Source organism: Bacteroidales bacterium, from assembly GCA_035342335.1.
Classification (GTDB): domain Bacteria; phylum Bacteroidota; class Bacteroidia; order Bacteroidales; family JAGONC01; genus JAGONC01.
Map to the genome: position 1 here is coordinate 1 of DAOQWY010000022.1, position 53,736 is coordinate 53,736.

48 protein-coding genes are annotated in these 53,736 nt (G+C 45.5%); 20 read left to right on the forward strand and 28 right to left on the reverse strand.

Going from position 1 to position 53,736, the window contains the following annotated elements:
• Nucleotides 1–194 precede the first annotated feature (194 nt).
• From PKI34_10600 to PKI34_10620, 5 genes are all read right to left on the reverse strand, one after another.
• Entirely contained in the window at nt 195–989 is a 795-nt protein-coding gene (locus tag PKI34_10600) for a glycyl-radical enzyme activating protein (protein HNS18258.1), read from the reverse strand.
• A 226-nt stretch (nt 990–1,215) separates the two neighbouring features.
• Nucleotides 1,216–1,614 (reverse strand): hotdog domain-containing protein, encoded by a 399-nt coding sequence (locus tag PKI34_10605; protein HNS18259.1) that lies wholly within the window; start codon nt 1,612–1,614, stop codon nt 1,216–1,218.
• A 154-nt stretch (nt 1,615–1,768) separates the two neighbouring features.
• On the reverse strand, nt 1,769–3,844 hold the full coding sequence (gene fusA / locus PKI34_10610; GenBank protein ID HNS18260.1) for an elongation factor G: 2,076 nt from the start codon (nt 3,842–3,844) through the stop codon (nt 1,769–1,771).
• Nucleotides 3,845–3,880: 36 nt separating this feature from the next.
• Nucleotides 3,881–4,249, reverse strand: a complete 369-nt coding sequence (locus PKI34_10615) for a DMT family protein (GenBank protein ID HNS18261.1) — start codon at nt 4,247–4,249, stop codon at nt 3,881–3,883.
• A gap of 79 nt (nt 4,250–4,328) precedes the next feature.
• Nucleotides 4,329–5,360, reverse strand: a complete 1,032-nt coding sequence (locus PKI34_10620; protein HNS18262.1) for a hypothetical protein — start codon at nt 5,358–5,360, stop codon at nt 4,329–4,331.
• Nucleotides 5,361–5,536: 176 nt separating this feature from the next.
• Between PKI34_10620 and PKI34_10625 the strand changes: the two genes are divergently transcribed.
• Nucleotides 5,537–6,154, forward strand: a complete 618-nt coding sequence (locus PKI34_10625; protein ID HNS18263.1) for a YdeI/OmpD-associated family protein — start codon at nt 5,537–5,539, stop codon at nt 6,152–6,154.
• A gap of 51 nt (nt 6,155–6,205) precedes the next feature.
• On the opposite strand, the gene PKI34_10630 is transcribed toward PKI34_10625, so the two are convergent.
• Both PKI34_10630 and PKI34_10635 read right to left on the reverse strand, forming a co-directional pair.
• Complete coding sequence (locus PKI34_10630) at nt 6,206–8,014, reverse strand: potassium transporter TrkG (GenBank protein HNS18264.1); 1,809 nt, start codon at nt 8,012–8,014, stop codon at nt 6,206–6,208.
• Nucleotides 8,015–8,040: 26 nt separating this feature from the next.
• Nucleotides 8,041–8,736 (reverse strand): TrkA family potassium uptake protein, encoded by a 696-nt coding sequence (locus tag PKI34_10635; protein ID HNS18265.1) that lies wholly within the window; start codon nt 8,734–8,736, stop codon nt 8,041–8,043.
• A gap of 213 nt (nt 8,737–8,949) precedes the next feature.
• On the opposite strand from PKI34_10635, the gene PKI34_10640 reads away from it, so the two are divergent.
• The gene (locus tag PKI34_10640) at nt 8,950–11,223 is read left to right on the forward strand and encodes a S9 family peptidase (GenBank protein HNS18266.1); all 2,274 of its coding nucleotides are present in this window, start codon (nt 8,950–8,952) and stop codon (nt 11,221–11,223) included.
• Between the two features lie 49 nt (nt 11,224–11,272).
• On the opposite strand, the gene PKI34_10645 is transcribed toward PKI34_10640, so the two are convergent.
• The 3 genes from PKI34_10645 to PKI34_10655 all read right to left on the reverse strand — a co-directional run bounded on the left by PKI34_10645 (nt 11,273) and on the right by PKI34_10655 (nt 16,081).
• Nucleotides 11,273–13,681, reverse strand: coding sequence for a hypothetical protein (locus tag PKI34_10645; protein HNS18267.1), 2,409 nt, complete (start codon nt 13,679–13,681; stop codon nt 11,273–11,275).
• A 39-nt stretch (nt 13,682–13,720) separates the two neighbouring features.
• Entirely contained in the window at nt 13,721–15,685 is a 1,965-nt protein-coding gene (locus PKI34_10650; protein ID HNS18268.1) for a glycoside hydrolase family 97 protein, read from the reverse strand.
• An 84-nt stretch (nt 15,686–15,769) separates the two neighbouring features.
• Complete coding sequence (locus tag PKI34_10655) at nt 15,770–16,081, reverse strand: cupin domain-containing protein (protein ID HNS18269.1); 312 nt, start codon at nt 16,079–16,081, stop codon at nt 15,770–15,772.
• A 333-nt stretch (nt 16,082–16,414) separates the two neighbouring features.
• Here PKI34_10655 and PKI34_10660 point away from each other — a divergent pair, with 333 nt between their 5' ends.
• Nucleotides 16,415–17,578, forward strand: a complete 1,164-nt coding sequence (locus PKI34_10660) for a DUF2961 domain-containing protein (GenBank protein ID HNS18270.1) — start codon at nt 16,415–16,417, stop codon at nt 17,576–17,578.
• A 60-nt stretch (nt 17,579–17,638) separates the two neighbouring features.
• Here the strand turns inward: PKI34_10660 and PKI34_10665 are convergent, their stop codons facing one another.
• A complete protein-coding gene (locus PKI34_10665) occupies nt 17,639–19,189 on the reverse strand; it encodes a M28 family peptidase (protein ID HNS18271.1) in 1,551 nt (516 codons plus the stop codon).
• Nucleotides 19,190–19,504: 315 nt separating this feature from the next.
• Here PKI34_10665 and PKI34_10670 point away from each other — a divergent pair, with 315 nt between their 5' ends.
• The 3 genes from PKI34_10670 to PKI34_10680 all read left to right on the forward strand — a co-directional run bounded on the left by PKI34_10670 (nt 19,505) and on the right by PKI34_10680 (nt 22,007).
• Entirely contained in the window at nt 19,505–20,026 is a 522-nt protein-coding gene (locus PKI34_10670) for a cellulase family glycosylhydrolase (GenBank protein ID HNS18272.1), read from the forward strand.
• Entirely contained in the window at nt 20,016–21,011 is a 996-nt protein-coding gene (locus tag PKI34_10675) for a carbohydrate-binding protein (protein HNS18273.1), read from the forward strand. Before PKI34_10670 ends, PKI34_10675 begins: the two co-directional genes overlap by 11 nt.
• A gap of 111 nt (nt 21,012–21,122) precedes the next feature.
• Nucleotides 21,123–22,007, forward strand: coding sequence for a DUF1295 domain-containing protein (locus PKI34_10680; protein ID HNS18274.1), 885 nt, complete (start codon nt 21,123–21,125; stop codon nt 22,005–22,007).
• Nucleotides 22,008–22,023: 16 nt separating this feature from the next.
• On the opposite strand, the gene PKI34_10685 is transcribed toward PKI34_10680, so the two are convergent.
• Nucleotides 22,024–22,602, reverse strand: coding sequence for a carboxymuconolactone decarboxylase family protein (locus PKI34_10685; GenBank protein HNS18275.1), 579 nt, complete (start codon nt 22,600–22,602; stop codon nt 22,024–22,026).
• A 172-nt stretch (nt 22,603–22,774) separates the two neighbouring features.
• On the opposite strand from PKI34_10685, the gene PKI34_10690 reads away from it, so the two are divergent.
• On the forward strand, nt 22,775–23,230 hold the full coding sequence (locus PKI34_10690) for a cold shock domain-containing protein (protein HNS18276.1): 456 nt from the start codon (nt 22,775–22,777) through the stop codon (nt 23,228–23,230).
• Between the two features lie 78 nt (nt 23,231–23,308).
• Nucleotides 23,309–23,497: a hypothetical protein gene (locus PKI34_10695; GenBank protein ID HNS18277.1), complete on the forward strand. Its 189-nt coding sequence runs from the start codon at nt 23,309–23,311 to the stop codon at nt 23,495–23,497.
• A 366-nt stretch (nt 23,498–23,863) separates the two neighbouring features.
• On the opposite strand, the gene PKI34_10700 is transcribed toward PKI34_10695, so the two are convergent.
• Together PKI34_10700 and PKI34_10705 are read right to left on the reverse strand one after the other, a co-directional pair.
• Nucleotides 23,864–25,069 (reverse strand): hypothetical protein, encoded by a 1,206-nt coding sequence (locus PKI34_10700; GenBank protein ID HNS18278.1) that lies wholly within the window; start codon nt 25,067–25,069, stop codon nt 23,864–23,866.
• A 60-nt stretch (nt 25,070–25,129) separates the two neighbouring features.
• Entirely contained in the window at nt 25,130–25,636 is a 507-nt protein-coding gene (locus tag PKI34_10705) for a hypothetical protein (protein ID HNS18279.1), read from the reverse strand.
• Nucleotides 25,637–25,947: 311 nt separating this feature from the next.
• On the opposite strand from PKI34_10705, the gene PKI34_10710 reads away from it, so the two are divergent.
• Together PKI34_10710 and creD are read left to right on the forward strand one after the other, a co-directional pair.
• Nucleotides 25,948–26,640 (forward strand): alpha/beta fold hydrolase, encoded by a 693-nt coding sequence (locus PKI34_10710; protein ID HNS18280.1) that lies wholly within the window; start codon nt 25,948–25,950, stop codon nt 26,638–26,640.
• Nucleotides 26,641–26,800: 160 nt separating this feature from the next.
• On the forward strand, nt 26,801–28,108 hold the full coding sequence (creD, locus tag PKI34_10715; protein ID HNS18281.1) for a cell envelope integrity protein CreD: 1,308 nt from the start codon (nt 26,801–26,803) through the stop codon (nt 28,106–28,108).
• A gap of 173 nt (nt 28,109–28,281) precedes the next feature.
• On the opposite strand, the gene PKI34_10720 is transcribed toward creD, so the two are convergent.
• From PKI34_10720 to PKI34_10730, 3 genes are all read right to left on the reverse strand, one after another.
• Nucleotides 28,282–29,148, reverse strand: coding sequence for a ChaN family lipoprotein (locus PKI34_10720; protein HNS18282.1), 867 nt, complete (start codon nt 29,146–29,148; stop codon nt 28,282–28,284).
• Nucleotides 29,149–29,370: 222 nt separating this feature from the next.
• Entirely contained in the window at nt 29,371–29,610 is a 240-nt protein-coding gene (locus tag PKI34_10725) for a hypothetical protein (GenBank protein ID HNS18283.1), read from the reverse strand.
• Between the two features lie 64 nt (nt 29,611–29,674).
• Complete coding sequence (locus PKI34_10730; protein HNS18284.1) at nt 29,675–31,042, reverse strand: T9SS type A sorting domain-containing protein; 1,368 nt, start codon at nt 31,040–31,042, stop codon at nt 29,675–29,677.
• 244 nt (nt 31,043–31,286) lie between these two features.
• Here PKI34_10730 and PKI34_10735 point away from each other — a divergent pair, with 244 nt between their 5' ends.
• The 3 genes from PKI34_10735 to PKI34_10745 all read left to right on the forward strand — a co-directional run bounded on the left by PKI34_10735 (nt 31,287) and on the right by PKI34_10745 (nt 34,670).
• A complete protein-coding gene (locus PKI34_10735) occupies nt 31,287–31,691 on the forward strand; it encodes a hypothetical protein (protein HNS18285.1) in 405 nt (134 codons plus the stop codon).
• A gap of 192 nt (nt 31,692–31,883) precedes the next feature.
• A complete protein-coding gene (locus tag PKI34_10740; protein ID HNS18286.1) occupies nt 31,884–32,573 on the forward strand; it encodes an MBL fold metallo-hydrolase in 690 nt (229 codons plus the stop codon).
• A gap of 180 nt (nt 32,574–32,753) precedes the next feature.
• On the forward strand, nt 32,754–34,670 hold the full coding sequence (locus PKI34_10745) for an adenylate/guanylate cyclase domain-containing protein (protein ID HNS18287.1): 1,917 nt from the start codon (nt 32,754–32,756) through the stop codon (nt 34,668–34,670).
• A gap of 14 nt (nt 34,671–34,684) precedes the next feature.
• On the opposite strand, the gene PKI34_10750 is transcribed toward PKI34_10745, so the two are convergent.
• Complete coding sequence (locus PKI34_10750; GenBank protein ID HNS18288.1) at nt 34,685–35,569, reverse strand: MBL fold metallo-hydrolase; 885 nt, start codon at nt 35,567–35,569, stop codon at nt 34,685–34,687.
• Between the two features lie 303 nt (nt 35,570–35,872).
• On the opposite strand from PKI34_10750, the gene PKI34_10755 reads away from it, so the two are divergent.
• Nucleotides 35,873–36,526 carry an NAD(P)-binding domain-containing protein gene (locus PKI34_10755; GenBank protein HNS18289.1) on the forward strand — a complete coding sequence of 218 codons (654 nt, stop codon included), beginning with the start codon at nt 35,873–35,875 and terminating at the stop codon, nt 36,524–36,526.
• Between the two features lie 183 nt (nt 36,527–36,709).
• On the opposite strand, the gene PKI34_10760 is transcribed toward PKI34_10755, so the two are convergent.
• A complete protein-coding gene (locus tag PKI34_10760; protein HNS18290.1) occupies nt 36,710–37,339 on the reverse strand; it encodes a hypothetical protein in 630 nt (209 codons plus the stop codon).
• A gap of 319 nt (nt 37,340–37,658) precedes the next feature.
• Here PKI34_10760 and PKI34_10765 point away from each other — a divergent pair, with 319 nt between their 5' ends.
• Both PKI34_10765 and PKI34_10770 read left to right on the forward strand, forming a co-directional pair.
• Nucleotides 37,659–38,693, forward strand: coding sequence for a 2-dehydropantoate 2-reductase (locus PKI34_10765; GenBank protein HNS18291.1), 1,035 nt, complete (start codon nt 37,659–37,661; stop codon nt 38,691–38,693).
• A 49-nt stretch (nt 38,694–38,742) separates the two neighbouring features.
• Entirely contained in the window at nt 38,743–39,159 is a 417-nt protein-coding gene (locus PKI34_10770; protein HNS18292.1) for a hypothetical protein, read from the forward strand.
• A 131-nt stretch (nt 39,160–39,290) separates the two neighbouring features.
• Here the strand turns inward: PKI34_10770 and PKI34_10775 are convergent, their stop codons facing one another.
• The gene (locus PKI34_10775; protein HNS18293.1) at nt 39,291–41,144 is read right to left on the reverse strand and encodes an adenylate/guanylate cyclase domain-containing protein; all 1,854 of its coding nucleotides are present in this window, start codon (nt 41,142–41,144) and stop codon (nt 39,291–39,293) included.
• Between the two features lie 483 nt (nt 41,145–41,627).
• Between PKI34_10775 and PKI34_10780 the strand changes: the two genes are divergently transcribed.
• From PKI34_10780 to PKI34_10790, 3 genes are read left to right on the forward strand one after another with little or no spacing between them, the layout of a single operon-like run.
• Nucleotides 41,628–44,012 carry a SpoIIE family protein phosphatase gene (locus PKI34_10780; protein ID HNS18294.1) on the forward strand — a complete coding sequence of 795 codons (2,385 nt, stop codon included), beginning with the start codon at nt 41,628–41,630 and terminating at the stop codon, nt 44,010–44,012.
• Between the two features lie 39 nt (nt 44,013–44,051).
• Complete coding sequence (locus PKI34_10785) at nt 44,052–45,482, forward strand: aldehyde dehydrogenase family protein (protein HNS18295.1); 1,431 nt, start codon at nt 44,052–44,054, stop codon at nt 45,480–45,482.
• A gap of 1 nt (nt 45,483) precedes the next feature.
• Entirely contained in the window at nt 45,484–45,807 is a 324-nt protein-coding gene (locus PKI34_10790) for an STAS domain-containing protein (protein HNS18296.1), read from the forward strand.
• A gap of 148 nt (nt 45,808–45,955) precedes the next feature.
• Here PKI34_10790 and PKI34_10795 read toward each other — a convergent pair whose 3' ends face one another.
• On the reverse strand, nt 45,956–46,087 hold the full coding sequence (locus tag PKI34_10795; protein ID HNS18297.1) for a hypothetical protein: 132 nt from the start codon (nt 46,085–46,087) through the stop codon (nt 45,956–45,958).
• A 50-nt stretch (nt 46,088–46,137) separates the two neighbouring features.
• On the opposite strand from PKI34_10795, the gene PKI34_10800 reads away from it, so the two are divergent.
• Nucleotides 46,138–47,262 (forward strand): Fic family protein, encoded by a 1,125-nt coding sequence (locus tag PKI34_10800; GenBank protein ID HNS18298.1) that lies wholly within the window; start codon nt 46,138–46,140, stop codon nt 47,260–47,262.
• An 89-nt stretch (nt 47,263–47,351) separates the two neighbouring features.
• Here the strand turns inward: PKI34_10800 and PKI34_10805 are convergent, their stop codons facing one another.
• The 7 genes from PKI34_10805 to PKI34_10835 all read right to left on the reverse strand — a co-directional run.
• On the reverse strand, nt 47,352–47,759 hold the full coding sequence (locus PKI34_10805) for an HIRAN domain-containing protein (GenBank protein HNS18299.1): 408 nt from the start codon (nt 47,757–47,759) through the stop codon (nt 47,352–47,354).
• A 565-nt stretch (nt 47,760–48,324) separates the two neighbouring features.
• Nucleotides 48,325–49,539: a tyrosine-type recombinase/integrase gene (locus PKI34_10810; GenBank protein ID HNS18300.1), complete on the reverse strand. Its 1,215-nt coding sequence runs from the start codon at nt 49,537–49,539 to the stop codon at nt 48,325–48,327.
• A 5-nt stretch (nt 49,540–49,544) separates the two neighbouring features.
• On the reverse strand, nt 49,545–49,754 hold the full coding sequence (locus PKI34_10815; protein HNS18301.1) for an excisionase family DNA-binding protein: 210 nt from the start codon (nt 49,752–49,754) through the stop codon (nt 49,545–49,547).
• Between the two features lie 166 nt (nt 49,755–49,920).
• Complete coding sequence (locus PKI34_10820) at nt 49,921–50,166, reverse strand: hypothetical protein (protein ID HNS18302.1); 246 nt, start codon at nt 50,164–50,166, stop codon at nt 49,921–49,923.
• 63 nt (nt 50,167–50,229) lie between these two features.
• Nucleotides 50,230–51,009 (reverse strand): hypothetical protein, encoded by a 780-nt coding sequence (locus PKI34_10825; protein HNS18303.1) that lies wholly within the window; start codon nt 51,007–51,009, stop codon nt 50,230–50,232.
• Nucleotides 51,010–51,407: 398 nt separating this feature from the next.
• Entirely contained in the window at nt 51,408–52,199 is a 792-nt protein-coding gene (locus PKI34_10830; protein ID HNS18304.1) for a hypothetical protein, read from the reverse strand.
• 1,301 nt (nt 52,200–53,500) lie between these two features.
• Nucleotides 53,501–53,736 (reverse strand): hypothetical protein (locus PKI34_10835; protein ID HNS18305.1); only part of this gene is annotated, 236 nt, incomplete at its 5' end.

The window sequence follows — 53,736 nt, forward strand, 5'->3', positions numbered from 1 at the left end:
TCATTCGTTGTCATTCGTTGTCATTCGTTGTCATTCGTTGTCATTCGTTGTCATTTTGTTTATTGACAACTACCTACTGACTACTGTCAACTGGCTACTGCCTACCGGCTACCGGTTACTGGCTACTGCCTACCGGCTACCGGCTACCGGCTACTGCCTACTGGCTACTGCCTACCTGAAGACCTTGAGGCTGCTCACCCCCCTATCGTCACCTTCATTCCAATGCCCTCAAAAATCTTCTTCAACTCGTTGAGTTTCTCCATCGAGGGTTCCTGTAATTCCTCCAGCTTATAATTCATCTTAAACCTTTGATATTTGCTCTTTGCAATCAGGTGATAGGGCAGAAGGTCGATCTGTTCCAGCCCGTTCAGCTCTAGGAGCAGGTCACGCAGGGCGACAACGTTTTTTTGCGTATCGGTTATTCCCGGAATGACCGGTATTCGGATGTCGACCTTTTTACCCATTTCCGAAAGAAACATCAGATTCTTCAATACCTTTTCGTTCGTCACGCCGGTGTATTTCAGATGATCCTCAGAATCAACAAGTTTCAGGTCATATAAAAAAAGGTCAACATGGTTCATCACCTGCTCGAGAACTGTTTCAGAAACATGTCCGCAGGTGTCAAGTGCGGTGTGGTATCCCCTCTCCTTTGCCAGCCGGAGAAGTTCCAGGAGAAATTCCGGCTGCATCAATGGCTCCCCTCCTGAGAAAGTGATCCCTCCGCCTGACTGGTCATAATAGATGCCATCCTTTTCGATCTCCCTCATTACCTCACTGGCTTCCACCCATCGGCCCGACACTTCTTCCGTCCTGTAAGCCCTTCCATCCAGTGACCGCTCCCTGATAACCACTTCTTCGTGTTTTGCCTGGCTCTCCGGATTGTGGCACCACCAGCACCGCAGCGGACATCCTTTGAAAAAGACGGTCGTTCGTATGCCCGGCCCGTCATGGATGGAAAAATGCTTGATATCGAATATAATACCTTTCACCAATAAATTTCAAATGTAAAATACTGAATACTAAATAAAACAGGGACTCTTTCAAAAAAAGGAAAGGAATTCATTTAGCACATCCAGCAGGCATACAATCCCTTGCCGTTGTTATGATAAAGGGTGCTATAGAACAAACGTGAATTCATGGCTGAACGATGGATTGCAAAATTAAGACGGTTCAGGCTGATTTTTAATGCAGAATATTATTTAGATCGATTCTAATTTACAAAAGGTATTCCCTGGTGATCATTTCTTTCACCGATGCCTCAATGGGGACTGCCTTCCCTGCATCGTCAATCTTGACAAACGTGATATACGTTGAGCAGACGGTCTCTTCCCCGCGGGAAGGGAAATCATAGCGTCGAGCCTCCACGAGCAGGGTTATGGAGGTGGTACCAATGCGCTTGACCTCACCGTAGATCCGGATGTGGTGACCCATTTTGACGGGTTTCTTAAAGGTCACTTCATCCATTTTCAGGGTGATCATATTGGGGGTAGAACATATATAACTGGCCAGCGATGCGCCGGCCTCATCCAGCCACGACAGCATCGTGCCACCGAACAGGTTGCCTTTCACCCCAATATCGCTGGTTTTGCAAACCTTGGTTGAAATATACACCATTTGCCTACCGTACTGTCGTCACTATGTGACTTTAAGGAATTTGAAAATCAAAAATAACCATAAATCACCATAAATAACCACACATAACCATAAATAACCATAAAGAACCATAAATAACGCGAGGCCGTCAGGCCGGGCAAATGACTATGAATGACTACGAATGACCATCTTGTTTCTCACTCAGTTTCTTAATGATCTCCTCCTGCAGCGCCTTCGAAACCGGCATATACCGGTAAAAATCCATGGAGAAATTCGCCCGGCCGCTGGTTATGTTCCTGAGTTGATTGGCATAACCAAACATTTCACTCAGCGGAACAATGCTCACCAGTTTCTGGGATCCCTTCCTGAACCTTCGCATCGACTCAATCTTTCCCCTGCGGCGGTTCAGGTTCCCGACGATTTCTCCGATATGCTCATCAGGGGTGTTGATCTCCACTTTCATGACCGGTTCCATCACAATGGGACTGGCTTTCATAAATCCACGCTTGAAACAAATGGAAGCACAGGTCTGAAAGGCCAGATCGGATGAATCAACCGGGTGGTACTTTCCGTCGAGTAAAACAATTTTGATATCCACGATGGGAAATCCTGTCAAAATACCATCCGCCATTGTTTTCCGGATTCCTTTATCCACAGATGGAATGAATTCAAGCGGTATGGCGCCTCCCTTGATCTTGTCAACAAACTCATAACCGCAACCTTCATTGGGTTCCAGACGGAAAAGTATTTGGGCGAACTGACCTTTTCCTCCGGTTTGTTTGACATGGCGGTACTCTGACTCCGTCTCCATCGTAATGGTCTCACGGTAAGCCACAGAAGGCTCTCCCACATTCACCTCTACTTTATGTTCGTAGAGGAGCCTGTCGACAATGATCTCAAGATGCAGTTCCCCCATTCCTGCGATCACGGATTCTTCTGTTTCTTCATTAAACCTGATATGAAAGGAAGGATCTTCCGCAGCCAGCTTGTTCAGTGCCTCTCCCAGTTTTCCCTGGTCAGCCCGCTTTGCAGGTGTGATCTTCAGTTCCAGCACGGAAGGAGGCACCTGTATGGATTCCAGGTGCAGCGGATACTGCGTGTCGCAAAGGGTATCCCCTGTCCTGGTGAACTTCATTCCGATCAACGCCACGATCTCTCCGGGACCTGCCTCGCTGATCTCCTCCCTGTCCTTGGCATGGATGCGGAGGATGCGCCCGATTCGTTCCTGCTTGTCCCGGGTCGAATTCAAAACAGCCATTCCACTTTTTAGATGTCCCGAATAAATCCGGATGAAGGTCTGCTGGCCCACAAACGGATCATGGATCAGCTTGAATGCCAGCGCAGTAAAAGGTGATTTTACAGAAGGGTAACGGGTATGGGATTTATCCGGATCTTTGGTATCGAGACCCACGACCGCTCCGATATCCAGCGGTGAAGGAAGATAGTCTACAATGGCATCAAGCAGCTGGGGGACACCTTTGTTCCTATAGGCGGCTCCACAGAAGACAGGGGTCACCATCATCGTGAGCGTGGCCTGGCGTGTCACTTTTTTGATCTGTTCAACTGGAACCTCTTGGTCTTCAAGGAATAATTCCATGATCCTGTCATCAAACTCAGCGATTTTTTCGATCAGATAAGATTTGGCTTCAGCCGCTTTCACCCTGTATGCATCAGGTATGCCGGTGACTGTGCACTCGGTTCCGTTGAAGATGATCGCCTTTTGCTCCACCACATCGATGATTCCGGTAAAGTCTTCTTCCTTGCCCATGGGCAATTGAAAAGGTATGGCGTTGGCATCGAGGTGCCGGTTCATCATGGATACCGCCTCGTCAAAATCTGCCCCGGACCGGTCCATTTTATTGATGAACGCGATGCGGGGGACCTTGTAACGGTCGGCCTGATGCCAAACCGTTTCACTCTGCGGTTCCACGCCGCTGACCGCGCAAAACACGGCCACCAGTCCGTCGATGACCCGCAGCGATCGCTCCACTTCGATAGTAAAATCAACATGACCAGGTGTATCGATCAAATTGATCTGGGATCCCTTCCAGTTGCAGGTGATGGCAGCCGAGGCAATCGTTATGCCTCGTTCCTGCTCCTGCTTCATGAAATCCATGGTCGCCTGGCCGTTGTGAACTTCTCCCATTTTACGGGTCGTTCCCGTATAAAACAGAATCCTTTCAGTGACCGTGGTCTTGCCAGCGTCAATATGGGCAGCAATTCCAATATTTCTGAGATTGTTCAATGGCATGATCCGTTCTTATTGATGTACAGAAGTGGAGTACAGTTATTTTTTAAAGACAAAATAAACTGCAAGGATTAAAAAAACAAATCCAATGAGATGATTGATGCGGAAGGTCTCGTTCCGAAAGACCATCAGCGTGAAAAGCATGAATACCACCAGGGTGATCACCTCCTGAATGACCTTTAACTCCACCAGGGTAAATGGTCCGCCATTTCCTTTGTATCCGAAACGGTTGGCTGGTACCTGAAAAAAGTATTCAAACAGGGCTATTCCCCAGCTGATAAGAATTACGGCCAGCAACGGAAGCGTGCTGAATCCTTTCATGTCCTTGAATTTCAGATGGCCGTACCATGCCAGGGTCATAAATGTATTCGACAGCAGGAGAAGTCCTATTGTATAGGCAGATTTCATTGGGGTCCTTAAAAGTGGGCGCAAAGATAGTGCTTTTCAGAGCCGGATAATATTTTCCTGATCAGGCAGCTTTCTTTTCTTACCTTCTCAGCCTTTTTAAAAGGGCGTGCGTCTCAATCCAGTAAATATCCAAACTCCCGTTTACCGGTAAACCTGTCCCCGGTAGAGATCCGGCTGAGAAAGCTGAAGCCTGGAGGCGGGGATCTATCAGCGCAGCAGGATCGTTGATCTGACGCGGATTGCCATTGGTGGCAAAAAAGAAATACTTGCCGCCGGGAGTGATGTGCGGTGAATATTCATTACCGGAGGTATTGATCTCCGGTCCAGGGTTGACAGGCTGGCTCCAGTTGTCATCCTCGTCACGGAAACTGATATAGTAATCGCTTTGCCCGAAAGATGAATCGCTCCTTATGGCGCAAAAGACCAGGTAACGCTCATCAGGGGAGATGCAGGCATTGAACGGGTATTCAGGACCGTTTATGATTTCGGGTAATTTTTCAGGTTTGTTGAACTTACCATCCGCTCTCGTGCTTCTGTACAGGTCACATCGGTCACCCTGGGCATCATATCTTCCGAAGTACAGTGCACCGTCGTTGGTCACAGAAGGGAAAAACTCCGTTTGTTCCGTATTGATGGGATCCCCGATAGGTTGCGGCTCCATCCAGCCTTCCATTGTCTTGTACGTGTACCATATGTCGAAATCTTTCTTAGCATACGGTTTGCCTTCTGATGGACGATTGGAGATAAAATACAGTCCTCTGCCCCGTGTGGAAAAAATGGGTTCGGCATCATCATATTTACCTGAAAAAGAGGCAACTTCAGGCTCAGTCCATCGGCCATCAGTCTCTTCCGTGTGAAGGATCGTGTAAATGGAATCAATGACCCGTGTGAAAAACAATTCCCTTCCGTCGAATACAAATGCCACATCTCTTTCTTCCATCCCGGTGCTGATGATGCCCGGAGCAAAGATCTTAACGGTGTCTCCCGGAAGTTCCTGCCCGAGATAGATACCTTCAAGGAGAGGGAAGTTATCTGATCCTTTTTCCGGACGGGGATTTGAACAGGCGGAAAGGATCAACAGAGCGACAGGGAGTATATTTTTGTTCTTCATGGTTATTGGGGATTAAATATTGTTATTCATGGTCATTTATAGTCATTTGTAGTCATTTGTAGTTAATTTTGATATATCGGAAAAACGAAAATACACAAGTTTACCATATATTCAAATGGCAGAAATGTTATAATTTTGGATTGACTGCAGCATTCATCCATAAAGTACATACAGCCATGGCAACAAAGGATAACCGGATCGACACATACATCATTAAGTCAGCCGACTTTGCAATTCCGGTCATGACACATCTGCGATCCATCATTCATGATGCCTGCCCGGAGGTCAGGGAGACCATGAAATGGAGTTTTCCGCATTTTGATTACCGGGGTGCCATTCTGTGCAGCATGGCCTCATTCAAACAGCACTGTGCTTTCACGATCTGGCTGGCGTCACAGATGAAGGATCCGCACGGCATCCTCACCACAGGCACCGGCCGGCTGGCCATGGGAAACCTGGGAAGGATAACGTGCCTGGAAGATTTACCCCCTGATGATATCCTGAAAGGATACCTCAGGGAAGCCATGATCCTGATCGAAAAAGGAGTCCGCCTGGCAAAGAAGGAACCGGTAAATACACCGAAAGACCTGCTGATCCCGGAAGATTTTCAAAATGAGCTGGACCACCATCCGAAAGCACTTGAAACTTTCAACCGGTTCTCCCGCTCCAATAAAAAGGAATATGCAGAATGGATCAGGGACGCAAAAACAGAAGCGACACGGAGTAAAAGGATCGCCACAGCTCTGGAATGGCTAACAGAAGGAAAATCCCGCAACTGGAAATATCAAAAATAGGTATTTCTCCTCTCTCCCCTCTCCTCTCTCCTCTCTCCCCTCTCCCCTCAGCTACCCCACCATCACCCTGATCTCCGGGTATCGGTAATGTGTGGAGATGATGGGACGGCTCAGGAACAGGGCCAGTGTCAGTGGGCCGATCCTTCCGATGAACATACTGATGAGGATGATTGTTTTACCGGCATCCGACAGCAGAGGGGTTATGCCCGTTGAAAGCCCGACGGTCGCAAAGGCTGACACTTCTTCAAACACCAGGTGCATAAACCGGACATCGGGTTCGGTGAACGACAAAAGAAAAACGGAGAAGAAGATCAGGAACAAGGCAAACAGCGCGATGGTATAGGCCTTGTCGATCAGTGAAAACGCAATGGTATGATGATATGCCTCTACATTACGCTTACCGCGAATGGTGGCAAAAGCAGATTTGATAATAATGGCCAACGTGGTGGTTTTGATGCCCCCACTCGTACCTCCGGGTGATCCCCCCACATACATGAGGAAGATAAAGAAGATCAGCACGGGCTGGGCAAATGTAGCCACGTCGACCGTATTGAACCCTGCTGTCCGGGCACTGACCGAGTGAAAGATACTGGTCACGGCAAGATCCCTGACATCCATGCCGGAAAGGGTAAGATCCCAGTGCGCATAAATAAAAACCAATGCTCCTGCCAGAATGAGGGACAAGGATGTCATTAAAACCAGACGCGACGCAACCGAGAGATTCTTCCAGGGATGAATAAGCTTCTTCCAGTGAGTCAACAGCTCATAGAATTCCTCCAGTGTGACAAAACCTATTCCTCCCAGGAATATCAACAAGGCGATGCACATATGCAGGCTGTACGACTGTGCCACCCACTGCTCGGTCAGGCCCCCCGGGAAAAGGGAGAAACCTGCATTGTTAAATGCGGAGATACTGTGAAACAAAGAGAAGTATACCTGTTGTGCAGACCCGGTGAATGCCACCTGATCGTTCCAGGTCAGAAAAATCAGGATCGTGCCTGCAATTTCAATGATGAGGCTGAAAAATACGATCCTCCGCAACAGGATACGTGTGTCGGAAAGTCGGTCCGTGCTCAGGAAATCCTTCATGATGGACTGGTACCTGACGCTGTCGGACCGGTAAAACGAGGCAAAGAACGTTGCAAAGGAAACAATGTTGATACCTCCCAGCTGAAACAGGATCATGATGACGATCTGGCCCTTCAGAGTAAAATGGTTCGCTGTATTGACGACCGTGAGGCCGGTGACACAACTGGCGCTTGTCGATGTAAACAGGGCATCAAGGAACCGGATGCCTGAATGGGTCATTTCCGGAAGCAATAATAAAACCGTGCCGGCAGAAATCAAAATGATGAAGGAGAGGGTCATCAGGGTTGACGGCCCCAGCTCAAACAGCCGGAGTTTGTGACTTGCCTTGCCAGTTTCAAGTCCGACAATAATGAAGAAGTAGAGCTGGACAAATAAAAGAGCATAGGGCCGTATGTCAAAACCAAGGCTTTTGCTTACAAAATTGATGATGGGAATGTTAAAGATCTGGTATAACAGCGCAATGAGCAGAATGAACAGCAGGATCAGCGCTTCGGTCAGATTCTCCCTGATATAACGGCCTGGATGAAAATCATAAAAAATATGCGTAAGAAATTTAAAAATGTAAAAGCCAATGCTGATGGTAATGATGGTACTGACAATGGACGTGGCCTCGCTGGTCTTCGGATAGCCGTAATAATAGAGGATACTGGCAAGGGTTACAAGCGATACCAGTAAGGAAGCAATCCTTAAGCTACGCAGGACCAGAGTTTTATGAGTAAACAGGCGTAAATTGATCCGTTCCCTGATCCTGTTAATGAAGGCTTTGTTCATGGGTAAAATGGATAGAAGAGACGCTATCAGTCATTGATCTCAATGAACCGGTCGATATCCTTGTTTTTACCAAATACCACCAGAAAGTCTTTTTCATCAATAACTGTCCTGGAATCAGGCACTCCGGCGATATGTTGTTCGACCACCGGTTCATCATCCACTTTGACGATGGTTTCTTTTTTTATCGTTACCAGGCTCAGACGGTAACGGTCACGCAGGTCAATGTCATCAAGGGTCCGGCCCACACAACGTTTGGGAGCAATCAGCTCGGCGATCCGGTAATCGTCCGGTAACTGCAGGTAGGATACCAGGTTGGGATTTAACAGCCGTTCGGCTACGATAATCCCCACCTCATCTTCCGGAGAAAATATCTCCTTGATACCCAATTGCATAAGGATGCGGTTCTGAGCGGCTCCCCTGGCCCGGGCAATGATCCTTTTGATGCCTAAATCCATGAGCGTGACGATACACAGAAGTTCCTGCTCGAAATTACCACCGATGGCGACAACGACCGTATTGTAATCCTTGATATCCTGAGAAAGCAGTGCCTTCTTATCGGTCGCGTCCAGGGCTACCGCATAGGCCACTTCATCGGCAATCATCTCGACCAGGTCAACCTGAATATCAATGGCCATCACTTCTGCACCACTCTTGGATAACGACCGGGCAATCGCTCCCCCAAACTGACCAATCCCGATGACCGCAAATTTTTGCCTGTTCATGGTTTTAAAATGACAGGCAAAAGTAATACTAAAATATCCGGATTATTCCCTGGCAGATGAAAATTATTTCGTACGGCTTCGGGAACCACAGGGTTTCTGAGCTTGTGCCGGGCGGGGTAGATCTCAATAAAGAAACACTCACCCTGCAATTAACAGGAAAAATGTACTTTTGAAAACGATATATCCGGTGCAACACTTAATTCCAATATTACCATGAAAGCAGTTAACAAAAACCTTTGTGCGGTCATTTTCTTTCTCGGCTTCCTGTTTCTTTTCCGGATTCCCGTGACGGGACAGGAGAAGCAGGAAGATCCGTCACTTCTCTCCATTGATCGTATCTTCAATTCAATGGAATTCATGATGGACCGGGTCATGCCCATCCGCTGGATCGAAGACGGAAATGCCTATACTACATTCGAGAGGTCAGAGACAGTGAAGTTTGGAAGGAACATCGTTCGATATGAAAGCCTGTCCGGTGAAAAGAGCATTATGGTCGGTGCTGACAAATTCATTCCAGAGGGTGAAGAAAATCCCCTGTCATTTGATGACCTGTCCTGGTCCAATGATCGTGAAAAGCTGCTTTTATTCACGAATACCCAAAGAGTTTGGCGCTCCAACACCCGTGGGGATTACTGGCTGTTAGATGTCAAAACCGGATATCTTTATCAGCTCGGCCAGGGGTTGCCCGAATCCTCGCTGATGTTTGCCAAATTTTCACCCGACGGTTCAAAAGTGGCGTATGTTTCCAAAAACAACCTCTATACGGAAGACCTGACCAGCCACCGGATCACTAAGCTGACCTATGACGGTTCGGAAACCCTGATCAACGGCACGTTCGACTGGGTGTATGAAGAGGAGTTTTCCTGTCGTGACGGATTTTCCTGGAGTCCCGACGGAACGCGCATCGCATTCTGGCAGCTGGATGCTTCAGGAATCAAGACTTTTTACCTGATCAACAATACGGACTCCCTGTATCCGTACACCATTCCGGTCCAGTATCCCAAGGTCGGTGAACCACCGTCAAAATGCCGCATCGGCGTCATCCCTGCCGACGGCGGAAAGGTTACCTGGCTGGATATCCAGGGTGATCAGCAGGAACATTATCTCCCCAGGATGATGTGGACCGAAGCGACAGGGCAGATCCTTGTCCAGCAATTGAACAGGAAACAAAACACCAACAAGCTCTGGCTTTGTAACAGCACCAATGGAGAGGCAGAGAATATCTTCACCGATCAGGACGACGCATGGCTGGATGTGGTGGATGACTGGCGCTGGATCAGCGATGGCATGGAATTTCTCTTTATCAGTGAACGGGACGGATGGCGCCACGCTTACCGCATTGATCTGAAAAAAGGCAAGCCAATCCTGATCACCAAAGGTGATTATGACGTCATTTCCATCAAAGGGATCGATCCCGAAGAAGAATACCTCTACTTCATTGCATCACCGGAGAATGCTACCCAGCGGTATCTGTACCGCACCCTGCTCGACGGGAAAAAGAAACCTGAGCTCCTCTCGCCCGAAAATATGCCAGGTACGCATAGTTACAATATGTCGCCCAATACGCATTTTGCCTACCATACGTTTTCCAGTGCAAACACTCCCCCTGTAACCACGATGATATCCCTTCCTGATCACAAGGTTCTCCGGGTCATTGCTGATAATCAGCACTTCAGGGAAACAATGGCAGAAATAAAAAAACAACCCAGGGAATTTTTCAAGGTTAAGACCTCTGATGGCGTCGAAATGGATGGATGGATGATGAAACCGCCTGATTTCAATCCGAAACGCAAGTATCCGGTCCTCTTTAACGTCTATGGCGAACCCTGGGGCCAGACAGCGCTGGATGCCTGGGATTATGATCTGCTGTGGAACATTCTCATTGCGCAGAAGGGCTATATCGTCATGACTATGGATAACAGGGGCACGCCCTGTCCAAAGGGCCGTGAATGGCGAAAATCCATTTACCGGAAAATCGGGGTCATCAATTCCAGGGATCAGGCGTTGGCAACAAAGGAAATTACCAAATGGAAATTTGTCGATCCGGAAAGGATAGCGGTATGGGGCTGGAGCGGCGGCGGATCTATGACGCTTAACCTGATGTTCCGTTACCCCGGTATCTACCAGACGGGTATGGCTGTGGCACCCGTTGCCAATCAGCTGCTGTACGACAACATCTACCAGGAACGATACATGGGTTTGATCCCCGAAAACCTGGACGACTACACCGAAGGTTCACCGGTCACCTATGCGAAGAACCTGGAAGGGAACCTGTTGATCGTTCATGGAACAGGAGATGACAATGTCCATTACCAGAATACGGAACAGCTGATCAACGAACTGGTAAAATACAACAAACTGTTCCAGGTGATGCCCTATCCCAACCGGTCGCACGGAATCTGGGAAGGGGAGAACACGTCACGGCACCTTTACACCCTGCTGCTGGATTATCTCATAAAGCATACGGAGCCGGGGGGGAGGAAATAGACAGTCAGCAGTCAGCAGTCAACTGTCAACTGTCAGCAGTCGTCATTTCTCATTTCTCATTTCTCCTTTCTCCTCTCTCCTCTCTCCTCTCTCCTTTCTCCTCTCTCCTCTCTCCTCTCCTTTCCATCACCTCCGCAAGCTCCCTGGCCTGTTTGAGAAATTCGGTCAGGTTCATCTCCTTGAAATAGATCAGGCCATGTGCTGCGCGTATCCTGGGATGCTCATTCTCATAAAAGAAATTCTTGCCAAGTAACAGCTGAATTTCCTTGAGCTGTTCCACCCATATCTTCTGTGCCAGCTCAGAAAAAGGACCGTTGTATTCATAGCTTGGAAACGAGGCATTGACCTGGCTCACATAACAATTCCGGAATGCCTCCCGGGTTGTGGCAAGCGAGTTCAAAGAAACGGGAATAATGATGCTGGCTTCGGCAGGATGGAACCGGTACCAGACGTTCCGGTACCCCCAGATGCGCAAACGGCTGAGGTCTGCCCCCTTGCTCCATTCCCTGAGAGCTTCCGCCAGGGTCTGAAGTACCTTGTAATGGGTGTCGGGGCCGCTGCCCTCGGGATCCAATGCCACACTGATCACCGTTGGCTGAACGGAGAGGATCAGATCCAGCAGCGGCCGGACGTCCCTTTCCTGATCCGGTTGTTGGGTGAAAATATCCCCGGTGTAGAATCCAAGACGAAGATGATGGATATGTTTTACCTGAACACCAAAATGAGCCCATACCAGCTCCTCTTCAAACTCCCGGATCATTCCTTTCAATGTCTGAATGTCCGGGGGATTCTTTTCCCCGTCGTAACTGGTTTGAAGGCGTGACAGGATGGACCGGATCTGCTGCGATAATTCTTCAGCCTGGTTAACCTGCCAGATCTGAACAATGGCACGGATGATCCTGTGGGCCAAGCCGCGCCGCCGCTCAAAAGGATCCATTGAGGCCACGTTGTCCAGAAAATGATAAACATCCTTATCCCATTTGTAAAGATACCCCCGCTTAAAAAAGTCCGGATACTGAATCATCTGAACCAGGCCCTTTTCCAGGAACATAAGCGTTTCGGCAAGCGCATCACGGATGAAGGCATTGGTGATGGCTGTAAAACCTGATGTCAGAATGGCAAAATGAGATTTATTCGTGGCCGACCGCAGCTGGTGGGCAATGTGAGGAAGTAAGCCCAGCATGATGTCATCGTGATGGGGACCGGTATGCAGGAAGGTCTGATGAAACTCCTGCTCTACACCTTTCAACAACTTCCTGGTGATGTTTTCACCCACAGAATGGACAGATTGAAGATCCAGGTCCGGGATCCTGCTACAGGCCGGATCATTTTGCAGATCCTCCAACAGAATATGGTGGCCGTATTTGTCAATTTTTTTGCAGAGATCGATCACCGCCCGGTCTGTCTTTTCCTGGTTCCAGGTTCCCATTGCATAATATCGTGCAACGGAATCCGACAACCGTGAAGCAGCACCCTGGGTCAGGTAAAACCGGCTCCCGGGAAGCTTTTGCAGCACTGTGGCAGGATAGACATTCGTGGGGCCGCTCTCGAGCGATGCTTGTATGACCCCTGCCTTGGATTCTCCGGCTGCAAAAATGATCGCGGTAGCGTTCTGATTGTAGGTGATCGTTTCCAGACCGATGGTGATCACCATCCGGTGTCCCGAGATTTCAATCCCTCCCAGATCACCCGCAGCCACCGCCTGTGTTTCGAAGTTGGTGGCCGTGAGCCGTGTGGTGGAATGATGATCGGATCCCCTTATATTGAAGGCAATATGCCCGTCGGGACCGATCCCCCCCAGGAAAAAGCCGATCCCGCCCAGTTCACGAATCTTCTTCTCGTACCGGGTGCACCAGTCATCGATCAGGAAAATGGACTCCCGCTGGATCAGATCAGCCCGGGTGGAGCATTCCCTGTAACGCAGAGTGTTATCAATGACATTGTCCGGAAATACCCGGCTGTAATGCATTCCATTGGCCAGGGGGATCTCGTCGGCATTGATCAGCAAAGCCTTTGTGCGGTCAAGATTGAATTTTTCAATGTAAAATTCATTGACATAATGATAGAAACTGTTGTGCTGGTCCGGAGCAATGGGGTAAAACTCGTCGATCTGAACAAAATGCAGCCCTCTGAGATCAGGTCTGCGGGAAACAGTAAGACCATATCGCTCCCGTATCTTTTTGACTTTTGGATCATTCCAGTGCTTAAGAAAATGATCTGTCCAGTAAATGAAATATTCCGGCGTTTTACCGGTGGGAAGACTGATCACTCCCTCCGGATTCAGGGAGGCCCATTCCAAAAAGCGCAATGCAGCCAGCATGCCCAGGGTGGGAAAGCTTTCCACGACAATGTAGGGTACGGCTGTTGTCGGCTCGTTTAGTCCTGAAAGATGAAAAAAAGCAGCTTCAACCATCGAAAATCCACGGGGTACCATCACGTAACCTTTATAATTCCACAAATGTAAGGAGTTTTATTTCATCCAGCCTGAGCTCTCAGCTCAGTCACCCACAGGAGCCAGCACTGCTGCCATGCCTCCGCCCGCTGCCATGCGTATGGCCAGCTTTTCACCGGAGATGATCCTGCCGGAGGTCTTTGCATAATCGCCCGCAAACCGGTCGCTGTTCATCCCATCCACGTAAAGATCATAGGCATAGTTGCCCATGGGCAGGAACGACAGATCGACGGTGAGTTCACGCGGTGACCAGTCATTCATCCCTCCCAGGAACCATTTTGTCCCGCTTCTCCGTGCAACGACCACATAATCACCCACTTTTGCATCCAGTACGATCGTTTCATCCCATACGGAAGGCACCTCCGAGAGGAATTCCATGCATTGTTTCTCTTTCAGATAGTTTGACGGGCTGTCGGCAAGCATCTGCAGCGGGCTTTCGTACACGACATACATGGCCAGCTGGTGGCAGCGGGTTCCCTGGCTCATCGGGCGGTCGAAGACGGCATGGAACTGTGCCTGCTGCGCATGGAGCATGGCCCCGGGAGTGAAATCCATCGGCCCGGCCGCCATCCGGATAAAAGGCAGGGTGACATCATGCTCGGGTGTGATCACATCGCTCCATTTGTTCCATTCCAGTCCCCTGACGCCTTCGCTGGTCAGCACGTTCGGCCAGGTCCGGTTCAGCCCTGACGGCTTGCAGGCACCGTGGAAGTCGACCAGCAGGTGCCGGCTGGCAGCCTCGCGGGCGATCTTCCAGTAATATTCCACCATCGGCTGATCATCCCGCTGCATGAAATCCACCTTGATCCCTTTCACTCCCCAGAGAGCAAACTGATCAAGGGCTTCCTGCAGCTGGTCGTCCAGCGTTTTCCAGATCACCCACAGGATGATCCCGACATTTTTCACCTTACCGTAGTCAACGATCTCCTGGATAGTGATTTCAGGGCTGATATCCAGCAGGTTTCCCAGTCTGTACCAGCCCTCGTCCAGAATCACATATTCAATCCCGTAAGCAGAGGCAAAATCGATATAGTATTTGTACGTTTGCGTGTTGATCCCGCTTTTGAAATCAACACCATAGATATTGTTTGCGTTCCACCAGTCCCAGGCCACCTTGCCTGACCGGATCCACGACGGGTCCTTGATCCGGCAGGGAGATGACAGAAGCCAGGGAAGCTGGCTGGTGATCAGGTCACCGTCGTTTCCGGCGACAACCATGATCCGCCATGGAAATTCACGGAAACCGGAAGTCCGGGCAATGTAGTCATACCGGTCGGTCACTTTTACATCCCGGTCCCGTGTCTGTTCTTCTTTTTTAGGATAGGCCGGGAAGAGAGACCGGATGGTATGATCGCCCTGCCCGGTGAGCCACATACCGGGATAGTCCTCCAGCGATGACTCCGTCAGCAAGATCTTCGTGCCGCCGGGTGACTCGGCCAGGGCCGGCAAACTGCAGAAACGGCCCGGAACAATGCTGTCCAGCGGTAGATAAAGGTAGGCCCGTTCGTTGTGTGAAAAAAAGCTTTCCTCCTCCGGGAAATAAATATGGGAATTATCCGGAAATTTCATCGTGCACTCTTCATTCTCCACGATAATATCTCCCCGTAAACGGGTGGAGAACCGATAGGCAAAACCTTGGTCATAAACCCTGAAAACCAGTGAATATTCGCCCTTGAACAGGATTTCCAGTTCATTATGCCGGTCGGGTATGCGTTCGCTCTTTTGTTTTACCACCGGAACAAAGATCGTATCCACGCTTCTGGTCACCTGGGTATCAACGGCAGCACCCACCCCGATAATCCCCTTCTCCCTGATTTTCATCGAAATGCCTGATACCTCCATTAAATAATCGTTTTTGTAAAAGACCTTGACGGAAACGCTGTCTTTTGTTTCAATCAGTATGTGGATGTCTTTTCCGGGTGATTCAATCCGGAAGGATTGGCCATTCATCGCGGATGGATTGGAGAGAATGAAAAAGATAACGAAGAGGGAATAAATGGATGCTTTCATAGTGAACAGGTTTTATGCATAATTGTTCGATTGTTCTGTTACAAGATGGCTTCTGTCCACTGCTCCCTACCGACGGATCAATTCTCAGGAAACAATATAAATATATCGCAATTTCGAATCTGCCCTGTTGGACACATTATGTGATGTACGGGATGGAATATAGACCCCTGCTCCTGATTGAACCTCCGCAAATACCTGTTTGTCAATTTCAACTGTGGCTTTGCCTTCCAACACAATGATCAGTTCTTCCTTGTCATTGGTATTATGCGTACCAACTTCTTCACCACTATGTAAAATAACCATCCCTGACCTCATTTTCATTGCATTTTTATCTGTCAGAACAGGCATCCTTTGATGGTTCGAATTTCCTGAAAGGTCAAAAACAAATGGATTCATAAGCGTTTGATTAAGAATAACAATAAGGGGAGTACAAAAGTAGGTATTAAATAGTTATTGGTTTCGTCTGGAGAGGTTTAAGATAAATTGCGCCTGATCCTTGCTCATGATCCGGTAATGAGGATCTTAACACTGAAGAAAGGTTTGGCTGTGATGCGCCAATCCTTGCATTTGTGTAAAAAATTGCTTTCAAACCGTCCGTTAAAGTCATAACTTTACAGGATCTTATGCCCGTAATACAGCAATCAGATGGATGCCGGGTATAAATGGTACTTTCGTGGACCCTTGCATATGCAGTAAACCATAGGATATAAACATTAACCATTCTGCTTTATGAAAAGACCGGTTCCAGTAGTATTGATTTTTATTTTTGCTGCGCTGTCAGCATCTGCCCAGCAAAACTACAGCGGTATTGATGCCGGGATGCAAAACCTGTATAGATTGTCGGATGCAAAAACACGTTCCATCAGCGCTGAGAACTATGACGGCGCAAAAGGCGGCGGCGGTCGGGCCACCACAGGAACAGGAGCCAACGCGTCAAGAGAACTTGGACAGGGATGGAAAGTGAGCCCCAGTGTGGTCATAAAATCAAAAACCACGTTCACCGTTGCGGAAATTGACGGTGAGGGCTCCATCCAACATATCTGGATGACACCAACCGGCAACTGGCGCTTTTCGATCCTGCGCATTTACTGGGACGGGGAAACGGAGCCTTCGGTGGAAGTCCCGGTAGGTGATTTTTTCGGGATGGGATGGGGAAAGTACGCTTCCCTGCAATCGCTTGCGGTATGCGTCAATCCCGGAAGCGCATTCAATTGCTACTGGCCAATGCCATTCCGGAGGAAATGCGTGATTACCCTTGAAAATATGGACGTCAAGGATATGACCCTGTACTACCAGGTTGATTATATCCTGACCGAGGTGCCGGAAGATGCCGCCTATTTCCACGCACAGTTCAACCGGGTCAATCCTTTGCCCTACAAAGAAGACTACGTGCTGGCAGGCAACATAAGAGGCAGGGGGCAGTATGTGGGGACCTACATGGCATGGGGGGTGCACAATAATGGCTGGTGGGGCGAGGGCGAAATTAAATTTTTTATGGATGGTGATGCAGAATTCCCAACCATCTGTGGTACCGGAACAGAGGATTATTTCTGCGGCTCTTACGATTTTGACACACGCAGGCTGAACCAGGCAGGCGTGGAGGTCGTCGATTACACGGAATTTTCAGGTCCCTACACAGGCTTGCACCAGGTGATCCGGGGCGACGGGCATTACAACGTATCTCAGCGTTTTGGCATGTACCGCTGGCATATTACCGATCCGATACGTTTTGAGCAGGATCTGAAAGTCACCATCCAGGCACTTGGGTGGCGCAGTGAAGGAAGGTACCTGCCACTCCAGGACGATATCGCCTCTACCGTGTTCTGGTACCAGACGGAGCCACATCATCCGTTTCCAACGCTTCCTTCGAAAGACCAGCTGGAAGTCAACTAAGCGCGATTCCGGAGGTTAAGGCTGTAAATTACCGTTGCCAGCGATTGATACCGGGTATCCTTACTTTTTCTTTTCTTTCTTCTTTTCCTTTTCCGGCTCCAAAGGTTTTTCAACGTAGAACCCTTCCCTGGAGAGCAGGTGGTCAAGATTGGCGACGCCGTACACAACCACGGCTGTTACGATGGCCGTTTGCTCCTGGTATTCCCGGATGCTCTTGTCGTAGGTGTCGCGCTCGGTGTGCCAGATCTCCTGGTAGCTGAAGTCATAACCTTTCGGGTCGCCCGTGTTGAAGGTAATGGTGGGCACCCCCGCCACGGCAAACGGACCGCTGTCGGTCCCCCATGCTTTGACTGGCTTTTCGGAGGGTTGCCGCTCTTCGATTTTGAACGGGAAATCGGGATTTATGCTGTCTAAAGGCGCACAGATGCGGACAAAATCTTCCATCATGGCCGGTGAAACGGTTATCCCGGTGGGTACCGTTGGGCCCCCGTCACGGTTGAACATGTTGGAAATCCTTTCAAGCTTGTCTCCATTCCGGTCAACCCAGCTCTGCGACCCCAGCAGTCCGAATTCCTCCCCTGCCCAAAGTGTGACCAGGATGGTTCGTTTGGGTCTCCCTCCTGCCTCCATGATCAGACGGGCAGCCTCCATAGCAGGGGTGGCCCCGGAACCATCGTCCACGCCACCGGTGCCCACGTCATAGGAATCCAGATGCCCGCCCATAATGACATACTCATCCGGGAATTCAGTGCCCGGAATGACGCCGATCACGTTATGGTATTGGATGGGTCCCGGTCTGAAATGGTTCCTTATATCGAATTCAAGCAGAAAATAGCGCCTTTCCTCCGCCATTTGCCGTATGATTCTGTATTGATGCTCATCCAGTTTGATATCGGGCACTGCCGGGAGGTTGTCGAAGGTCATGCCGGCGATGTTCTTCCTGTCGTACATGACACGAATGGGTGTTTTGGACGACTGAATGATGCCCAGGATTCCCGCCTGGCACATTTCTTTGTAAAAAAGCGCGGGTTCCTCGTTCAGGGGAAGTAATTCCTTTTCCGGCAGGCCTTTGTCCCTGTTTTCCCAATTCTCCCGCCTGATCTTATTGTTTTCCTTTTCAATGGATGCATTGACAATCTTGATGGAGTCCCGGATGCTGTCAGCGCGCGCGGAAAAATCAATGGGCCAACCTTCGTTGATGCCATTGATCAACACCCAGGCTCCTTTCAGCTTCCCCTTCATCCGGTCATACTCAGCCTGGGTACGCGGTTCGATGAGCACATGGCCCCGCTGTACCCCTTTGGTACCGGCAGTGTAAGAAGGCGTGGCAAAGTGGAGCTGCATCCCCTCGTCGGAAAGCATTCGCCCCGACCAGGGACCGCGGTTGAAGCCTACCGGTAGTTCGCCCACTTCGTCCATGATCACCTCCAGGCCCCATTCCCGGAAACTGGCAGCAGACCATTCGGCTGCGTTTTCATAAGCATCCGATCCGATGGGGCGCCCACCGAACCGGTTGCAGAGTATGTCAAGGTGATCCATAACCCGGTTGTCCGTCTTCCCGGTCTTAATAATCTTTTCAACAACAGGATCGGTCTGGGCAAGGACGAACATGACCTGCAGAAAACCCGTGATCAGAAGTAAGGATCGTTTATTTTTCACAACAGCGATTTTATACATAAACATTCGTGGATAATTGTCCGCAAAATTAGGAGAATGTATTTAATTTTCCTCTATAAATCTACCAGCTTCAGCATAACAGATTCCTGGTGAACAATTTCCAGGGGAAAAAACATCATTCAATTCTATGCAGTCCTTAATTGGTCTTGGGATTATCCGTGCCCGAGGCATGGATCATGGAGTGCAGAAAAGGTACACTTCCCCGCTTGCACGGGGATGACGCTGACCTTTAATGTGTATTTTTGCATTATGAAAAAATTGATCAACAGTTTTATAGCAGGGTGTTTTCTGATTTCGGGCATATCCAGTACCCATGCCCAGGGATTTTTGCACGCTGAAGGCAAACTGATCTTTGATGGCTATGGAAATGAAGTGCTGCTGCGGGGGATCGGTACAGGGAACTGGCTTCTCAATGAAGGGTATATGATGAAATCAGCCGATTTTGCCGGTACCCATACCCAGTACCGGACCAAACTGGAAGAAACGATCGGCGAAGCAAACACGGAAATTTTTTACCAGCACTGGCTGGATAACCATTTTACCCGCGCGGATGCCGATTCCATGCAAGCCTGGGGGTTCAATTCGGTGCGGGTGGCCATGCATTACAAGTGGTTTACACTGCCCATTGAAGCAGAACCTGTTCCCGGGCAGGACACCTGGCTTGAACCGGGCTTTGTCCGCATCGACAGCCTGCTTGACTGGTGCGGTGACAACGAGATGTATCTGATCCTGGATTTTCACGACGCGCCGGGAGGACAGGGTGGATATTGAAAAATGCAACGACAACCATCCATCCGGCAACGGTTATGATGTGGGTTGGACCAGCGACAACGAATGGATGCAATTCACCATTCACAGCGACAGCACTGCTGCCTACCCTGTGCAGTTCAGGTCCGCCTCGTTATCCGATCCTGCCATCGTTTACCTAATGGTCAACGGTACCGATGTTTCACCATTCCATCAGTTACCTGCTACGGGGGGATGGCAGACCTGGCAGACTTCTATGATCGATGACGTCATCATCCCTGCCGGAGAAAATAAAATACGACTGCATTTTTACCAAGGGGGATCCAATGTCAGCTTTTTTCAATTTACCAACCCGGTCCCGGTGAGTGCGGTACCCTTTGGTTTTATCTCAGCTTCGACCAATAGCGAAGGAACCTCTGTCGTATTGACACTCAATAAATCAATTACAGGTTCAACTGCAACGGCTGCTGATTTTGAAGTCCGGGCAGATGGTAACCCGAATGAAATTGATACTGTGCAGATGAATCCCGGAAACGGAATGCAGTTGCTGATCAGGCTCAACCATAAGATCCGGTACGGGCAATCGGTTACACTGTCTTACTCAGGCAATTCAGTCGTCAGTGATCAGCAATCTCTGGAAAATTTTGCTGACAAACCGGTCAAAAACAACCTGCCCCGGCGTTTTGTGCTTCCGGTCCTGATCCAGGCAGAAGATTTTGATTTCAATTATGGATTCCAGCTGGAAACGTGCACCGATGCAGGCGGGGGCGAAAATGTGGATTTTGCCAACAACGGTGATTACCTGGATTATTACATTTCTGTACCGGTGGCCGGTGAATATATCGTCAAGTTCCGCGTTGCATCGCTTTACTCCAATGGCAGCATCTCCATCAGGCCGGGATCCGGAAATTCATTTAACCAGCTGAGGACTGTTCAATTCAGCGGGACCGGCGGATGGCAGTCCTGGACTACGCAATCCTCGCATTGCCAGGTCCTGCTCATTCACTGAACGGATTGACGATCAAATTTTAAAACCAGGGATCTATTTTCTGAATCTATGTACAGACCAGGGTTCGTTGACAAGAAAACTCATTGTAAAATAATCACGCGTTGAAATGCCATGCTCAATAAAAGAAAAAAAATTTTTGCACTGATCGTATGCGCCATCGCCTATCTGGCAACCTTGGTCATCTGCTATCTGCTTACCCCGCTGGTGGATCACTTGCACCCTTTGATGGCTGCCGCCATTCTTGATGGAGTGGCCACTGTTTTCATCTTTGGATTCAGTGTTGCCTTCAATAATTCCAGTTTTTACGATCCCTACTGGAGTGTGGCACCAGTTCCCGTAATTCTGTACTGGATGGGGCGAGCAGATCCCGGGCAGGTGAATTCGCTCCGTCAGTACCTTATTTTAAGCCTTGTCATCATCTGGGCTGTCAGGCTTACCTGGAACTGGATCCGGCGGTGGAATGGATTTGCTGATGAAGATTGGAGATATGCCGGTCTCCGGAAAAAATATGGAAACTTATACTGGATCGTCAGTTTTTTTGGATTTCATCTCTTCCCGACCATCATCGTTTTCCTTGGACTGGTATCGGTTTACCCGGCCATCACCATGAATCCGGCACCCATAACGGTGATCGATTTGATCGCAGGGATCATGACGATACTTGCCATCGTACTGGAGACCGCTGCGGATGAGCAATTGCGGAGATTCATCCAATCAGGCCCCACACCGGGGTCCTTCCTGCAAAAGGGATTATGGAAACATTCCCGGCATCCGAACTACCTGGGTGAGGTCTCTTTCTGGGCGGGACTTTTTATGTTCTCCCTGGGGTCACACCCCTTTCAGTGGTGGTACCTTGCCGGGCCGGTTGCAATGATCCTGTTGTTCCGGTTCATCAGCGTACCCATGATCGATGCAAGAATGTCGGACAGAAAAACCGGCTATGATCATTATATAGCTAAAACCCCGGCAATATTCCCCTGGCCGCCTAAAAAATGAACGGTCCTGACCGGGATCATAATCCCTTTATCCCCTCCAGTGAAGGTTCAACCTGTACCCTCAGGGCATTGTTGACCAGGGAGAAAAGAACATACTGCGAAACCAGGGAAATCAGATCAACCAGTTCGGAATCCCTGAGTTGATTGCGGTATTTTACAAAGACTTCATCTCTGATGTCGCGTTCAGTCATCAGTTCGTCGGTAAGGTTCAGCAGGGCCTCCTCGCGGGCACTGAATCCTGAAGGAAGTGGAAACGCCTTCACTGCTTCCAGCAGGCCTTCCGTCACCCCGAATTCAAGCGCCACCGGGATGTGATGCTTCCATACATAATTGCACCTGTAATGCACGGCCATCCGGAGGATCACCAGTTCCTGCTCCCTGACCGTCAAGCCCATTCTCAATTTGGAAGTGACCCAGTAATCCAGAAATTGTTCGAGAATATCCGGATTGTACATCAGCGTGCCCAGCACATTGACAGGGGCATACCCGCCTTTGAGCGCATCTCCCGGCAGCCGTTTAAGGATTTCCTGGCATGGGGACGACATGGTTGCAGTATCCAATGGAACCAGTCTCGGTGTTTCAATATTGCTTTTCATTGGCATTCTTATTAGTTGATGAAACGGATTTGAAGGTTAAAAATAATTAAAAATAACACCGTTATCCACGATAATAGGTTACCTTTACGCCTTGAGCCCGCCCGATGGCAAATCTCTTTTATGCCAAACCTGAAGGCGGGGAATGATTATTATACACCTGACAATCGTATTTATGGGTAAAGGACGTGAAACATTTGGCAAAAAGGATGTTCGATCCAAAAAAGAAAAGAAAAGAAAAGAAAAAGAACTTAAGCGTATCGAGCGCAGAGAAACAAAGGGAAGTGGCAATCCCGGGGACATGATCGCTTATGTGGATGAATTCGGCAATATCACTTCAACCCCTCCGGATCTGACCAAACGGTCGACCGTCAAGGCCGAGGACATACAAATCGGCGTGCCAAGAAGTCTGACATCCGACCTGAATGATGCCATCCATGAAGGAATCGTGAAGTTCTTTGATGACAACAAAGGTTATGGGTTCATTCAGGACTCGGAGAACAAAGTGGATATTTTCGTCCATATCAGTGGTGTCATCGATCCTGTGAAGGAAGGCAATAAAGTGACCTTTGAAGTGGTGAAGGGAATCAACGGACGGAATGCCGTCAATGTGAAGATTGTCAGGGAATAATCATTCAACCTTCAGAATCATCTTGCACCTTCTTTCAATCGCTGGAGAAGGCCCCAAAATTTAAATTTCAAGGACATTATGGCTAATAAAAGCTCTGATTTCGACCAGAAGATAAAACTGGACGTTGATCATTTTTTGATTAATTTTTCAGATGGCTATATCGAATGCCAGCTTTGCGGATCCAGATCCTCCATCCCTGGAAGGAATTTCGGCATCGGTAACAGGGAGGAGATCTGCGATTTTAAGGAAAAGCACAAAACCTGCTGAAACATTATTCCCAGGGTAAAAAACAACCTCTGGATTTCGAAATCATGGCGATATGGGTTATGTACAGGATCTTGATCCTTTGAACCTTTTTCAAAGGTTGTCAAATGAAATGGAATTTGACATACTTCTATGGTCAATTTACAATTAAACGATCTTTATTACTGCTTGATAAAGCGCATTGCGTACAAATCATGTGTCGGCTGGGCGGTGTTCGGTTTCGTAAACTGAAAACCGCTGGTCTTCCACGTGAAGGACTATGCTCTGTTCTTGGGCAGCCTGAGATTATTGATCATTTTGGCTGTGGCAATGCCTTTCTCAGGAAAGATTGACTGGAGAGGAATGGATTAAAAACGCTGAGAACCCGGATTACCGGTCCCAATAATGCCCGAAGACGATGTAATAGGCGAACTGATCCGGCCCGCGGGCAACGTCGACCCCCATCCTGAGCTTGAACAGGCGGGCTATCAGGTAACGGAATCCTGCCCCGCCCGCCCAGTGCCAGGTCTCATCCTCAAGGTACGTGCTTGTACTGTACGTCCTGCCGGTCCCGACGAAGCCGACCACACTCCACCTGGGCGTAAAGTCGAAACGTTGCTCCGTTTCAAATGAAAGGATCTTCTGTCCCTGGTACTTTGCCGCCGGAAGGCCGCGCATGGTCAGGTACGGGAGCATATAAAAAGGGGCATCGTCCGACATCATGTTCCATTGGGCCATAAGGCCGCACACCCAGGGTTTGAAAGGCTGGAAGAAAATGTTGGTGTAGATCTCCAGCTGCTGGTAATCGTCATCACTGCCAAGCCAGTTCCGGGCAAGGGTGCCGGTGGCCCTGAAACGTATCCCTTTGTCGGGCGTGAATATCGAATTCCGGTTGTCCCATTCGGCAAAAAGACCCGCATAGCCTACGTTGGAACGGTCATCTATTTTTTCCAGCAAGGTATCCAGCTGGAAATACTCGATGATCCTTCGCAGGGTATCGCTTATCTGCAAATCATATTTGACTTTTGTGGTGGCGAAGGTATAATTCAAGCCCAGGAAGATCTTATCCTTCCATATGTTCTCGCTGGCTTCCACAATGCCGAAAGCAGACCCCAGGTTAAACAGGAAGGATTTTGTCCTTTCCCCGGTTAGTTTTGTATTGATGGTCCTGTAAAATTCAACGTTGAGCGGGGCATAGCCGCCAACGATCCTGTACCTCATGCGTGCTTTCGGGAAGGTCCCCTGCCGCAGAGCAGCCACCCCCCAGCTGTTATTGAGCGTCCACATGCCAGCTACACCGGTAATGTCGGGAAAGGTGTAGTTGGCTTTGGCCTTGGCGCTCTCCTTCGGGCTGATGAATACCAGCGCCATGGCGAGCCCGAAGTCTCCCAGGGCAGGCTCGCTGATAATCGACGGCCAGGGGATGAACCCGTGCATATCGATCAGGTACTTGCTGAAATCCAGCTTGTGGTCCAGGGTATCGATCATCACCGATTTTTTCTCCCGGGATTCAGGGGATGGCTGTGGCTGCTGGGCGTGTGCGTAAGCACCGGTGGCTGCCGACAGCAGCAAGATAAAAAGTAACCTTATGGTCATGGTGGGATTGGTTTTAAGAACAATGCCAGTTCGTTTCAAATATAGAACATAGTCAGGGAATTACAAGGGGAAATTACGAAATATCCCCACGATCTCACCGTAATAAACCATGTGATAATCCTTCTGCGGGTAATATCGTTTGATGATTTCCGGATCCAGGGTTACAGGATCGAGAAAATGTTTGTGTACCGTCCTGCATTCAAAATGAATGGCTGATTCGGAAATGAAAAAGGAATCAACAAGGTGGCACTTCTCAACGTGCAGGTTGCAAAGTTCGAGTTTATTGGTATCACATCCAGACCGTGTACCACATAAATTCAGCTCTTTTCGGTATGGATCAGGCAATACGCACACTGAAAAGTCCCTGCTGGATTCCATCTTTTGGAAAGTATAACGCACGGGCCTCACCAGAACGTTCATGATCTCCTTGTTCCAGATGTGTCCGATGGTACTCCATCCGATGGTCATCGGATTGGGTGGATTACCGGCAACCAACAAGATCCCGTCACCATCAAGTCGGTCCAGTGTTTCGATCAATACTTCGGATAAATCAACCTTTTTCCTCATCATTGTCTGTTTTTGGGAATCTCAAAAATACAACAATTCACTCACCAAGAGCATCTATTGCTGGATATGTTCATCAGCGAGAATAACCCCAAATTCTTCGAACAGAATGACTTTAAGGATAACTTTGTGGCTGACAAGAAATTGGACACGCCGGCTTCTTTGCTTGCCAGAAACCAGCCCATAGTGATTCCATCATTTCATTGATTTTGTCAAAAAAGATACGATTGGCAAACAAAATCGGGGCAATGCGGCAAACGGCATAACATATCCAGTTTAGGGAAAGTTACGAATAATCCATAAATGACTTGAAAATGATGCATAAATTCTGGTTTGCAGCCATCATCGCTCCCGTGCCGGACGAACAGGCCTGGTTTGGCACATTCCGCATCGGCATCTGGCCCGATTATTTTCCGGAGGTACAGTTTTCAAAAGACCCGGAAACGCTCAACCAGTATTTCCGCCAGATGACACCCAACACGGGTGATTTTGACATCCAGGTCATTTCAGATGCAGTTTCGGAACTTTTCAACAGGATCGGCCAGGGAATCCTTGTCACCCATTCCCAAAGCGGCGGGCCGGGGTGGATAACGGCCATCAAAAACCCGAATGTGTGTGCCATCATCTCTTATGAGCCGGGCAGCAACTTCGTATTTCCGCAGGGAGAAGTGCCCACGCCCCTGGAAAGCGCAGCAGGTGCACTTGAAGCCATTGGCGTACCGTTGGAAGACTTCAGGAAGCTGACCAAGATCCCGATCATTCTCTATTATGGAGATAACATTCCTGCAACCCCAACCGGCAATCCCGGGCAGGACAGCTGGAGGGTAAGGCTTGAAATGGCCAGACGATGGTGCGAGGCTGTAAACCGGCATGGCGGGGATGTAACCCTCGTACATCTGCCCGAAGCTGGCATCCAAGGAAATACCCACTTCCCGTTTTCGGATCTGAACAATCTGGAAATAGCGGACCTGATGTCCCGGTTCCTAAAAGAGAAAGGATTGGACTAAGGGCTTTTAAACATCCATTGCGAACCTTCAACATTCAACACATAACCCTCAATCAACAAGATGATTTTCAATAGTCATCGAAAGTTGCACTGTTTAATCTTACAAATCCATACTGTAAATGCCGGATTGGACGTTAATGATTCTTTAAATACCAGTAAAAATGGCTGAGAAATCAAATATCAGGCTTACCATAAAAGGATTTATCGTTACAGTTTTGATGATTTTACTTCTTATTCCCACTTTCATCATGCATACATTGGTAGATGAAAGAAAGGCCCGGCAACAGGATGCCTTCTGCGAAATAAGCGACAAATGGGCAAGGGCTCAGACGCTCGCTGGCCCGGTACTATCATTCCCCTACGAGGACTATTATACAGAACCCAATGGTTCTGTTCGTAAAATCAAAAAATACATCCATATTCTTCCCGGTGAACTCACGATCCAGGGAGAATTGCTGCCTGAAAAACGGTACCGGGGAATATATGAAACTGTTGTCTATAAGTCGGATCTGGAAATTACGGGTTCTTTTTCTGACCTGTGGTCATTATTTTCATCCATCCAGCCAGAGAATGTGTTATTTGATGAGGCCTGCCTGTCGATGGGGATAACCGATCTAAGAGGAATTGAGAATAATGTGACCGTTGACTTCAATGATACGACCTACCCGTTCAATTCAGGTGTGGAATCAACTGACCTCTTTAACAGCGGGATAAATGCACGGATCCCTTTTAATGACAAGGATTCCCTGAATGATCGTTACAATTTCTCAATAAACCTGAAACTTAGAGGATCAGAATATATTTATTTCACACCTGTCGGAAAAGAAACGACTCTCCGTTTAACATCCAGCTGGAAAGCCCCCAGTTTTGACGGCGCATTTTTACCGGATAGCAGGGAGATCAAATCAACCGGGTTTACTGCAAATTGGAAAGTATTTCATTTGAACCGGAACTATCCCCAATCCTGGTTAAATTCAGCATATTCCATGGAGGGCTCATCGTTCGGGGTCACGTTGTACCTGCCTGTGGATAATTACACGAAAACAGACCGCTCCTTAAAATATGCCATACTCTTCATCGCCCTTACATTTATAATTTTCTTTTTTCTTGAGCTGATCAATCATAATTCCATCAACCCATTGCAATATATTCTGATTGGTTTTGCATTATCCATATTTTACATTCTGTTATTATCCATATCAGAGCAACTCTATTTCAACATAGCCTATTTGATCGCAAGCATCATGACCATTGGGATCATTACGTGGTATTCAGGAAGTATTCTCAAAGAAAAAAAATTAGCGTATCTGGTCGGAGGAAGCCTTGTGATCATTTATGGATTTATTTTCGTCATCATTCAGGTTCAAGACTATGCCCTGCTGATTGGCAGTCTGGGAATATTTATCATTTTAACCGTCATAATGTATTTCTCGCGTAAGATTGACTGGAAAGGAGTTGAAGAAAACTAATGGCCGGTACAAGGAATAGTACAAAGGTACTTTCTGGTTTCGGTTTCCCTCCTGATCAGGCGATTTAGAAGGATGAGGGGAAGGATGCAGATCCCTGCTTTCGCGGGGATGACGTAAAGCAGTCATGAATAATGTTTCCGTCAGGGCATTCGGTGGAAACCGGCATTGGCTGGTCAATAGGTCTTTGTCATGGAAGAATCCACACAGATGATGAAATCGGCCAGTCCAAAGGAATCTTTATCCAGTTCCTCCAGATCATTCTGCTCAAAAGTACTGATTGTCAATATTTTAACTTTAGGATCCCCATTCTTAAGATACCAGCAGATACCTTCATAACGGTCGGAATGATAGGCCCCGTTGAAATGAAGGAAGATTTTCCCTTTGCTCCATTTGTGCAGGATGAAATGGGCCATGGTTGCGTCCTTGATGGCCTGAGCCCGTGGCAGGTTCCCGCTGGCGTGGGCGTCGCCCATACCTCCCATGCTGAGCATTTGCCTGTAGCAATTCAATTCAGGATCATACAATACGGGCAGCGGGGCGATGTGTGTTTTTGCCTCCTCACTCAATTTGTCCAAACCTTCAAATCCATCTTTGGCAACAACGGCGGCGTACCTGCGGGGGATATTGGTCGCCACAAAATCCAGGTCGTTGTCGCGGGCAAACCGGACCAGTGGCCGGTAATCCGTAGCATAATTATCCCAAAGCTTTGCCTCCTTTTCAAAGTTGCTTTCCCTGATCTTCTGTGAAATATATTCATTCAGGATCAGGCTGTTATCGTGCTCAAACATTTCAGCTCCCAGGACCAGGCCGGTCCCTGCACTGCCAAACAGGTCCATGGTAAGTTCCAGCTGAAGCCAGTGTGCAATGGGATTATTGTGAAGTTCACCGAAAAGGATGATGTCAGCATCCTGCGCAGCTTTTAACAGGTCCTTATAATCTTTTTGCTTTCCGTCACCATCAAAGAGAACGTAGGCCGGCTTATCCGTTTTCAGTGCCGTAAACAGAATGAAGAGCAGTAGGGTCAAAATGCGTGTTTTCATCTTGGCATATTTTTGATTTGGGTTGGTGAACCTGTAGTTTTTTGTGTGAATGTCGTCAAAGATACGACAATCGGATAAGAATTTTAAAATGGAGAATTTTGCCAAGAAACTCAGAATGTAACTGCGCGATGAATCAGAGAAAGAATCGGTGCTGCATTTTACCGGACAGTTGCGGAAGCAATGACTTTCCGGATATCTTTACCGGCCATGCCCATTACTTTGCTAGTGGTGCCGCCAAACATCCTGCCCAAAAGCCTCCGTACTCTTATGATAGTCGTTCACGGTAAGCACCTTCCAGTCCTGTATCTTATTGAGGTTTTCGCTCAGGGCTGTGACAGTTTCGTCATAGCTCAGGACACTCCTGTGCTTGACCAGCATGAATGAAGGCATTGCAAAACACACGATGAGTCCCATAAGTACCATACCAGCCAAGGCGAAAACTACAGCCATTAGAATGTTCATTTTTTACCTTCTTTTTATAGTCGAACTCTGTTTCCGGATATGGTATAGTTTATAGAAATGAATGTTATTGCTTGATGATCTTCTCCACCATCACCGTTCTGTCATTCTGCACCCGTACGAAATAAACACCACTTTGCAGAGCATCAACATCAATATCAGTCTTTGGTTCCGTTATCCTGCGTGTTATGAGTTGCTTACCATCAAGGTTCAAAATGGTCAGATAGGTATTTTGCAGTATTAAAGCAGGGATTTCAATCGTGATGGCTGTGGATACCGGATCGGGATAAACAAACAATTCGAATTCTGATCGTACTTCATCCTGTCCGGTTGCATAAAAGAAATCGCCATATACGTACTTTTCGTCGTTTACATAGGGTTCTTCAAGAGAAGGATCATAGGCCTGAATGATTTCTTCTGTCAGGTTTTCTCCATCAAACGTATAGAAATATTGTTCTCCTGACGAATGATACCAGGAATCTGCAAACCACTCTTCATGTTTAAAGAGTTGTGGGTAGTTATTCAGTACCGTCAAGGTTTCACGAATATAATTTCCCCAATAGCCTCCACCCCAATACATTTCCCGGGTCATTTCCCAACCCCCGTTTGCATCATAAACGGTTGATTCTCTGATATTAGGATCCCAGAAATCATATTCCCATAATTCTTCCACGAAATACACAAAAGATGCAACTGCCGTCCCAAGTAACGAACTATAACCAGCACCGGGGTCATACTCATGCCAATCAATATCTATATAATGGTAGAAATCTTTCCAATCCAATTCATAGAGGTCCCATTCTTGAAATAATATCTGGGTTGGGTATCCATTCGCATCCAGAGTATAGGTTTCCTTCACCATCCAGTACCATCCAGAAGTATAACTGTAATTTTGTGTACTTATGGAAGATACCCAATCCTCCGGCGTGTACTCATAGCTATACTGGTATCCATTCATCATCCACCATGAGGGATCGGGTTCTCCCCACCACACATATTCGCTCACCGTATCCAAATTTCCATGAGTATCATAGGTCAATGTGTATTTATAGGCATTTTCCCAGGAACCGGATTCATTCGTTTCTTCTAACATTTCCGTTATTCGGCCTTCTCCGTCCCAATAATATGTCGATCTGTAATTCGGTAGATTGGTACCGATATCATAATCCGTATCAACATGTGGGTATCCATTGGGATAATAGAGAGTTTCATAATAAAATTCAAGGACCCAGTCAGCATCCCAGGCATAGCCATAGGTTTTCTGAGGCAGACCGGCATCTCTAATATCTTCCGGATTAAGGTGCTTTAAAACTTTAGCAAAATGAGGATTTTCGAATAAATTTTTATTCAATCCCCTGTCAATCTGGGCATTGACAGTCAACGACACGATAATGCCAATACAAAGAATGACAACGATGGTAATGAATCTTTTCATAGTCATAGGGTCTTGAAAAATTTAACATCATTTGCAAGGTAATTACTTGATAAGGGACTAATGCCTTTGTGGATAGATGGCAGCAGAAAAGGGGCTGCAGAGAAATGCTCATTTGTCAACGACATTCATCCCTTTTGAACACCCGAAATTATGAATAAAAAAGGTGAAAGTCAACTTTTTAGGCAATTTTCTTCAGGTAATTGAACTTTTAATAATTAAGGCTACAGCTCTCAAACAGACACGCATGGGAACAATTTTCACTTTCGCCTCGGCAGTACTGGCATTTCTGTTCGGCATCCTATACCTGACAATGCGAAAATTCATGAACTATCACAGAGTGGCCGTGCAAAAAGATTGGGAAGAGCTGGCACCGGAGATCAGAACGCTGATAACGGCTTTGATGAGAGCCTCCAGCGGCGGATTCCTTTCGGTATCCCTTGGACTCGCTGTTTTGCAGATACGTTTCAGTCACGGCCATGAACACTCCATTGCCCTGACCATCCTGGCTGCTGGCAGCATCCTGGCGCTCGGCTCCCTTTATGCCATGCTTCTGGTCAGGACCAGGACGAAAGGCCGTCCTCCCATTGTCCCTGTTGCGGTCATATTCATTCTATTGATTGCCGGGTACTTCTTCAACATCCTGGGGTGAAGCGGATGCCCCAGTTTAATTGACCAGTCCACGCCGGGAAAAACTTTAGTATTAAATAATTGATAATGTGAAACATAAGAATACCTGGTCAGACCGGCACAATGTGATCAAATTTTCCGGCGCATCCGGTTAAGGACAGCATGGAATTGATTATATTTGATGCAGGTCTGGTGCTTGAAAAAACCTATAATCGTGTCGCTATCAGTTTATCCGATTCGTTTGGGCCTTACCGTGTGTTATTTGATCAAAGATAAAGGTGCGGTCCTCTTCGATGCCGGGATGCCCCGGAAAATAAACCGTTTCAAAAGATCCCTTTCCGGGATGCCGGTCGATCCTTCAGAAATAAGCCTGATCATTCTGAGTCACGCTCATTTTGATCACGCGGGAACGGCAAAGGACATCCGTGAATTCACAGGTGCCAGGATCCTCATCCACAGGGAAGATGAAACTTTTCTTGAACAGTCACGAATGGTCTGGCCGAAAGGCGTGACCAGGTGGGGAAAAATTTCTGCATTTATCTTTAAGATCATACTCAAACGGGTAATGAGGTATCCACATGCGAAACCCGATATGGTGATGGACACTGAAGAATTTTCACTCCGGGAGTATGGCATTGATGGCCGTATACTGCATACTCCCGGTCATACAAGAGGTTCGGTCAGTGTCCTGCTGGAATCCGGAGAGCTCTTTGCAGGATGCATGGCACATAACAGGTTTCCGTTCCGGCTAACACCTGGGCTGCCCATCTATGCAGATGATATTGAAGAACTAAAGCAAAGCTGGAAGAAGATTCTTCCGCTGGGCGTTAAAATTGTCTATCCGGCCCACGGCCGTCCTTTTCATCCGGATAAAATGAAAAAAGAACTCGGATTTACCCCCTGAACAATCCGTTAGTACTACCGGTGGTTCACTTAATCTAGACGGGCAGGTAAATTTTACCAGGAAAGGCCAGGGAAAGGTCAGGGAGCATTTGGAATGACGGCCGCGGAGGCATTTACAGGATATATTATTTGCGCCCTGTCCTATTTTTTCATATCTTTCGGCATCCAATTCCCGAGTTTTATGCGTAAACTCGCTGCCATTATGTTCACTGACATCGTCGGGTATTCGGCCCTGATGTCGAAGGATGAAAAGCTGGCGATGAGTGTCCTGGAGAAAAACAGGAATCTGCATAAAGAAGCGATTGCAAAGTTTGACGGCGAGTACATCAAAGAAATCGGTGACGGAACCCTGGCGATTTTTCACAGTTCATTCGATGCAGTGAATTGTGCCCTTGAAATTCAGAAGGCCTGCTGCAAGGAACATTCCCTTAACGTGCGGATTGGCATTCATATCGGGGATATTATCGAGAGTGAAGGCGATGTGTTCGGGGATGGCGTCAATGTAGCGTCCAGGATCGAGGCAGCAGGGGAACCAGGAGGAATATATATTTCCGAAAAAGCCTACGATGATATCAAAAATAAGGGGGGTATCAGGGCGGAATTTTACGGAGAAAAAAACCTGAAGAATATACCGGACCCGGTCAGGATCTATACCTTAATCGCCGGGCAAAAAAGATCAGAAACCGCTGAATCCATTCGCACAGGTCATGGTACGTCAAAAGAAAAATCCATTGCAGTGTTACCATTTCAGGATATGAGTCCGGAGAAAGACCAGGATTACTTTTGTGACGGGATTACAGAAGAGATCATTAATGCGTTGACTCATATTCAAAGGTTAAGAGTCATCGCCCGTACAACATCGTTTTCTTATAAAAATAAATATGAGGATGTCCGCAAAATCGGTAAAGATCTGAACGTAGAAACAATACTTGAGGGGAGTCTGAGAAAAGCAGGTGATAAACTTCGTATCTCAACTCAGCTCATAAGTATATCAGACGGTTCCCATTTATGGTCAGAGAGATATGACAGGGAAATGAAAGACATATTCGAAATTCAGGATGAGATATCACTGGCTGTTGCGGAAAAGTTAAAGATACACCTGTTTGAAGAAGAAAGAAAACAGGTTGTTAAAAACAAAACTCAAAACCTGGAAGCTTACCAAGCCTATTTAAAAGGACTTTTTCATTGGAATAAAAGAACAAGAGAGGGATTATTAAAAAGCATTGAATACTTTGAAAATGCCAGTGAGATTGATCCAGATTATGCATTGGCCTGCACAGGCTTGGCCGACTCATATCTCATGCTGGCCAATTGGGGATACTCATTACCGAAAGATACCAAGACAATAGCAAAGAAAATCTTATTAAAATCCCTTAAAATTGATAATAAGCTTGCAGATACGTATGCTTCTTTAGCCTTTATAAATTCATTGTATGAATGGAAATGGAAAGATGCTGATTTAAATTTTAAAAAAGCGCTTAAACTTAATCCCAACCTCCTGAAAACGCGTGTGTGGTATACTGTACATCTTTTAGGGCTGGGGAAGACAAAAAACGCTTTGGAACACTCTAAGCGTGCTCTTGAGCTTGATCCGCTGTCCCTTGTCGCTAATAATTCCAATGCATTGCTCCTTTACGGATTACGGCAATATGATGATGCAATAAAACAGTTCCGGAAAACACTCCTGATCGATGATACAGTACCTGTACCATATAACTTTTTATTTTTTATTTACCTGCTAAAGGGATTATATGCAGATGCTGTAAGGGAATATCAAAACCTGTTATCAAAAGATCCTATGACAGAACAATATGTAAAGATCATAGGGGATATTTATTCAAAATCAGGAATGGAAGGATGCTTGCACTGGCTGATTGATGAGGGATTTGATTTCCATAAGCAAATTTACTGTCTGCCCTACTTTCGGGCAGTATGTCATGCATTGCTGGGTGAAAAGGATAAAGCATTTGCATGGATGGAAAAAGTCCTTGAAATGCGCAGCGATCAAATTTTCCTGATGCTAACGGATCCTGGATTAGATAATCTTCGAGGTGATCAGCGATTTTCATTGTTATTAGAGAAAACAGGACTGCAATAGGACTTCCGGCCTTATTATTTTACCTCAAGCGGCTGCCATTGCCACCCTTTTCCTTTCTTTATAATATGACCCAGGCTGGGAAATGGATGGAAATGCTGGGCAAGCACCCATGCTTTCTTTTCGGCTAAAAGGTCACACAGCTTGCGTTTGCTGGCATCAGCAACAATAGGTTGAATATCAAAAACCGGGTGAAGATCAGGTTGCTCCAGCAGAAACGGAAAAAGGATGGCGTCACCGATAAAAAATATTTCTTCATCTTCAGAAGAGAAAGATACCACCATATGACCTGGTGTATGTCCTGGAGTAAAGTGCACTCTGATGCCCGGCAAAACTTCAGTTTCCTCTGTTAAAAGTTCAATGCGGTCTTTTATTGGACTGAGTTGCCCCCGTGCAATTTTCATAAAAACTTCAATGGGTGCTACTTTGGACAGATGTTCAGAGAATTTCCCGAATGCCTCTTCAGAGAACCAGAAATCCCATTCATTCTTCCACATATAATAGCGGGCATTTGGAAAACTGGGATTGCCCTGATCATCAAGGGTGCCGCCAATATGATCAGGATGTGCATGAGTAATAATAACTATAGTTACATCTTCCGGCTGAACACCGGCAGCTTTCAGATTACGGATCAGGTTACCTGTTTTAGGGCCGAGTTTACCACCTCCCATATCCGTAAGAATTTTATTTACACCCGTATCGACATATAGAAATGTATATGGGGATATTAACTTATCCGTTGGCAGATTGTGATCACTGAGGATTCCTTTGACCTGCTCATCTGTCTTTCCAGGGAAGAAGTGCATGGGATTATAATCATAACTGCCATCGCTAACGGAAATACAGTTGAAAAGACCAATCTTAAACCGGTAGAAATCTTCATTGTGTTTTTGTTCAAACATGTGTAGGAAATTTTACTGCTTCGCATTGTTAATGGTAAATATCATGGCAAGTCTGATGCCCTGGTTTCTGACGCTGCGCGTGTAGATTCATTGACAGATTTGTTCCGGTTCCAAAGATATGCACTATTCTGTTCAAAGCATCAAATCCTACTGTAGTAGTAAGCCAAGCGTGCATAAGACAAAATAGCCTGAGGATCGTATAGAGAAAGCAGTGTGTCCGGCGAAGCTCAGCTATCAATAATACTGACTATAAGTTGCTTTTTCAAAAAAGTTTTTGTAATTTTGAAACAAATAATGAACGTCATGGATCAAAAGAAAATTGGCATTATTGGTTCCGGGCCTGTTGGGCAGGCTCTGGCAACAGGTTTCACGAAGCATGGCTATGAGGTCATGATTGGATCGCGCAATCCTGACAAATTAAACGAATGGAAATCCCGCAACACTGGAAAGATAAAAACGGGAACCTTTTCTGAAACAGCAGCATTCGGTACAATTCTGGTTCTGGCTGTCAAAGGGACCGCAGCAAAGAACGCCCTGCAGCTTGCAGGCATGCAAAACATCCGGAATAAAACGATCATCGATACCACCAATCCGATTGCTGACGCTCCCCCGTCAAACGGTGTGCTGAAATTTTTTACCGGTCCGGATCAATCCCTGATGGAACAACTTCAGGAAGCATTTCCCGGCGCTCACCTTGTCAAATCATTCAGCTGCGTGGGTAACCCGCTGATGGTCAATCCCGATTTCGGAGGAACAAAACCCACTATGTTCATCTGTGGCAACAATGAAGCAGCTAAATCTGAAGTAAAACAAATCCTGGAACAGTTTGGCTGGGAGCCTGAAGATATGGGAGTAGCCGAAGCTGCCCGTGCCATAGAACCTCTTTGCATCCTGTGGTGTATTCCGGGTATCCGGGAAAACAGGTGGGTGCATGCATTTAAGATGCTTAAGGTTTAATTTTTGAAGATCCCGACCATAGTCAGTAAAGTTATTGTGGACACGGCAATTATTTCTGCACAGAGCCGAAGATTCTGCCAGTCCGAGCCGGAACAACTTATCCGCAGTATTCTATTGAAAATCTTATTGATAGGGAGATCAATTTCAATCGGCGAAGGCTGATCAATTTAACCGGCATATGCCTCAAAAGTTCGCTGACAGGATCAGTACGAAGTATAGTTCATCAAATCCAGGGCTAAAAAGATAACCAGACATTTCATACCTTTTAAATCCTCCACCAATCAGAAATCCCGGCTCAATTTCAAGTTCATAATGGGGCATTTGTGTTAATTGTGCACTTAATCCTAACCATAAATACTCGAAAGGCGAATAGGTCAAGTCTGTCCAATTATAAAAAAAATTATTGCCATTATCGTGAAGGTCAAAAACATACTCCGATTCTGAAGACAACTCAAATCGATCCAATCCCAGAATGATTTCCAAACCGGGAGCTATTCCATTTGTATTACCAATTATACCGCCTGCCATTGGTGTAATAGTGTATTCAACGTTGTTACCACCGCTGAAGTTGTAGCCGATCCAGGCTGAAAATGTATTTATGTCTTCATAATTATACCGGGCTTCAAGGTGCAGCCTATTTTTATCAGCAGAATAAATAGGTAGAAAAATAAAATCATCTTTTAAAAAGATGAGGTCGATCTCAACCTCGTGATTCCAGCGTGAAGATGATATCGAATCCCGATCCTGAGCAAAGGCGGATGAAAAGCATATTATATATAATCCTATTACAGTTGAAACAAGCTCTTTGTACATTATCAGAATTATTATTAAAGGCTCCCAAATGAATTGGGTTAATCTCTCCGGGCAGCAATTTACTAACTTTTAATTTCTGTCCAATTTTATCAGACCACTACACTTTTCTATTTCCCGGAACATAATGCCTTCATGTCCATGATCGTAAATTACGGAACGGATGGTGACAGCCCGCTCAAACCGGTATTTCTGGAAATGCGTGATAAAGTGGCAGAAATCATTATCAGCAAATGACGCAGAAGTTCATTACTATGGATACAAAAAGCTCAAACATTTACTATATTTACCTATTCTAATCCGTGATTTATTTTAAAAGCCCATGGAAACAAAACAACCAAAAATACTGGTCATCGGTGCAGGAGGTATTGGAGGAATTACAGCGGCACATATCGCCCGTACAGGATATGACATTGAAATTGTGGATATCCAGCCCGGACTGGCGGATAAAATAACAGAAGAGGGTATCCATGTCAGGGGAATGAGGGGAGATTTCAGGGTGCGAGTGAATGCCTTCGCTGATATTCGGCAAGTACGTGAAAAAAAAGATGTTGTCCTGATCGCAACCAAGGCGAATTCGCTGGAACAGGTTGCCAGGGATATAAAAGCGGCTCTCAGTGAAAATGCGGTGATTGTGTCGATGCAAAACGGAATGTGCCCGGAATACCTTTCCGGTATTTTTGGTGACCAAAAGGTCATTGGTTGCATCATTGGCTGGGGCGCAACCGTTCACGGGCCCTGTGAGCTGGAAATGACCTCAAAAGGAGATCTGGTCATTGGGTATCAGGGATCCCGGAAACCGTTTCATTTTGATTTCGTCAGGGAAATACTGAGTACCATAGCACCGGTCATCCTAACGGACAACTTGCATGGGTACCTGTATTCCAAACTGATCATAAATTCCTGCATCACCACGTTGGGTGCACTGTGCGGGCTTACACTCGGCAAGATGCTCGCAAAACGAAAAGCGCGAAATATCTTCATTCATATCATCCGGGAAGGGATCGCTGTCGGAAAGGCGCTGGGAATAAAAGTGGAAAAATACGGCGGGAAGGTCGATTTCTATAAAATTGCCGATGATACAACCCGTATAGGACAAACCAGGAGCCATCTGATCATCCGGATCATCGGTCTGAAATACAGGCGGCTGAAATCCTCCAGCCTTCAGTCGCTCCAGGCGGGGCAGCCCACAGAGGTCGATTTCCTCAACGGATATCTTGCCCGGCAGGCTAAATCGCTCAACATACCTGCTCCCCTGAACGACTTCCTGATTCAGACCATTCATGAAATTGAAGAGGGAAAGAGGGCGATCGTACCTGAAAACCTTGACTTACCTTTTTTTGATCAATACATGTAGGATATCCTCAAACGGATGAACGTATTCAATCATTTTCAAAACTGTATCCATGGCTGACATAATCGGAACTATTTGCACTTTTGCAGCAGCAGCACTGGCATTTCTGTTCGGCATCCTTTACCTTATCAAAAGAAAATTCATGAGTTATCACCGCAAGGCGGTTCAGAAAGAATGGGTTGAACTGTCGCCGGAAGTGAGGACACTGATATTGGCTTTGATGAGAGCCGCCAGCGGAGGGTTCCTTTCGGTATCCCTTGTACTCGCTGTTTTGCAGATACGTTTCATTCACAGCCATGAACACTCCATTGCCCTGACCATCCTTGCTGCTGGCAGCATCCTGGCGCTCGGCTCCCTTTATGCCATGCTTCTGGTCAGGACCAGGACGAAAGGCCGTCCTCCCATTGTCCCTGTTGCGGTCATATTCATTCTATTGATTGCCGGGTACTTCTTCAACATCCTGGGGTGAAGCGGATGCCCCAGTTTAATTGACCAATCCACGCCGGGAAAAACTATAGTATTATATAATTGATCGTGTGAACCATAAGAATAGCTGGTCAGACCGGCACAGGGTGATCAAATTTTCCGGCGCGGCCAATGTTATGCTTCCACAAAATACATATCCACTTCACCTTTATTTTTGGCCACAATTTTACCACGATACGTACAATTGAATTTATCTTTCACCAGGGTATACGTTACTCCGCTTATGTTGATCTTGCCCGCTTCACCGCTGCTTTCCATTCTTGCTGCCAGATTTACCGTATCGCCCCAGATGTCGTATGCATATTTTTTTACTCCCACAATTCCTGCTACAACCGGCCCGGTGTGAATCCCTATTCTTAATTCAAATGGAATTTCCCCCCTCGTCTCTTTTTCCTTTTTACGTTCAAGCATGAAGTTTCTGATCTCAAGCGCAGCACTGATCACATCCGGTGCATGCGTGAAATTTAATGTTGGCATTCCACCCACACAGATATATGCATCTCCGACAGTTTTTATTTTTTCAACCTTGTATTTCGGAAGTATAAGGTCAAAGGCGCTGAAACAATAATTGATCTCATCAACCAGCAATTCGGCGCTTACCTTTTCGCTTACACTTGTAAAGTCCTTAAAATCGGCAAACATTATCGTAACCATGCTGAATGTTTTTGCCTGGCAATGCCCGGTTAGCTTTAATTCTTCTGCCACTTCAATGGGAAGAATGTTTAAAAGCAACTCATCGCTCCGTTTTTTTGATTCAGCTATAATTTCATTTTTTTTAACAAGCACTTTATTTGCTTTTTGCTGTTGTCTGTTATTTCGATAGAGCATAAATCCAATGAACAGAAACACACCCAATCCTGTTAGAAAAGCATAGTTTCTTGCCTTGGCCTCAGAAAGAGATTTTTCCTCCTCCAGTTCCTGCAGGCGCATTTGTTCTTTAAAATACAGTTTCTGAAAATCTGTTAAATTTTCAATGGTTTTATTGTAAGCACTATCCTTGGAAATCAAAGCCAATCCCTGGTATTTATATGCACTGTCCATTTCATTTTTTAGTTTATAGCCCTCAAACAAATTTTGATATGCCGTACCCAAATTTGTTGAACCCATCGTTTGTAATATTTTCAAATACTTTTTTGCGTAGTACAAACCAGAATCTTTATCTTTTTCGAGCAGAAATAAATTGGTTAAACTGTTGTAAATGGAACCTTCATAAGCAATGTTATTTTGTTCGATAGCTGCATCTATACCTTTGTGATAATTTTGCAATGCAGAATCTTTGTCTCCTTTTTTCAAATAAATATTGCCCAGGATATAGTAAACATAAGAGAGGTATTTTTTTTCTCCGGTTTGTTTTAAAATCAACTCAGCATTCTTTTCCATTAATAATGCAGAATCTATTTTGCCAAGATGTAAATAGGTACTCCCCAGGTTCATGGTCACAAATCCCAGCATTGAGGTGTCACCAATTTCTTCTGCAATTTTAAGGGTTTCGTTGTAGTGGAGAATTTGTTGTTCCGTGTTGTTGGTATTGCCCATCAGATGACCAAAATTGTGATGGATGTATTCTAAAACTCTAAGACGGATTTTGCGGGGAGAGGAATAAGAATACCAGGTATTTTTTTCGCTTTCGGGATCTTCAGCAATGTTAAGTGCATGTTGCAAACATGAAAAGGATTCAGGATATTTTCCCAACTTCATTAATAGATAACCTCTATAACACCAGCAATTAGCTTCTTCCAGCTTTTTATTATTTTTATTGACCAACAACAGAATTTCATCACTATAATAAATTGCAGAATCTCTGTTAGCTTCTGCATAATAATCAACAAGGCCTTCCATTATTGAAACGCGCGATGAGTCACTTGTAGTAAGTTTTAATGCTTGAATTAAACTGTCGGGATGGCTAAACTGAGCCATTGATCCTATTGGGAGAAGAACCAGTAAAATGACTTTAAGGTAAGATTTCATTCCTAAATCTTTAATGCTTATCTGTACTATTTCTATAACCTGTCTAAAGACTTCACGAACTGATCTTTGGTAAAGTTACAAAATACTTAAAGAAATGGATGCGGTTGGGGTCAGACTTCTTTCCACCGTGGAATGAATTGGGGATGGATTTGATATGTTGCACAATAAGCTTTGGAATTGATTATTTCCCTCGAGTCCCGGCACATTCCTGGCGCGTTAGGAAGATGACGCGATGTAACGATGTTACGACGCAGGGATATTCAAAGGATTCTTGTTAGTCCGATTTGAAAAGGATGAAGGAATGGATGCAGGTCGCTGCTTTGGCGGGAATCTCATTATCCTGGTACAGACTGCACCTGCCGGATAAAACGACCCGCCAATCTGTACGGTATGTACATTTTGCACCGGATCTCCTTATATTTGTAAAAGACTTTTTCTTTTCCAGCCAGTCTGCCCGTCCAAATTATCCTATACGGTTACTTCATGAAGATCGCAAAACAAAAACTGGCCTTTAAATTAAGTATGTACGTCCTGACAGCTGTTTTTGCAGTTTTCTTCCTTATTGTTGTATACAATTACAGAATTACCCGGAAGATTATCCTGGAAGAAGTCAGAAGAAGCGCTATAAATCTTAGCCAGAGCACCCTTTACCAGATCGAAAGTGTGTTGCTCCCGCCCCGTAAAATACCTGAAAATCTGGCGGCTCTTATTGAAAATGGTGCAATCGACGTAAATAACCTTCAAAACATAATGAAGATGCTTGTCATCCCGAACGATGAGATTTTTGGATGTTGCGTGGCTTTTGAACCGTTTTCATTATGGGATGATAAGGAATTTTATGCCCCATATTACTATCGCTCAGGTGATTCGCTGATTCTAAAAGATCTTGGGGAGAACAACTACAATTACACGACATGGGACTGGTACACGTTGCCCCGGGAAAAAGGCCCCTGCTGGGGAGAACCCTATTTTGACGAGGGTGGCGGGTACATCATGATGATCACGTACAGCGTACCGTTTTTCTCTACCGACGGCAGTCATAAATTCCGGGGGGTGGTTACCGTTGACCTGTCCATTCAGAAGCTGAGTGAAATGATCAGGACTTTGCAGGTTTATGAAACAGGTTATGTATTCCTTATTTCATCAACGGGCAAGTATATTTCACGTTCTGACTCCGTTGTGAGTCAAATCGACAATATCTTTTCCTATGCTGAAAAAAACAATCTGCCTCAACTTGCTGGGTTAGCCCGAGAGATGGTAAGCGGAGTCACAGGTTTCAGGAAATATTACTCGTTTGTGCGGAATGAAGATTACTACATTTTCTATGCGCCTGTAAAAAGCAATCATTGGTCAATCGCTATTGTGATCCCTGAGAAAGTCATCCTGGCCGATATGTACAGCCTGCATCAAAGAATTCTTTTGTTCGGCCTGATCGGATTTTTGATCATTCTGATCACCATCGTGATCATTTCCAGGAAGATTACCACGCCACTGGAAAAACTGGCATTCGCAACACGCCTGATTGGTTCCGGTAATTTTGATGCCGAGCTTCCCAGGATTCGCTCCAGGGATGAAATCGGACAGCTTTCCGACAGTTTTCTACAGATGCAGGGACAACTCAGGGAATTTATCCGGAACCTGGAGGAGGTAACTGCTGCCCGGCAAAAGATTGAGGGTGAGCTTAAGATTGCTTACGACATCCAGCAGTCCATTATCCCGAAAACCTTCCCCCCATTCCCACAACGATGTGATATGGATATCTATGCCTCTCTGGTACCGGCACTGCAGGTGGGAGGCGACCTTTACGATTACTTCTTTGTGCAGGATGAACGGCTGGCCTTTTGCATCGGCGATGTTTCCGGGAAAGGAATTCCTGCTTCCCTTACGATGGCCATTACCCGGACGCTATTCCGCTCCAGGACCCGTAAAAAGATGAATGCCAGGGAAATTGTCCAGGAAATGAATTCCGACCTTGCCGTTGATAATAACAAAGCCATGTTCGTTACCTTTTTTCTGGGATTGCTGAACATGAAAACCGGCGAACTGGAATACTGCAACGCCGGGCATAACTATCCTTACATCCTGAAGAAGAACGGAACGTTTGCCGGCTTGAAGGCAACGCATGGTGCACCACTGGGAGTGGTTTTTAACAGGCCGTACGATCATGACAAGATCTTGTTAAACGGCGGCGACCGCATTGTGCTTTATACTGACGGGGTAACTGAAGCGATGGACCGGGAAGGGGAGATCTACGGCGAGAACAGGCTGGAGGAAATTCTGTCAGGCCCTTGTAAAGAAGCGACAGTAAAGGAAACAACCCAGGTGATTCTGGAGAGCATTGCTGAATTCACAAAGGGGGCAGAACAATCGGATGACATTACCCTGATGGTTTTATCCTATGGCCTGACAGAGCAAAAAGAAACCTTCCAAAGGGCGATGAAACATAAAATCTCCATTCATAACAACATGTCTGAACTGGAGCGGCTCAATGCCTTCCTGGAGATGACAGGGGCTGAGTGGGATATTGCCCCTGAACTTTTGTTTCAGCTGAATCTGGCATCCGAGGAAGTCGTTTCCAACATCATCCGATATGGCTATAAAACAAAAACGGCCAGGGATAATATCCTGGTGGAACTAGCATTGGGAGACAATCACCTGAAGATATCCTTTACTGATCATGGCGCTGAGTTTAACCCTCTTCAGGTGCCTCCACCCGATGACCTTGACAAGCCGGCAAGGGAACGCAAAGCGGGTGGCCTGGGAATTTACCTGATCAGGAATTTGATGGATGAGGTGGATTACCAAAGGGTAAATGACTGCAACATACTGATCCTTACAAAAAAAATTCCATCTTCCGAACTGCAGTGACAGCCTAAACAAACAGAAGACCCACCAAATTGAAAAATTATGAATGACTTTGAAAAAATGGCCGATGAAATGCTCGAAAAAGCGCAGATCGCTGCGGCTGTATTCCAGCAGCTTAACCAGAAAGAAACCGACCGGATCGTCGAAAAAGTATTCCATGCGGGTTTTAATGCCCGGGTGAAACTGGCCAGAATGGCCCATGAGGAAACCGGCATGGGCAATTGGCAGCATAAGGTGCTCAAAAATGTAATTGCCACCCAACTGGTTTATGAGAGCATAAAAAACATGAAAACGGTTGGAGTCATCTCCGAAAACCACCTGACAGGAATCACGGAAATAGCGCAGCCTTTAGGGCCGATTTTTGCCATTGTCCCTGTCACCAACCCAACTTCGACCGTTCTGTATAAAACATTGATTTGCCTGAAAAGCCGGAATCCTGTAATTTTCAGTGTGCACAGGAACGCCATCAACGCCGGAAAGGAGGCGGTCAGGATCTGTTATGAAGCCGCACTGAAAGCCGGCGCCCCGGACGACTGTCTGCAGATCGTACAGGAACATTCACGGGAGCTTACACATGCCATCATGACCCACCCAAAGCTGGCGCTGATCCTGGCAACAGGCGGAACAGGGCTGGTCAGGGCCGCATACAGCTCCGGGAATCCTGCCATCGGCGTTGGGCCGGGGAATGTGCCGGTGTTTATCGACAAAAGCGCCGATATTCCATTTGCCGTAAGCAGCGTGATCTCTTCAAAGACCTTTGACAACGGCACCATCTGTGCCAGCGAGCAATCCATCGTAGTGGAGAAAAAAATCTCCGGAAAGGTGATGGCGGAATTTAAAAAGCAGGGAGGCTATTTTCTCAATCCTGAAGAGGTAAAAAAACTTGAGAATGTAGCAATTGATCCGTCTTCCGGCGGCATGAGTGCGGCTATTGTCGGCAAACCGGCAAGATATATTGCAGATCTTGCCGGGATCATGTTGCCCGAAAACGTTCATCTCATGCTTGCCCCGCTGAATGGCATTGGCAAAGACTACCCGCTTTCCGGCGAGATACTGGCTCCGATCCTGGGCTATTTTGAATGCGACAGCTACAACGACGCCATCAAGACCTGCATCGACCTCAATTTCCTCGGCGGCATCGGGCATACTGCCAGCATTTATGCGAACGATGACAAAAGGGTTATCGAGTTTGCACAGATCATGAATGCCGGCCGTATTGTGGTGAATACCCCATCATCACAGGGAGCCGTCGGCTGGACCTACAATACACTGGCTCCCTCGCTGACACTGGGCTGTGGAACGGGCGGAAAGAACATTACGACGGAAAACATCTCGGCCCAGCACCTGATCAACATCCAGCGTGTCGCCCGCCGAAGGCCCAATTATAGTTTCCATAATTTTGATCTGGATAGGTACAATTCGGAAAAATTCACCGGGAAAAATCTTGATTCAGCGTATTATAAAAATCAATGACATGTTAGAATTTAATTTCAGTAAGCCCGAGAATAAGCTTGTTTGCTTCATCAGCGGAAGAATGGGTACCGAGAACAATGAGGCTTTCCTTTCCAGGGTCACGGATATGGCAGGCGAAAGCAAAAAGACACTTGCAAATCCGGCAAGTTTGAAGGTCTGTTTCGATATGAAGGAGGTGACTTACATTGCATCCTCGTTCATTCGCTCATGTATTGTTGTTTCACGCCTGGTGGAAGATGGCAATTTCAACATTATCAACGCTTCGCCTGTCATAAAGAAGACCTTTAAGATTGCAGGTTTGGATGAATTGCTGAAGGTAAAATAGATGTACCGAGCAGTCTTTCAATTTACCTGGTCCGTTTGAGTGATTTCCACAGATCCTGGCGCGTTTCTGGCGTGGCGGAAATAGGGAGCGAGGTGACGATGGAACGAGGTAACGATGGAACGATGGAGCGATATTCGAAGGGTTCTTGTTATTCCGACAGGAAAAGGATGAAGGAATGGATGCAGATCCCTGCTTGGCCGGGGATGACTTCTGCCGCGCCGCTTCCTGACTTCTCCTTCGTCGTGCCCGTTATCCCCAACGTAGTGAGGGTTTTATTCAAGAAATCGGACAAAATCTTAAATAATGATTATCTTTGTTTAAAATTTCATGATGAAAAAGTTCAAATCGGGACAATATAGAAGTCAGGGTTATTATAAAAGCTTCCAACCAGAATTGATAAACAAACAACTGCAAATCGACAATATGGAAATATTGCAGTTATTGAGCAAGGCAGACAGAGAACTGGGCAGGTTGGATATGTATTCAAAATACATCCCCAATATTGACTTATATATAAGCATGCATGTTCTGAAGGAAGCAACTCAGAGTAGTAAAATTGAAGGTACTCAGACAAAGGTGGATGAAGCTCTTTTGGATAAAGAGGATCTGCCATTGGATAAACGCGATGATTGGGAGGAAGTTCAGAACTATATGAAAGCTTTGGAATGGGCTGTTGGAAAATTAGTAGAATTACCTTTCTCATCAAGGCTGATCAGGGGGGCTCATCAAATATTGCTGCAAGGAGTAAGAGGAGAAAAAAAACAGCCTGGTGAATTTAGGGTCAGTCAAAACTGGATCGGAGGGGCAACAATTAATGATGCCATTTTCGTTCCCCCTGTCTACACGTCGGTGCCGGAATTAATGAGTGATATTGAAAAGTTCACGCACAATGAAGAACTTCATATACCAGAACTCCTGAAAATTGGACTGATTCACTACCAGTTTGAAACTGTCCACCCCTTTCTTGATGGAAATGGAAGAGTTGGAAGATTATTGATCCCATTGTATTTAGTAAGCAAAGGAATCCTTCAGAAACCTGTTCTGTATTTGTCAGACTTTTTTGAAAAAAACCGAAAACTTTACTACGATAATCTAACAACGGTCAGAGAAAAAAATGATTTGGGACAATGGTACAAATTTTTCCTTGTCGGCATCACCGAAACTGCAAGGAATGGAATAAAAACATTTGATTCGATCATGCAGTTACAAAAACAAACCGACTCAGACATTCAATCATTGGGAAGCAGGGCATTAAAAGCCAAAAAAGTAATTGATTATTTGTACAAACGACCCATGATTGCCGCAGACAAAGTGAGTGAGATCGTATCTATATCGATGCCGTCATCCTATAAACTCATTTCTGATTTAGAGAAAACAGGTATTTTAAAAGAAACGACAGGTGGCCAGAGAAGTAGAACATATGTATTTGAAAATTACCTAAAAATATTTAGATAAAGCCCATTGCTGGATACGCCGATTTTTTTGACCACCTCAGTCCGGCCTCTGCAATTGCGACATGACCACACCAGTTTCAGCAAAAAATCTTATGCAGCATCCCAAAGGTAATACAGCTCCATTTTTACACTGCCACCTGGAAAACTGAGCGGATCAATCTCCAATATTCTGGCCTGCACATTCACACCTTCATCCATTAGCCGGGCAATGGGCTTATTTCCTGAACGGGGAACATAACCGAGCTTGGCATCACCCGACCAGATTTCAATGGCGTTGCGGTCATAACGATTATGAGGTTCGCGGTTCAACTTAAGAGGCATACCGGCTTCAAGAAGCGACTCAGCATCAGGCCCGTCATAATACTGGAATCCGGCGATAAAATCCACTCCGAGCCTGACCTTTTGCTTCACACCGGATTTTGAAACTACTTTGTCAGCTGGTACAAGGACACCAGCTGCACCGATCAAAATACTGCTTAAAAAACCCTTTCGGTTCATGGGGTAACATTTAACGTCCTGGTCACATCAGGATAACTAGAAAAATTGGATGGGAAATAACGGAATTTAGAACGGCATAAAGTTAACTAATTTCTTTGATATTAACAATATTATTTTTTTTGGGGCTTGCGGGAATGGAATACTCTGATGAAGGGGGTGAATGGGATATTTGTTATTTCGCCAGACAGGGGACGAGCGTTTCTGGCGCGGCGGAGAAATGTAGCGATAGAGCGATGTAACGATGTAGCGATATTCGAAGGATTCCTGAGTTTAACAAATGTGCTGGTCGAATCCCCTAACCTACTGAAAATCAAAAATCAAATATCTGTTAATCGTTCATCATAAATCAAAAACCAGCGCTCACACGCGCTGGTTTTTTCAGGTCTCCCCGGTAGGATTCGAACCTACGACCCGATGATTAAGAGACAATTAATTGATTATCAATTATTTATCCTCTGTTTTCCTTCCCTTGTCTGGACTTACTTTTAAATTGGGATTAATTTAAACCATCCACTTTTTTTCCCTATTTTTCTAAAATCCTGGCGCGTTTCCTGGCGCGTTTTTTTCAGTAGATATTTCTATTGATCTCAAAGGTCTTCTCCATATCCAGACTATCCAAATAATGTTCCGTTACTACCGAATTACTATGACCCATCATCTCCGCTATTACATCTATGGATATCCCGTTCCGTTTTTGTGTCGAGGCATAACAATCTCTGGCCGTTTCTAATTTTAGTGGATTTGAAAGATTTAATTTCTTCTGGATCTCCAAGAGACGCCTGTTTATTTGTACCGCCAATTTATGACACCGGTTATCCAATGTATAATCCTCACACCCATCGGTTATATGGCCTAATATAAATGGGCTGTCTTTATCACCAATCTTTTCGATGAGCTCCGCCAATTTCTCCGTTACGGGAACCACAATCTGTTTTTTATTGTTCTTGCGCGTTGTTTCCGTTTTCCGGCGAAAGAAAATGATGAATTTATCCTGATGGATATCATTCCAGCGCATCCGCAAGGCGTCCACAAAATTGATCCCGTTACAACGATACAAGAACAGCCAGAGATCCCTGGCATATTCTTGGGCAGGGTCATCAAAATCATCGAATTCTACCACCTGTTTGATTTCATCATCTGTCATTACATCTTTTTTCGGCCAGAAACTTTTGACGCTGTATCCGCCTCTCCCAAATGGATATTCGTATGTGCGGGGGATGATCTTCTTTTCATTCAGACAATAGTTTATCACCCGCCGCAAATCCCTTGTATATGAATCGATGGTACTCTGAGAATTACCCGCACGCAGTCTATCTTTTTCATATTGTTTTAGAAATTCTGGTGTAATATCCCATATGGTCATTCCTGGCTGGTATTTTTCCAATATCTGGCCTACGTTTCGAAAATGGATACGTGTATTGTTCTTGATGGTTTTAACATTGTCCAGGAAATATTTGAACAAATCCTTCATCAATAGTTTATCGCTGGGAACTTCCGGTTCTTTGGCGAACAACAATTCACGGAATTTCTTTGGCTCGAATGTCCGCATACCATTGAATATCCGTTCCGCTTTGGCGACATAACCAGCACAGGTCTCACGGAACTGGATACTATCTTCATCCAGCGCTTTCCTTATAAATACGGATTGATATTGTTGCTTGGTCATCCTTCCAAGAATAACATAGTTGACCTGGTTCACATCAACAATACGCAGGGATAAATTGTATGTGTCCCCTTTTTTCTTTACTCGCTTATCCAGCACAATATTGAATGTCGCCATCTTCTTTACTGGATTTTTGGTAATTGCGGTAGTTCATCCTCTATCCTACCGCCATTTAATACCCATCGATCAATCTGCTCCCGGTCAAATAATGTCCGTGTCCCAATCTTGATATGGGGAATGGTATTCTTGCTCACCATTTTGTAGATGGTGCTCCTTGACAGGTTGATATACAACGGCAAGGTCTGCATGGTGTAAAATCGTGTTTCAATCATATTCTTTTATTTTTATTTTCTTCTGTTATTACTCGTTTTTATAAATAATAAAGAAAAAAATCCTAAAAACAAAATTTTTGATCAAAAAAATGGGGGCCAAAGTAAAAAAAATTGAGTATTGATGCGGGTTTCAGAAGATCATATGGAAATAATGATTGGCAGATGGTCATTCTCCCCCCCTACCCAGGAAGCTCCAGAAGACCCGCTTGAAGTCCCCCCTTGTATCCTCCATTAATATATGTTTTCCTTTGTTTGTATGGGGTAGAACAATGTCCTTCCAAAAATTCTGGCCAATTTTTTTACCAAAACCGATAACATCCCAAAACGCCGGAAAAAATTTTTGGCCGAAAATTTTGGAAAAATAGATGGACAGGATTTGAATGATTGGCGTTGAAATAATGGTCATCATCATTTCGATATCGATAGTACGCCAGGGTATACCAACAAAATAATATGGAATTCCTTCAAAATGAACTTACAACTCAATAAAACCAAATAATTCTGTGGCAGCTTCCAAATCAGGTATAGTAATTTCTCTGCGATGCTGATTATCACCCTCTCCATCAATGAATTTAAACTCAATTATTTCATAAAATAATAATCGTTCATGTAAATATTCAATATCCCAAAGACATTCTTCTTCATCATTATATAGACCCATCTTGTCCTTAAACATTAATGAACGAATTTCCTCATTTGAAAGAGTACATTTGTAATCTTCATTATTTTGAATATAGGTCAGTAGATCCAAATAATAATCAAGCTCCACTGGAGTCAGAAAATCTAATTTGGATATACAAGACATTAGGACATCTGTCCAGCCATCAAAGAACACATAATCTGGCTCTATATAACAATCGGGATCTTTTTGTTTTGATAATAATTCTATAGAAGTACGCTCAATGTGATCAATATCAATTTTTATCTCTATTGTACATCCTTTAGATAAAAACTTCTCTTGATTGGTCTGTACTTCCTTCAGGCTACAGAAATAGTTCATAGCGTTGGTGGTGAACTTCTCCACATTTACCCAGGGTCTGAACCTTGAATTTACGAACTCCTCAAATGATTTTTGCTCAATGCCGGGATCAACTTTGGATAAATGTGAATACTTATCGACTAGCTCCTTTAAAGTATTAAGTTGAACAACAAATTCAAATGACCCATATCCTTGCCTTTTATCTGAAAGATGAATGTTGATATAGATAATAGGATTTTCTATCTCCTTTTCTAAATTATTGCTTGTTTGTTTCATAGTTAATTAGTTTTTGAATTTATGATACTTTATTACATTTTTTAAAAATATATATAATTTTTGCGTAATAAAAAAATTTTTAATAAAATATTTTTTCAGGATTTGCTGATTGGAGGCGGAATCCAGCGTTTTTAATGATTTGAGAGGGGTTGTAAAAATGAACCCCCCAATGGACATCATCCGGTGAGTTTTGGCAACACCGGATAATAAATGAATGTTGGAATACCAATGGCCGTACTGGCGAGTTCTGGGCCAACCAGATTAAGCCTAATTGGATTTTAGATATAGTAATTGTTTTATCCAAATATCTTCCCTTCGCAAAATTCATTATCTGCGCCCATCTATCGGCAAATTCGCCAATTAACCGGCCATATGATAATACCGATTGGGTGGATCTATCAATTTCCATCTGCTTCAGAATTGATTTTAATAACACCATCTACTATCTCAGGATCACAGATACCAATCTCGAAAATACTTATAACATCATCTTCGTCTTGGGAATGTTTAATTGTTATGAATTCATAAACAAAAAGATTCTCCAAAATGGACTGAAATAAATGTTTATCATTATCACAAATACCCCCCTTTTCATATTCACCGGCCAAGAACCATTCGTACAATTCATCATCTGTCATTAGAAATGAATTATTCTCATTCTCGTGTGCCAAACCGACAAAATTGGTGAACACCCTTTTTTCATTATTATCCAGCAGGGAATATTTGGACCTGAAGGATATTAATATTTCTGAATTTCCAACATATTGGGAGCGGTCAGGAATGGAATAATATTTAATCAAACCCTCGGGCTCACTATGATAGAATTTGGATTGGGTATGATCATCAACATCTATATTCAAAACAAATACATTTCCTTTATCCACCATTTGGCTGAAGTCCCGTTGAAATTCTGGCATGGAACATAAATAATGAACCACACTACGGGTGAATTTCTTTAATTGGATCTTGGGCCGGAACCGGTCTTGCATGACCTGGTTATATAAAATCTCTTCCATATATTCCCATTCATTGGATCTTTCGATATGTTCGGCCAGCGTTTCGTTCAAATAATCAAGATCCACCACAAAATCAAATGTGCCGTAATTTCTGTATCTATCTGAGAAGGCGACATTGAGAAAAACAAAGGGGTTATATGAACCCTGGATTGAATTATTAGTATTTGTCATCATAATAATATGGTTTTAAAAAAATATATATAATTTTTGCTTAATAAAAAAATTTTTGCTAAAATATTTTTTCGCTTTCGCTTATTGGGGGCGGGATTGGAGGATTTTATACGCCAGCAGGTGGACGAGGTACGAGATGAAATGTGGTTTTTATACTTTTATTTATATGCACTCGTATTTCAGTATACTGATTTTCGACTGCTTCGAGTTCCTGTTTAAAATGGACTTTTATCTCGTACCTCGTCCACCCCCCTTATAACATTTCAATGGGGATATCTTGTCATATTGTTCCCGGTGACCTGTGGCGACACCGGATGATGAATGAATGTTGGATACTATTAATGAAAATGGCGAATTCTGGGCAACCCGGTGAGACCTGGGGACATACCATCAGTATGAATTCAAATTCCAGTGCTCCTTCCAACACAAAAAGGGGAAATTGAAAAGTACTATTAATCCATTGGATGAACTTTTCCCAAAAGATATGGCTCTATCAAGCAATAAGAAACTAAAATGGAAAATGAAGATGGGGCGGGAAACTTGAAGTGTTGTCCTTGATTCTTTTTCTTATAAGATTAATATAATATGAAATGGCAAGGGGTAGGATCAGGATGATAACAAGTGAAAAGATTAAAAGATCTCCATCCCTGGCATTTCCTGTTCCCGCATAACAGGAGTTCCATATGATCATCGCCATTAATAAAAAATACCGGTTCATTACCTTCTTTTATGTTGAATCGGTGAATTATTCCATTTCAAAGACTTATACTACAAATGTAGCTTATTTCTGGATTATTTCTCCTTTACTGATAATGATTTGCCAGTTGATATTGAAACAAAAATCTTCTCCCTTTTCTCCCCCTCCATTCTCTTCTTTTTTACTTTAAATAATCATTTGGGGATAGCCAGATAATAATTAAACCCGGCTACAAATAATACCAGGGGTGGACGAGTACGAGAGAAAAACCAGATTTAATAAACTTTTTCTGGACAACGGGGCCAGGTACCCCCCCACTGGATCGGCTCCGGACTTCCACGTATTTGTGCAAAAACATCAATTCCTCTCGTCCACTCGTCCACCTCTAGGTTAAAAATGAATTCCCCAATGGACATAATCCGGTGAGTTTTGGCAGCACCGGAGCGATAATGAATATGGAATACCAATGATTAAACTGGTGAGTTTTGGGCCAACTGGATTAAGTCTGGAGGTATACCAGCCCATATCGCTAGTTGGCCATCCCCAAAATCCATCAAGAAGAAAAAAGGGAGGGGGGGTGAGCGGAATTGGGGGGGAGGGTTTGGATTTAAATCCTTTTCTCAATACCCAAACCATTGGAATGATTATTCTCTACCAAAAAGTTGAAGTGATTTTTCTTTTCCCGATCTTCTGGAACAAGTTCTGGATTCTGATATCCGCCTTGCTTAATTGGAATTTCATTAAATAAATGATCAATGTAATACGCCAGAGCCCATTTTCGCCCACTGGCATTTCCGCCCTGAACCAAACCGGTACCACTTCCTGAAATAAAATGATGCCACC

What these genes read in the sequence shown, in the direction of transcription:
- PKI34_10605 (HNS18259.1), bottom strand. Translation starts at nt 1,614, where the DNA reads ATGGTGTATATTTCAACCAAGGTTTGCAAAACCAGCGATATTGGGGTG.
- fusA (HNS18260.1), bottom strand. Translation starts at nt 3,844, where the DNA reads ATGCCATTGAACAATCTCAGAAATATTGGAATTGCTGCCCATATTGAC.
- PKI34_10615 (HNS18261.1), bottom strand. Translation starts at nt 4,249, where the DNA reads ATGAAATCTGCCTATACAATAGGACTTCTCCTGCTGTCGAATACATTT.
- PKI34_10620 (HNS18262.1), bottom strand. Translation starts at nt 5,360, where the DNA reads ATGAAGAACAAAAATATACTCCCTGTCGCTCTGTTGATCCTTTCCGCC.
- PKI34_10625 (HNS18263.1), top strand. Translation starts at nt 5,537, where the DNA reads ATGGCAACAAAGGATAACCGGATCGACACATACATCATTAAGTCAGCC.
- PKI34_10630 (HNS18264.1), bottom strand. Translation starts at nt 8,014, where the DNA reads ATGAACAAAGCCTTCATTAACAGGATCAGGGAACGGATCAATTTACGC.
- PKI34_10635 (HNS18265.1), bottom strand. Translation starts at nt 8,736, where the DNA reads ATGAACAGGCAAAAATTTGCGGTCATCGGGATTGGTCAGTTTGGGGGA.
- PKI34_10640 (HNS18266.1), top strand. Translation starts at nt 8,950, where the DNA reads ATGAAAGCAGTTAACAAAAACCTTTGTGCGGTCATTTTCTTTCTCGGC.
- PKI34_10650 (HNS18268.1), bottom strand. Translation starts at nt 15,685, where the DNA reads ATGAAAGCATCCATTTATTCCCTCTTCGTTATCTTTTTCATTCTCTCC.
- PKI34_10655 (HNS18269.1), bottom strand. Translation starts at nt 16,081, where the DNA reads ATGAATCCATTTGTTTTTGACCTTTCAGGAAATTCGAACCATCAAAGG.
- PKI34_10660 (HNS18270.1), top strand. Translation starts at nt 16,415, where the DNA reads ATGAAAAGACCGGTTCCAGTAGTATTGATTTTTATTTTTGCTGCGCTG.
- PKI34_10665 (HNS18271.1), bottom strand. Translation starts at nt 19,189, where the DNA reads ATGTTCGTCCTTGCCCAGACCGATCCTGTTGTTGAAAAGATTATTAAG.
- PKI34_10670 (HNS18272.1), top strand. Translation starts at nt 19,505, where the DNA reads ATGAAAAAATTGATCAACAGTTTTATAGCAGGGTGTTTTCTGATTTCG.
- PKI34_10680 (HNS18274.1), top strand. Translation starts at nt 21,123, where the DNA reads ATGCTCAATAAAAGAAAAAAAATTTTTGCACTGATCGTATGCGCCATC.
- PKI34_10685 (HNS18275.1), bottom strand. Translation starts at nt 22,602, where the DNA reads ATGAAAAGCAATATTGAAACACCGAGACTGGTTCCATTGGATACTGCA.
- PKI34_10690 (HNS18276.1), top strand. Translation starts at nt 22,775, where the DNA reads ATGGGTAAAGGACGTGAAACATTTGGCAAAAAGGATGTTCGATCCAAA.
- PKI34_10695 (HNS18277.1), top strand. Translation starts at nt 23,309, where the DNA reads ATGGCTAATAAAAGCTCTGATTTCGACCAGAAGATAAAACTGGACGTT.
- PKI34_10700 (HNS18278.1), bottom strand. Translation starts at nt 25,069, where the DNA reads ATGACCATAAGGTTACTTTTTATCTTGCTGCTGTCGGCAGCCACCGGT.
- PKI34_10705 (HNS18279.1), bottom strand. Translation starts at nt 25,636, where the DNA reads ATGAGGAAAAAGGTTGATTTATCCGAAGTATTGATCGAAACACTGGAC.
- PKI34_10710 (HNS18280.1), top strand. Translation starts at nt 25,948, where the DNA reads ATGATGCATAAATTCTGGTTTGCAGCCATCATCGCTCCCGTGCCGGAC.
- creD (HNS18281.1), top strand. Translation starts at nt 26,801, where the DNA reads ATGGCTGAGAAATCAAATATCAGGCTTACCATAAAAGGATTTATCGTT.
- PKI34_10720 (HNS18282.1), bottom strand. Translation starts at nt 29,148, where the DNA reads ATGAAAACACGCATTTTGACCCTACTGCTCTTCATTCTGTTTACGGCA.
- PKI34_10725 (HNS18283.1), bottom strand. Translation starts at nt 29,610, where the DNA reads ATGAACATTCTAATGGCTGTAGTTTTCGCCTTGGCTGGTATGGTACTT.
- PKI34_10730 (HNS18284.1), bottom strand. Translation starts at nt 31,042, where the DNA reads ATGAAAAGATTCATTACCATCGTTGTCATTCTTTGTATTGGCATTATC.
- PKI34_10735 (HNS18285.1), top strand. Translation starts at nt 31,287, where the DNA reads ATGGGAACAATTTTCACTTTCGCCTCGGCAGTACTGGCATTTCTGTTC.
- PKI34_10745 (HNS18287.1), top strand. Translation starts at nt 32,754, where the DNA reads ATGCGTAAACTCGCTGCCATTATGTTCACTGACATCGTCGGGTATTCG.
- PKI34_10750 (HNS18288.1), bottom strand. Translation starts at nt 35,569, where the DNA reads ATGTTTGAACAAAAACACAATGAAGATTTCTACCGGTTTAAGATTGGT.
- PKI34_10755 (HNS18289.1), top strand. Translation starts at nt 35,873, where the DNA reads ATGGATCAAAAGAAAATTGGCATTATTGGTTCCGGGCCTGTTGGGCAG.
- PKI34_10760 (HNS18290.1), bottom strand. Translation starts at nt 37,339, where the DNA reads ATGTACAAAGAGCTTGTTTCAACTGTAATAGGATTATATATAATATGC.
- PKI34_10765 (HNS18291.1), top strand. Translation starts at nt 37,659, where the DNA reads ATGGAAACAAAACAACCAAAAATACTGGTCATCGGTGCAGGAGGTATT.
- PKI34_10770 (HNS18292.1), top strand. Translation starts at nt 38,743, where the DNA reads ATGGCTGACATAATCGGAACTATTTGCACTTTTGCAGCAGCAGCACTG.
- PKI34_10775 (HNS18293.1), bottom strand. Translation starts at nt 41,144, where the DNA reads ATGAAATCTTACCTTAAAGTCATTTTACTGGTTCTTCTCCCAATAGGA.
- PKI34_10780 (HNS18294.1), top strand. Translation starts at nt 41,628, where the DNA reads ATGAAGATCGCAAAACAAAAACTGGCCTTTAAATTAAGTATGTACGTC.
- PKI34_10785 (HNS18295.1), top strand. Translation starts at nt 44,052, where the DNA reads ATGAATGACTTTGAAAAAATGGCCGATGAAATGCTCGAAAAAGCGCAG.
- PKI34_10790 (HNS18296.1), top strand. Translation starts at nt 45,484, where the DNA reads ATGTTAGAATTTAATTTCAGTAAGCCCGAGAATAAGCTTGTTTGCTTC.
- PKI34_10800 (HNS18298.1), top strand. Translation starts at nt 46,138, where the DNA reads ATGAAAAAGTTCAAATCGGGACAATATAGAAGTCAGGGTTATTATAAA.
- PKI34_10805 (HNS18299.1), bottom strand. Translation starts at nt 47,759, where the DNA reads ATGAACCGAAAGGGTTTTTTAAGCAGTATTTTGATCGGTGCAGCTGGT.
- PKI34_10810 (HNS18300.1), bottom strand. Translation starts at nt 49,539, where the DNA reads ATGGCGACATTCAATATTGTGCTGGATAAGCGAGTAAAGAAAAAAGGG.
- PKI34_10815 (HNS18301.1), bottom strand. Translation starts at nt 49,754, where the DNA reads ATGATTGAAACACGATTTTACACCATGCAGACCTTGCCGTTGTATATC.
- PKI34_10820 (HNS18302.1), bottom strand. Translation starts at nt 50,166, where the DNA reads ATGATGATGACCATTATTTCAACGCCAATCATTCAAATCCTGTCCATC.
- PKI34_10825 (HNS18303.1), bottom strand. Translation starts at nt 51,009, where the DNA reads ATGAAACAAACAAGCAATAATTTAGAAAAGGAGATAGAAAATCCTATT.
- PKI34_10830 (HNS18304.1), bottom strand. Translation starts at nt 52,199, where the DNA reads ATGATGACAAATACTAATAATTCAATCCAGGGTTCATATAACCCCTTT.